Here is a 55,408-nt window from a genome sequence, read left to right on the forward strand (position 1 = left end):
GTTACGGTAGACCGCAATGGCCCGCTGTTCTTGCACGATGATCTCCTCGCCATTCATCCAGTCCATCTTCCACGCGTCGTCATCAGGGACGGGCCCGCGGCGGGCGGGATCAATGACTTGAAGCATGTCCTGCTGAGCCTCCCTGCCGATAGCGGTGTCGGTAACCTTGCTCATATTTCGTACCTCAACTGATCTTCGATCATGTCCGCCTCTGGCTCAGGCAACGATTCCTCCCGCCCAATGAGAGAGAGCTCGTCCGCCCGCTCGTTGCCCTCGTGCCCGGCGTGACCCCGCACCCAGCCGATCGCGACATGCGGCAGTCGCTCTCTGGCAGCGATGGTCAGCTTCCAAAGGTCCAGATTGGCAATTGCCTGGTTTTCCGCTTTCGCTTTCCCGCCCTTCCGGCGCCAGCCGTTGGCTCTCCACTTTGGAGCCCAGTCATTGATGCCCTGAACGACATACTGACTGTCGCACAGGATCAGCGCTGGCTCCTTCGGCTGCTCGGCTTCCAGCCACGACAGCGACATCAGAAGGCCGGTCAGTTCCATGGCGTTGTTGGTGGTCTCGGCGAGTCCGCCGGAACGACTGTCGATTTCCTTACCGTCAAGATAGACGGCGACGCCCCAGCCCCCTGCCCCGGGATTGGGCTCGCATGCTCCATCGCAATAGATCGCGAGCCCGGGCTCCTTTACTGGCGTCCCGTTAGCGCCCTCGGTTCGAGGATTAGGCTGCTTCTTAGCGACCGGCCCGCGCGGCGAGCTCTGATCCAACTCGATCGTGCCGGGTTTCGGCACCGGCCGACTGGCCTTCGCTCCATGGCATACGATGGCCTGGATCTTTTTCAGGATCGGGAAGCATGAAGCCGTTCGGTCGGCGGGAAACTTGAACCTCTGGTCGGCCAATTTCTGAGCGATAAACGCGGCTTGGCGCTCCGACGCGAAGTTGTCGACATCCGCTCCCCGCTCGGCCAGCCATTGTCGCAGGTCACGTAGCTCATCTGGCATGCGATAGGTCATGCGGCACCTCCCAAAAATTCGCCAGCAATCCAGCCCCCATGCTTCTTTGCCCCCACGCCAGGATGGACGATCTCGGTCATGCCGACTTCCTTTGTTCCGTATGGCGCAGCGGCATTGGCACCAGCGTGCCCTCCCGAGCGGCGATAGGGTCCAGACGTTCAGCCCACATTCGCTTCGCAATGCGCGGTATGGCGTCGAGGATTTTCGCTGTCGGACGATTTGCCGCCCATTCGAAGAGGTCGAGTTGGGTCATGCTGCCAAGCTCCGCTGTTGTTCGACCATGGCTGGGGTCAATCGGCCCGCAAGAAGTTCGATGCGGAAATAGCCCACGACTGCCGCCGAAAATCCGTGCGCCCGAAAATCTGCCAATGCACTGGCGAGTTCATCTTCACTATGAGGAACGGGATAGGGCGCGAGGGGGTCGTCTTCTGGCAACTCGCCATAGGACGGGCGAGAAGCGTCCCCTGAGCATGGTTCCTTCTTCAGTGCCCTTCGATCCAGGGAATGATCTAAGGAATTGTCGAGCATTATGCTTACCCTGTCCGGCACATTCTGCTTACCCTCTAGCTGTTTTGGGGTAGTCATTTTGCTTACCCTGCGCCGGGCATCGGCCTTCCGTTGGGCATCCCATTCCTTCAAGGTCTCTTCGGCGATGGCCACGTGGTCTGCCACGATCTCTGCGCGCGGATTGTTCACCTCGTAGATGCCAGCCCCATTGAGCTTGTCCATTACCTTCCGGAGATAGCCGTGCTTGACGAGGCGGGCACGGCTGCGCGTGATGGTCGATTGCGCGACCTTCTTGCCCCCGGTCATGATCCGCGCCTTGAGATTAGTCAGGTACGCGGTGCGCGCTGGCCACTTCATATATTTGAGGTAGGCCACGAGCAGCGTCACATCGGTGGGCTTCGTGAAAGGGTCGGCCGTGCACGTTTCCAAGGTCGACAGCTTGAACGATGCGGCATTGGTGCGCTTGTCGTCGCTCATAGGCTGAAGCCTCCCAGATCCTCCAGAATGGCCTTGCGGCGGTTTTCTGGCTTGGGTGGCTGCTGTTTCATCCATTCCGTGATGATCGGCTTGATCTGGACGCCCCGCCGTTGGCAGCCGGCGATCAGCCTAGTGCACGTCACGCGGTCGAGCCCGTCAACCGACTTGTGGATGATGCCGTTGACGCGGATGTCGATCCGCCAACCGCCGCCATAGAAACCGTAGCTCGTTTCGCGAGACGGGACCTCGTAGTATTCCGCCACCACGATCGGCTTCTTCGGTTTGAATGGACGGGAATTGGCCCGCCAGTTCTGAAGACGCTGGCTTTCGTCCTTGCCCAGAAGCTTGTCGGCGATTGGCTTGTGTTCCTTGGCGAGGGTGGTGGGGCGCCACTCCTTGACGCCCCATTCCTCCTTCAGCCTTGCGGCCATATTATCGAGATCGTCCTCCATCATGCCGACCTCCTGTCGGAGAGGGCCTGAGCCCTCCCTAGATGGTGGCGGTAAAGCCGGGAGTGCCTGAGGGCACGGCGGACATGGTAGAAGGTGATGAGGGCGCGGATCAGTCGCATGCAACACCGCCTTCCTCGCCCTGATGGGCACCCGGGTTCTGAAGCGCCTCACGCAAGGGCTCAAGTTCTCGAATGACGCCATCGAGCGAGGCCCAGATTGCAAGTAGGGTCTTATCGTCCAGCCAGCCCTTGTTGTCTGGGTTGAGCGCCATGTGGATGGTGCGCAGATTGTCGAGGCCACGATCCAGCAGATCGCCGGCCAACAGCTTTTCGGATCGGGTGGTGATGATGATGGTATTCATGCATCACCGCCTTTCCCGCCTTCATGGATGACGTAGAGGAGGGCCTTGCACTTCTCGATCTTCCTTTGCGCCGCCATGATCACGGCCTGCATGGCGTCGCCTTCCTGACGGGTCAGGGCTTGTGCCGCCATTAATGTAGCTTCGACCAGATGCTCGGCATCGGCCAAGGTATCGATGGCGTTGATCAGTTTGATGCGGTTGCTCATCGGGCCGCCTCCTGCCCACAAACGTCATCCATCTTGCCCCACGGGCTGAGATGGAAGTTGGCGAAGGAAGTGCACACCAAGTCCGGCAGGGACCGTTCCGATCGTTGGTCGAGGACTGCCAACACGGAAAAGAGCAGCCTTTCCATGGCGCGGAACTCGCTTTTGACGCGATAGTCCTCGTGTTCTTCGGGATACCCGTCCTTGATCAGATCGAGCAGATTGACCATCGCGCCGACCTGGACCAGCGCATCCTCGATCGTTGTAGCCCGCTCCATCGAAAGCATATGGCTGCACGAAATCCGGCTGTCATCGAAATGGCTATACGCAGCTTCTCTACGCCATTCGAGCGAGTGATTGCCGGCCCTTCTCGCGTCACTCGCCTCTCCCTCTGCGGCTTCGCCGTTCCGATAGGCGTTCCTCAAACGGGCGGCCAGCTCCATGATCGGTGTTGCCGCCGGGGCGGTTTCAGTGCTACTAAAGTGCTTGTTCATAGCCATTTCCTTAGCCGGTGTGGTGGAACCGTGGTCCGGGAAGGTTGCAGCCTTCGCCGGGCCTTTCTTTTTGGTGGCGACGCTCATGCGGCGTCCTCTTCGGTCAATGCCGCAATCAGCTTTGCTTTTGACGCTACCCATCGATCGCCAATTTTCTTGGCTGGGAGCAGGCCGGCGTTCAGCATGTGAAACGTCTGACGATCGGTTCGCCCAATGAATTTGGCGATGGAGTTCGCGCCCCAAACCAGTTCTTCCTGCTGTTGCATGTTTACCTTCCGTTCATCGTACCAATTCGCTACATATTAACCCTAGCGACTCGCGACGATTGCGGCAAGCTGCGAAATGTAGCAACTCGCTACTATCCACAGACAGGCGTTCACGTTTCCGTTATGGCAAAGAAGTCCCAATACCCCAGCGATAAGCAGGATCAGTTCATGATCCGATTGCCTGCGGGGATGCGCGACCGCATAAAGAAGGCGGCCGAGAGAAGCGGGCGATCTATGAATTCGGAGATTGTTACGGCTTTGGAAGCCTACTATCCGCCTGAGCCGACGCTCGAAGACGTTCTAGAGAGCGTTCATTCGGCGATCAGCAAAGCGCACGCAGCTTCGAACATTCCTTACCGGCAGGTGCTGGTCGACGCCCTCGATGAGTTGTCTGATCGTTTGGCATCCGGGTTGGAGCCCGATCAATACGTGCAGCGGCTTCCGTTAAAAGGGATGGAAGATTGGGAAAAGGTCTCCGACAGAATGGTCCGGTGGAGGCGCGTTCAAAAGTACGGTGTGGCCACGGACGATCTGGAAAGGGAGCTTGATCGCGGGCTGCTGAAGAAGTTCGGTGGCGACACCATTTATGCCGCGATCCGGGCGATGGAAGAAGGAAAGCCGGAGCGGGCACTCAAGTGGTTTCGTCTCGGTGAGGTTAAATTCGCTGAGCCAGAAGCTGCCTACGCCGCGATCGAGAGATGGCTTAAAGAATACTATCGCGAGAACTGGGGCGATCCGGACGCGCCTCCTCCTTGGGACGATGGCGAATGAGCATCCGCAAGCGCACCTGGACCGACAGCAAGGGCGCCGAGAAATCGGCCTGGGTGGTCGACTATACCGACACCAAGGGCAAACGCCGGCTGAAGACCTTCACGAAGAAGAAGGACGCGGACCAGTTCGCCGCTACGGCCAAGGTCGAAGTCCGCGAAGGAACTCACGTTGCCGACCGCGACACGGTGACGGTGGAGAAGGCCGGCAAGTTGTGGATATCCACAAGCGAAGCCGCCGAACTGGAGCGGTCGACGCTCGAAGCCTATCGGCAGCGCCTCGACCTGCACGTCGTGCCGTTCATCGGCCACGAGAAACTGTCCAAGATCACAGTTCCTGTCGTGCGCGGTTTCGCCGATAAGCTGCGCGAGGAAGGCCGGTCGGCTGCTATGGTCAAGAAGGCGCTCACCGCCCTTGGCGCCATCCTGTCCGATGCGCAGGAGCGCGGCCTCGTGACGCGCAACGCGGTGAAGGAGATGAGCCGCCGCCGCAACGGCTCGGAGAAGCGCAGCAAGAAGCTTCTTCAGGTTGGGGTCGACATACCCGCGCCCGACGAGATCAAGGCCTTCCTGGCAGGGCTGGAAGGCCGATGGCGCCCTCTCCTGCTAACCGCCGTCTTCAGTGGTTTGAGATCATCGGAACTTCGCGGCTTGAGGTGGCAGGACGTCGACTTCGATAGGGCCACCATCGACGTGCGCCAGCGCTCCGACAAATGGGGCCAGATCGGATCAACGAAGTCTCATTCCAGCCAGCGGACGGTGCCGGTTCCGCCTGTCGTGGTGAACACGCTGAAGGAGTGGAAGCTTGCGTGCCCGCCCGGTGAGCTTGTCTTCCCGAATGGCCAAGGTAATCCCGAGTCGCATTCCAACATCATCAAGCGTGGCCTGATCCCCGCCATGAAGAAGGCCAGCCTGACGATCGACACCGGCAAGGTGGATGACGACGGTAACGCCATCCTTGCGGCGCGCTATAGCGGCCTGCATGCGCTGAGACACTTCTATGCGAGCTGGCTGATCAATCCGAAGGAGTCCGGCGGCCTCGGGCTGGACATGAAAACCGTGCAGGCCCGCATGGGCCATTCATCCATCGTGGTGACGGCTGATGTCTACTCGCATCTCTTCCCGCGCAAGGATGATACGAAGGAACTGGCCGATGCAGCGGACGCGCTCTTTGCTGACTATCGGAAATCCTGAGCTAATTTTCCGCGACATGGGCGTGACATAGCGCCCTTTTCTTCAATGAAATCAATTGTCATAATAGGCCTTCTAAGCCGATGGTCGCAGGTTCGAGTCCTGCCGGGATCGCCAGCAATCCCCTGAAATCACCAGCACTTCTCCGACAGCAAGATCTTCGTCCAGCGGGCGGGAACCGATGCGACCCTTGGCGCATTGAAACGTCACGACCTCCAATCGTAGCTATCCCAACGAGAAAGCCCGGCTTCCCCCCTGAGCCGGGTTTTCTTTTTCCCGGCGCCGGGCGCGTGGCCCTTCCCCTTGGGCAGCGCATCAAATCATCACTCGATTGCCGCAATGCCGCCCTTGGGGCTTCAGATTCGCGCCAGATTTGTCCCCGAGAAGGCCCGCGGGACAACAATCCGGGGTAATTCAATGAAATCCAGCCTGTTCTGCGCGGCCGCGGCCGCCGGTTTCCTTGCGCATGCCGCCATGCCGCAGGCCCACGCGCTGCCCGCCAAATCGGAGGTTCTGGCGCCGCTCTTCAAGAGCTACCGCGCCGAGATCGAATGCCTGGCGCGCGCCGTCTATTTCGAGGCGCGCAGCGAGAGCACGGCCGGCCAGCACGCGGTGGCGCGCGTCATCCTCAACCGAGTCGACAGCGCCTATTATCCCGACACGGTGTGCGACGTGGTGTACCAGAACCAGCACATGAGGAACGCCTGCCAGTTCTCCTTTGCCTGCGACGGGACCGACGTCACCATCCGCGAGGAGGAGGCGTTCGAGAAGGCGATGCAGGTGGCAACCGTCAATTATCGCTGCGACAGCGGCTGCCGGGCCTGGAAGGGCGACATCGCGCGTTCCACCCATTACCACGCCGATTACGTGAACCCGTTCTGGTCGGCCAAGCTCGAGCGAACCGGCAAGCTCGGCCGCCACATCTTCTACTACACCGCCACGCGCTGAGGCGGGTCGGGCGGAAAGGCGTTTCCGCCGGCGCGGCGGCGCGATAGAGTTGCGGCGCGATTCGGAGATTTCGACATGCGGCATCGGCTTTGGCCCGCTCTGTTCTGCCTCCTTGGCGCGCCGCCGGCGCTGGCCGGCGAACCGGCCTATCTCGACGACCGGTCCTCGCCCGCCGCGCTGGTGAAATCGCTCTACAACGCCATCAACCGCGCCGAGCACGGGCGCGCCATGTCCTATTTCGACGAGCGGCCCGCCGACACGGCCGAGGCTTTCGCGGAGATCTTTGCCGGGACCAGCCAGATGCGGGTCGTCACGGGTGAGCCGCTGGCCGAGGGCGAGGCACCCGACCGGCGCTTCGCGGTGCCGCTGGCGGTGGCCGTCACCGGCGAGGATGGGCAGACGCAGGTGCTGGCCGGCTGCTACACGGTTCTCGACCAGTCGGACGCGGCCGACGATTTCGCGCCCTACCGCATCGCCGACGGGCTGATCGAGCCGACCGACGCCGCGCTCGAGGCCGCCCTGCCGCAGCGCTGCGCGCAGGACGGGCCGGAACTGCCCGCCACCGACCTGGTGCTGCAGCAAGCCACGACCATGTTCGAGGCCGGGTTCGGCGAAAGCTGCCTGCGCGACCATATCGCCGCCGAGGACCTGCCTGCGCCGGAAAGCTTCAGAATCGAATTCCGCCGTGCCTGGGACAGCGAGATGGAGGAGGCACGGCTGATCCGCTTCTTCTGCACGCGCGGCGCCTATAACGAATTCCACGTCCACTATCTCGCCGAGGCGGCGGGCGAGATCATGCCCGTCAATTTCGTCGTCCCCGAACTCGACATACGCTACGAGGACGACGACACGCGGGAGAGCGTGCGCTCGATCGACGTGATCGGCTTCACGGCGCGGCCCGAGCTGGTCAATTCCGACTACGACCCGGACACGCTGACCATGACGGCCCATTCGCAATGGCGCGGGGTGGGCGACGCATCGGCCTCGGGCAAGTGGATCTTCCGTTCCGGCGCCTTCACGCTGGTGCGCTACGACGTGGATGCGAGCTATGACGGGGAGATCAATCCCGAGCCGGTCATCGAACTGATCGACGGGCCGTAGAGGGGCATGGGCGAGATCGCCGCGCTTCTCGACCGGGCCGTGGCCGCGCAGGCGGCCCCCTTTCTGGTGGCCCAGACCGTCAGCGCAGAAGCCACGCTTCATTGCCACGCGGCGGGCGTGGCACGGCCGGGCGTAGCGGCCGCCGACGACACGGTGCTGCGCATCTTCTCCCAGACCAAGGCCATCGGCGCGCTGGCGGCGATGATCCTGATCGAGCGCGGCAAGTTCGGCTTCGACACGCCGGTGGGCGAAATCCTGCCGGCCTTCGACGACCTGCCGGTGCTGGAGGGCTTTGACGGCGAGACGCCGCGGCTGCGCAAACAGCGCACGGTCTGCACGGTCGCCCATCTGGCGAGCCACACATCCGGGCTCGCCTATGAATACTGGAACGCCGACACCAAACGCTGGATGGAGATCACCGGGCATCCGACGGTCTTTTCGGGCAAGCTTTCGGCCCTGAACTATGCGCTGGTCAGCGACCCCGGCACGCAATGGCATTACGGGCCGGGCGTCGACTGGCTGGGGCGTGTCGTGGAGGCGGCAGACGGGCGGCGCATCGACGATTTCTGCCGCCAGGAGATATTCGAGCCGCTCGCCATGGGCTCGACCGCTTTCGAACTCGACGAGAAGCTCCACGGCAGGCTCGCGGACGCCGTGTCGCGCGACGGCGCGGGGTTTCGGCCGTCGCGCAGCGGGCCGGCGCCCCAGCCGGAATTTTACGGCATGGGGCACGCGCTCTACTCCACCACGCACGATTATGGGCGCTTCCTGCGCATGGTGCTCAGGGGCGGCGAGCTCGACGGCAACCGGATCCTGAAACCCGAAAGCGTGGCCTCCCTGCTGGCGGCGCGCAGCGGCGGGATCGCCGTTTCGCCCCTGCGCTCGATCGCCCCGCGCGTTTCGCGCGACCACGATCCCTTCCCGGGCCTCGCGCTCAGCCATTCCTTCGCCTGGTGCCGGCTGGACGAGGACGCGCCGGGGCGCCGCCGGGCCGGCTCGCAATTCTGGGCGGGCGCGCTCAACACCCATTCATGGCTCGATCCCCAAACCGGCATCGCCGGCCTCTTCATGACCCAGCTCGCCCCCTTCGCCGACGAGACGCTGATGGCGGCCTATGAGGCCTATGAGCGGGCGGTGTATGGGGGGCTGGGGCGGGACTGAGCGGGCTGAGGCCGGGCCCTCGATCGGCCGCAGGACGCCGGGATCGATTCACTCCTTGCCGTTCGGTTGCGCGTTGTCGCAAACGCTGCGGGGCGGTTGGTGGAACTGCAGACGGCCCGAGAAATTTCTCGGGCCGCTGTTCACATCAATGGCAGTGCACGGTCCCCGTGCTGTTGTCCATGTGGCAGCATTGTCCAGGCGGCGAACTCTTCCGACAGCCCCCACCATGCGCAGACGCTGCATGCGTAGATATCAAGAAGGCCATCGCGAGCAACGAAACAAGAAGTCTCATATTCCCTCCCCTGGGATCGCCGCGAATGCAAGTCTTCACGCGACCAGCCGAACACAATCAGAAAGCGTATTCATTGTCGACTCCTGCACGCTAAAATAGTGACGGGTCGGGAAATGGGCCTGCGAGAAGAGCTGCGGCAAGGCGACTGACGGCAAACACTGGCCCTCATCGACGCATGTCAATCTGGTGCGGACGGCGGGGCTCGAACCCGCATGACCGAAGTCGAGGGATTTTAAGTCCCATCTAGAAGTGGTGCGGACGACGGGACTTGAACCCGTAAGTCTCTGAAAGACCGGCAGATTTTAAGTCTGCTGCGTATACCAATTCCGCCACGTCCGCGTGACAAAACGTCGGCATTTGTCACCGGGTTTGTCACATGTTGCCAGCCTATTCAACTGATGTCCTGCGATCCCTTCTGTCCATCGTTTGCTCCGATGGCAGCGGACTTTGTTTTGGCCTCTCGCTTCTGCGATAGCTTCCTTTCGGCAAGTTCCTTAAGCGCCCGATTGCGCTCGGTTCGCTTATGCCGTTCGACGTACCAATCCGAGAGGAGGGTCTCGATCAAACCGACCAAGAGTTCGGCTTCCTCTGCCTCCACATCGACGACAACGTTTACATCCTTTTCCATGTGAGCGCCGATATCGCCAACCGAGCGGACCGCGTGGATGGCGTCCCAAGTGTCCGGCGTCAGCTCCTCTCGGATGTAATTTAGTTCAGCGCCGAGATTGCCTCGTCTGTTCTGCGGTATGCCCCAGAAGTCTCGCACGATCCCTTGAAGGCATCGTCTTGCCATGGTGGCTGAGGCCTTGGGACTGTCACGCAGGATCAGGCAGGCCTCCTCGTAGTCGGCCCGGATGCTTGCAGGTATGTAGGAAGGCTGGGGCTTCGCCCTCGACCGAGGCAATAGTGGAAATACCCGCAGGGCTTGCCCACTGACCCAGAGTCCCGGCTGGCGTACTGCCTTCATCAAGCCCACAGAAAGGGTCAGTTCCGCGCACTCTGTGTTGGGACAGGCTATTGCGGCCACCAATACGCCGATGTCGCCGTGGTTAGACAGGCTGGTCTCGATGCGATGAAATTGTTCGTCGAAGTTTGGACTTGTGATGGTTGTGGTCTGACCGCAGAAGGCGCATTGCCAGTTGAACGGCGTTTTCACATCTCCCCCCTAACCCGTCCTCTCGACCTACGGCAGGCGCTTGACGCCATCTCATTTGTCACAACTTTTGTCGCGATATCCCTTCCGGCCGCGCTTTGGGAAAGTTTGTGGGAATTCTCCACTCACGCAGCAAAATTTCACTATAATCCACAAGTAGTTGCATCAACTCAACCTCGAATTGCAGAATATCGATGTGAAAATACAGCCCAAATTGTTCCCCATAACTCATTGAAATCATTGCCGTTCGGATGCAGGGGAGTTTTAAGTCCCTTGCGTCTACCAGTTTCGCCACGTCCGCGTGGCCGCGTATAGACCATGGGGCCGCACGGGCGATCAAGGCGCAAATGAACGCTCGGCGATGCGGCGGATGAAGGCGACCGCGCGCGGCGTGTCGGCATATTGCACCATGTGGCCGACACCTTCGAGAATTTCCAGTTCCAGGCCGGGAATCCGGCCGACCATCGCGCGGCCATGCGCGTCGATGTTCAGCACCCGGTCGGCATCGCCATGGAGGATGCCCACCGGCACCCTGATCTCGCCATACCGCGCCGTGCGGTCGGTCCTGTCGTCGTGGAGCGCCACCATGTCTTCGGAGGTGGCGATGAAATGGCTCGGGCGCAGGCCGACCATGGCGCCGCCCGCAACCGCGAAATCCTGCGGCGATTTTTGCGGGCCGAAGACGAAATCCAGCGTCGCCTCGGCGTTGCGGACAGAGGCCGGGACGGCGAGCGTGCCGGCCACCAGCCGGCGCAGGAAGGGCGAGCGGATCATCAGTGGGCGGAATTGCGGCGGCACCTCGCCGAGCTCGCCCGTCAGCGGCGCCAGGAGCGCCAGCCCGACAACCTTGCCGGGATAATCGAGCGCCACGCGCAGCGCGATCGCGCCGCCCAGAGAATGGCCAACAAGCAGCGCGCGCTCGATGCCGAGCGTCTCCATGAAGCGGGCGACAAAACGCGCCTGGCCGGCGAGATCGGCCCGGCCGGAAGGTCTTGTCGAATAGCCCGAACCCGGCCTGTCCACGGAGATCAGCCGGTAGCCCGGGCCGAATTCCTCCATCAGCGGGCGGCGCATGTGGTGGAGCTGGCCGCCCAGCCCGTGGATCATCAGGATCACCGGCCCTTCGCCCTGCTCGACATAATGCACCCTTGCCCCGTCGACATCGACGAAGCGGCCGCCGGGCGGCACCAGCCGCTCGGCCTCGGCGGCGATGCGGCGCGTGGCGCGGGCCAGATAGAGCCCGACAGCCAGGGCCGCCCCAAGCAGCACGACGACGACGATGAGGAGAAACGCGATCCAGTCCATAGGCAGGCCCCCGGTTGCGCCGCGAGACTAGCCGTTCGCCGACACCGGACAAGCCGGAAGATGCGCGAGGGGGAGAGATTGCCGCGCCCCCTCCCCGGCGCTATGTGCAAGGCTCCACGCAACCGGATCGCCCCAGATGAGCCAAACCGTCACCGCCTCCATGATCGTCATCGGCGATGAAATCCTGTCGGGGCGCACCAAGGACCGTAATATCGGGCATCTGGCCGACATCATGACCGCCATCGGCATCGATCTCGTGGAGGTGCGCATCGTGGCCGATGACGAGGCGGCGATCGTCGAGGCGATCAACACCCTGCGGGCCCGCACCGACTACGTGTTCACCTCCGGCGGCATCGGGCCGACGCATGACGACATCACCGCCGATTCGGTGTCGAAAGCCTTCGGCCTGCCCTGCGTGCACGATGCGAAGGCGCTGGCGATGCTCGAACAGCACTACGCCAAGCGCGAGATCGAGTTCACCGAGGCGCGCAAGCGCATGGCACGCATGCCGGTGGGCGCCGAGCATATCGACAATCCCGTCTCGCTCGCGCCCGGCTTCCGCATCGAGAACGTCCATGTCATGGCGGGCGTGCCGGCGATCTTCCAGGCCATGCTCGACAATGTGGTCCCGACGCTCAAGGCCGGGACCAAGCTGATGTCGACGAGCATCCACTGCCCGTTCGGCGAAGGCACGATCGGCGGGCCGCTGGGAGAGATCCAGAAGGCCCATCCCGACACCATCATCGGCTCCTATCCCAAATATCAGGATGGCACCTTCTGGACCGAGCTGGTGGTGCGCTCGCGCGACGCCGATGCCCTGGCGCGCGCCGAAGAAGCGGTGCGCAAGATGCTGGCCGGGCTCGCCGGCTGAGCCTCACCAATGCTTGCGTTGGATCAAGGATTGCTCTTGGATCGCTGCTAGCGTGCACCGCATGCCGCCAGGAGGACCATCATCATGAGCTTCAAGACCATTCTCGCCATTCTGCAGGGCAAGGAAGACGCCGCGCGCGTGCTCAACTGCGCCATTCCGCTCGCCGTCAAGCACGAGGCTCACCTGATCGGACTCCATGCCGAGGCGCTGCCGATCCCGCATGCCACGCCGATGGGAATTCCCGATACCGGCTTCATCGAGGCGGGCAGCGAGATGGCGCGCGAGCGCGCGGCCGAGATCGAGGCGATCTTCACCAAGCATTGCACCTCCGGCGGCATCTCGGGCGAATGGCGGGCGATGGAAAGCTATTCGGGCGACAGCGCCGTGTCTGGCCTGGAAAGCGCGCGCTGCGCGGATCTCGTCGTGGCCCAGCAGCGTGATCCGGAGGCACAGTCGATCGTGGCCGATCTCGAGGCGCTGCTGTTCCATTCGGGTCGGCCGGTCCTGTTCGTGCCCTATGCGATGAAGGTCGAGCCGCCTTTTCCCAAGGTTGCGCTGGCCTGGAACGGCTCGTCCGAATCGGCGCGCGCGGCCTTCGATGCTTTGCCCTTCCTCAAGGCGGCCAAGGAGGTGACGCTGCTGGTCGTCGACGCGGAGACCAATGTCGGCCAGGATGACGTCTTCTCGGGCACGGCGATCGCCGGCGCGCTGGCGCGCCACGGCGTGAAGATCACGATCCAGAACCAGCGCTCGGGCGACGTGTCGGTTGCCGACATCATCCAGAACCATGTCGCGGATGCCGGCACCGACCTGCTCGTGACCGGCGCCTACAGCCAGTCGCGGCTCAAGGAATTCTTCTTCGGGGGCGTGACGCGGTCGCTCATGCAATCGATGACCTGCGCCACCTTCATGTCGCGCTGAGCGTGAGGCCCTTGCCAACAGGGCGCCTTTACGTCTAATTCCGCCTGCATTCCCCTCCGGAGTGCAGACAGATGACGTTTCCCGAAAAGGCGTTTCCCGTTTCCTGGGACCAGTTCCACCGCGACGCGCGCGCGCTCGCCTGGCGGCTGGCCAGCGCGAACGGCAAATGGCGCGCCATCGTCTGCATCACGCGCGGCGGGCTGGTGCCCGCCGCCATCATCGCGCGCGAACTCGATATCCGGCTGATCGAGACGGTGTGCGTGGCCTCCTATCACGAATATTCAGAGCAGGGCGAGTTGCAGGTGCTCAAGGAGATCACGCCTGAACTGCTCGAGAACGAGGGCAAGGACGTGCTGATCGTCGACGACCTCACCGATACCGGCAAGACGGCCGCCGTGGTGCGGGCGATGATGCCCCAGGCCCATTTCGCGGCGGTCTACGCCAAGCCCAAGGGCCGACCCATGGTCGATACCTTCATCACCGAGGTCTCGCAGGACACCTGGATCTACTTCCCCTGGGATCTGGGCTTCGCCTACCAGAAGCCGATCTCGCAGGATGCGCCCCGCTGAACGGGGCAAAGCCATTCCAAAAGATAACGAATCCCGTTCATGCTATCGTCATGGCGTGACGGGGCGATTCGCTTTCGCCCTGCTCTCGGCATGATTTGAATTTTCGATCCGATACACGATATTGGTTCGCAGATCAGACGATAGACCAGGGAGTTGGAAGCCCATGCTGTGGAGCCAGGGCAAGAGAATATTGCTTTCCGAGAGGCTGCGCAGCCTGTTCGGCAGCCCGCCCCCGCGCCTGCAGGTGGCGGCCCTTCCCTGGCGCCTTGGCAAGAAGGGCGCTTTCGAAATCATGCTGGTGACCAGCCGGGAAACGCGCCGCTGGGTGCTGCCCAAGGGCTGGCCCGAGGGCATGGAAAGCCTGAGCGAAGCCGCCGCGCGCGAAGCACATGAGGAAGCCGGCATTTCCGGACGGATCACGACCACAGAGCTCGGCAGCTACTATTACGGCAAGCGGCTGACGACCGGGCTGGAGCGGCGCTGCCAGGTGCTGGTCTTCCCGCTCGAGGTGAAGAAAACCGCCGACAAATGGCCCGAAAAGAAGCGTCGCACCCGGCAATGGTTCGAGCCCACCGAGGCCGCAAACCTCGTCAATGAGCCCGACCTTGCCGAGCTGATTGTCGAATTCGGGCAGAATCCAAAGAAATCGGCTGCCTGAAGGCAGTCGGCGGCCACTCCTGCCTTGCACCGGGAACATTAGCCACCTAATCCGGTTGTCGTCACGCGGCGGTCGGTCGGCCGCCCCCAACGCAATCACCGGAACCGATGGCAGATACAAGCGTCCAGAGCCGCAAGGACACGCTCGACAAGGATCTCGACAAGTTCGTCCATGTCGGCGAGGCGGCAAGCTTCCTTTCCCGCGGGCTGGTGGCGCCAGGCCTGGCGCTGCTCTTCCTGGCACTGTCGGCCGTCATCGCCTCGCTCTATGTGATGGGCCAGCCGGGCGCGGTCGTCATCGTGGCGGCGGCCGCCATCGGCGCCTACATGGCACTCAATATCGGCGCCAACGACGTCGCCAACAATGTTGCGCCGGCGGTCGGCTCCAAGGCGCTGTCGATCGGTGGTGCGCTGGCGATCGCGGCCGTCTTCGAGACGGCCGGCGCGCTGATCGGCGGAGCGGAGGTGGTGGCGACGGTGTCGCGCGGGATCATCGCGCCAGAAAGCGTCGGCCAGCCCACCATTTTCATCAACGCGATGATGGCCGCGCTGATCTCCTCGGCTCTATGGATCAACCTGGCGACCTGGATCGGCGCGCCCGTCTCCACCACCCATTCGGTGGTCGGCGGTGTGATGGGCGCCGGCATCGCGGCGGCAGGCCTGTGGGCCGTCAACTGGTTCACGATGAGCGGGATCGCGGCCAGCTGGATCGTCTCGCCGCTGATGGGCGGGGTGATCGCGGCGCTGTTCCTGGCCTTCATCAAGGAAGCCATCATCTACCAGGACGACAAGATCGCCGCGGCGCGGCGCTGGGTCCCGGTGCTGATCGGCGTCATGGGCGGGGCGTTCGCCGCCTATCTCGCCATGAAGGGGCTGTCGCGCGTCATCCCGATGGGCGCGGGGCAGATCGCGGCCGTGGGCATCGCGGTGTTCCTGGGCGTATGGGCGCTGGCCCACATCCAGGTGCGCAAGGCGTCCGAAGGCATGGAGAACCGCAACCAGTCGCTGAGGGCGCTCTTCAAGATGCCGCTCATCATCTCGGCCGCGCTGCTGTCCTTTGCCCACGGCGCCAACGATGTGGCCAACGCGGTGGGGCCGCTGGCGGCGATCGTGGCGACCGTCCAGGCCAATGAAGTCACCGGCGCCGTCGGCATCCCGCTATGGGTAATGGCGATCGGGGCGATCGGAATCTCGATCGGCCTGGTGCTGTTCGGGCCGAAACTCATCCGCATGGTGGGCCAGCAGATCACAAGGCTGAACCCGATGCGCGCCTTCTGCGTGGCGATTGCCGCCGCCATCACCGTCATCCTGGCCTCGGCGCTCGGCCTGCCCATCTCCTCGACCCACACGGCGGTGGGGGCGGTGTTCGGCGTCGGCTTCTTCCGCGAGTGGTACACGGCCAATTCAAGCCGCCGGAAGGCCTATCTGGAGCGCAAGGTCGATCGCGAGCGCCAGGCCCGCAACGGCAAGAAGGCAGCCGCGGCCAAGGCCGATCGCAAGCGCGAGATGCCGAGCGAACTGGAGGAGGACCTGCCCCTGGGCATCGCTGGCTACAGTTTCGGCGTGGCCGGGGAGACCTCGGGCGCGGGCGCAGAGATCGCTCGCCGCAAGCTGGTGCGCCGGGCCCACTTCACCACCATCATCGCGGCATGGATCGTCACCGTGCCGGCAGCCGCGCTGCTGTCCATGGCGATGTTCATGCTGCTCAACCTCATCTCCTGAGGGCGCCACCCCTCCTCCCCGCCGCGCGCGCCGGGAGCAGGCCCAAACGAAAACAGGCCCCGAAAGGGGCCTGCATTCAATCCGGCGATGTCCGGCGCAACATGATCAGCGCGAGTAGTACTCGACGACCAGGTTCGGCTCCATCTGCACCGCGAAGGGCACATCGGAGAGGCCGGGAACGCGGCCGAAGGTGGCGACCATCTTGGAGTGGTCCACCTCGATGTAGTCCGGCACGTCACGCTCGGCCATCTGGGAAGCTTCCAGAACGATCGCGAGCTGCTTGGAGGCGTCCTTGATCTCGACCACATCGCCCGGCTTGCAGCGGAAGGACGGAATGTTGACCCGGCGACCGTTGACCTTGATGTGGCCGTGATTGACGAACTGGCGCGCGGCAAAGATCGTGGGAACGAACTTGGCGCGATAGACGACGGCGTCGAGGCGCGACTCCAGCAGGCCGATGAGGGTCTCGGGCGTATCGCCCTTGCGGCGGTTGGCCTCCTCGTAGGTCTTGCGGAACTGCTTCTCGGAGATATCGCCGTAGTGACCCTTCAGCTTCTGCTTGGCGCGCAGCTGCAGGCCGAAATCGGACAGCTTGCCCTTGCGGCGCTGGCCGTGCTGGCCGGGGCCGTATTCACGGCGGTTGACCGGGGACTTCGGACGGCCCCAGATGTTTTCGCCCAAACGGCGGTCGAGCTTGTATTTCGCAGAATGGCGCTTGCTCATCGCATTTCCTTTTCAAACGCTTGTATCCGCCACCGGAAGTGACGGACGAAGGAAACGCGCCCTCCTCTGGCTCCCTCACCGGGAACCCGACAGGCCAGACCGCGCACGCTTTGCGGGAATGGCCACGGGACACGTCAAATGAATTGCCGGACACGAAGGCCCGGCAATGGCGCGGAAATAGGCGAAAGCCGGCCACGTGTCAACCGCGCGGGGCTTAACGTCATCTACAGGAATTACGTCGAAGTTTACGCAGGGGTCGGTCGATCGGCACGCCGAAAGAATCGCCGGGGACAATGGAATGGGACAATCTGCCGTGGGGCGCGTCTGGACGACGATCGCCCGGAGCCTTCGCCTGAAGGTTCTGCTGCTGGTGCTGGGGGCACTTCTGCTGCTCGCCGTCCCGGCCACGTTCGCCTTTCAATGGATCATCGGCAGCACGACACTCACGCTGGGCACGCTCTTTGCCGAACGGCAGATCCTCTATGATCGCCAGCGCGGGCTTGGCGCCCTCAACCGCGAAGTCGCGCTCGCAGAGACGCTGTCGCGCTCGCCGGTAATCATGGACTGGGCCCGGGCCGAATCGGTAGCGCCGCTGCGCAATCGCGGGCTGGCGGAACTGGAACACTATCGCCAGGCCTTCGTGGACGGCAGCTACTTCTTCGTCGTCGATGCATCTGGCAACTATTATTTCAACGATCGCGACGGCAGTTATACGGGCGACCAGCTGCGCTACAGGCTTTCGCCGAGCAATCCCCGCGATGGATGGTACTACGCCACCTCCGCCATGGGGCCGGGCTGCCAGCTCAATGTCGACAATGACGACGAGCTTCGGGTGACCAAGGTCTGGATCAACTGCGTGGTGCAGCAAGGCGAGGACGTGCTGGGCGTGGTGGGAACGGGCATCGACCTGTCGACCTTCATCCGCAACGTGGTGGAGAGCGACCAGACCGGCGTGGAAAGCCTCTTCGTCGACGAGGGCGGCGCCATCCAGGCGACACGCGACGCAAGCCGCATCGAGTTCCACAGCATCACGCGGCAGGAGGAGGACCGCAGGACCATCTTCCACATGCTCGATCGCGCAACCGACCGGGCCGAACTGGCCGACATGATGACCGTCGCCAGGAGCGAGAACAGGCCCGTCTCCGCCACCTTCATGCGGGTGGAAGGTCGCAAACGCCTGGTCGGGGTCGGCTATCTCGATCAGCTGGGCTGGTACAATGTCACGGTCATGGACGTGGACGCCATCATCGACCGGCGGCTGTTCCTGCCCGTTGGCGCCCTGCTCCTGACAATGATGGCGAGTGTGGCGTTCTTCGCGGTCTGGCTGTTCAAGCGCAGCGTCCTCGACCGGCTCGCCCAGGCCCAAGCCTCCCTCTCCTCCGTCGAGGCCGGCGATTTCTCGCGCCGCCTCGATGGTTTCGGCCGCGACGAGATCGGCCGGATGGCCGCCACGATCAACCGCATGTCCTCGGCGGTGAAGCTCAACCGGGACGAACTCGAGTTCGCCGTGCGCGAGCGGACGCAACGGCTCGAGAGCATCGCCTATCTGGATTCCATGTGCGGCATCCTTAACCGGCGCGGGGCGGTCGACGCCTTCGCGCAGGCCGAACGCGCCGGCGGCGCAGACCAGACGACCGGATTCGTTCTCGTCGACATCGACAATTTCAAGGAATTCAACGACACGCATGGTCACCGGGCCGGCGATGCGGTGGTGATCGCGGTTGCCGAAAGGCTGCTCGCGCTGACCAGCGAGGGCGAATTCTGCGGACGGTGGGGCGGCGACGAGTTCGTGGTGATTCTTCCCGACTGCGAAGATTATCGGCTTCAGGCAAGCCTGCGGCGGCTGCATGCGGGGCTTGTCGATGAGCCGGTCGCGTTGCCGGACGGCTCGCATCTTGCCATCACCGTCAGCATGGGTGCCGGACTGTCGCCACGGGGCGAAGGACTCGACGAAGCGGCGCACCGGGCGGATCTGGCGCTCTACCGGGCCAAGCGCAGCGGGCGCAATCGCTGGGCAATCCACGACCCCAAACACGACGTCGCGCTCAGCGACGGCTTTGCCGCAGCCTGACCGAGAGCATCAAGTGGCCAGCCCGAAACCCTGAAGCAGGCGGGCGGTCGCACGCGGCGGGGTGCCGGAGGTGAAGATCGCGAGGTCCGGTCCGTCGCGGTCCGCCTCCGCCTCATCACCCTTCAGAAACGTCAAGGCGCGGCGCGCGATCGCCTCGGCCGGATCGATCCAGTCGACCGGCCAGGGTGCCGTCTTGCGCATACGATTGACCAGGAACGGATAGTGCGTGCAGGCCAGAACCACGATGTCGGTACGCCGGCCGTCCGTTTCCACGAAGCAGGGTTCGATCTCGGCACGGACGGCCTCCTCGTCGACACGGCCCTCGCGCATATAGGTCTCCGCAAGGCCGGCCAGCCGGTCGCTGCCCACGAGGCGGACATGGCATTTCTGCGCCCAGTCGCGGATCAGCTCGCGCGTGTATTGCCGCTTTACCGTGCCGGGCGTGGCGAGCACGGCGACGACGCCCGAGCGGGTGCGCTCGGCCGCCGGCTTGATGGCAGGTACCGTGCCGACGAAGTGGCGTCCGGGAAAGGCCGCCCGCAGTGGCGCCAGCACGATGGTGGAGGCGGTGTTGCAGGCGATGACGGAGACCACCGGGTCGTGCTCGGCGAGGAGCCCGCCGAAGAGCTCCACGATGCGGTCGCTGAGCGCCGACTCGTCCCACGCGCCGTAGGGAAAGGCGGCATCGTCGGCGACGTAGACGAAGCGGCGATCGGGCGCGAGAACGCGCAGTTCGCGCAGCACGTTCAGCCCGCCAATGCCGGAATCGAAGACGAGAACCGGCCGGGTGTCCATCTCAGTCGCCCTCTTCGACCGGCTGCCGGCCGCCCGCCAGCGCATCCGCTTTCGCCTTGCGTTCGGGATAGCCGCTGCCACGCGGCGCATTGGGCGAGAAATAATCGAGCGAGGAGATGATGCCGCGCAGCACCTTCAGTTCCGAATCCGAGAAGCCGGGGCGCGTCAGGACGGCCCGCATGGCATCAATCATCTTCGGCTTCTTGGGCGCCGGGCGGAAATAGCCGCGCGCCTCCAGCGCCTCCTCCAGGTGCTGGAACAGGCTGAAAAGCGCGGCCTTGTCGGCGGGTTCGAATTCCGGCCCGGAAAAGGGCACCATGGTCTCGGGCGTGAGCCCCGACTTCATCCATTCATAGGACATCAGAAGGACCGCCTGGGCGACGTTGAGCGAGGCGAAGGCAGGATTGACGGGAAAGGTCACGATCTCGTCGGCGAGCGCGACTTCCTCGTTGGTCAGTCCCCAACGCTCGCGGCCGAACATGATGCCGGTCTTCTGCCCCGCCACATGGCGGGCACGCAGCAGGTTGCTTGCCTCAACCGGGCCGCGCACGGTCTTGAAGCCGTCGCGCTCGCGCGCCGTGGTGGCGACGACGAAGACGAGGCCCTCCAGCGCCTGCTCGGCGGTCTCGAAGACACGCGCGCCGTCGATGACATGATCGGCCCGGCTGGCGGCGGCGCGCGCACGCTCGTTGGGCCAGCCCTCGCGCGGGTTGACGATGCGCAGTTCCGCCAGGCCGAAATTGGCCATCGCGCGCGCCACCATGCCGATGTTCTCGCCAAGCTGCGGCTCGACCAGGACGATGACCGGTCCGTCCGTGATGAGTTGCTTGTTGCTGGCCGTGCCTGCCATGTCCGTCTGCTCCTTCGCTGGCCAGCCATTGGCACGACAGGCGCCAAAACGGAAGAGCCGGCGCGGGTTTCAGCGCCGGAGGAAGTCCCGCATGGCGCGGGCCACCTCGACCGGCTTCTCGTGAAGGATCCAGTGGCCGGCATCGGCGAAGCGCCGGATGGCGAGGTCCGGGGCGTAGCGATCAAGCCCCTCGATCGTGGAGGGCCGCAGTGCCTGGTCCGCCTCGCCCCAGAGAAGAAGATGCGGCATCTTCACCTCGAAGCCGCCGAGTTCGGTAAGCTTCAGGACAAGAGAGGCGCCAGGCACGGCGCCGCCTTCCGGCACGACGAGCGGCGCGGCGCGGTACCAGTTGAGCATGCCGGTCAGGGCGCCCTGCTGCGACCAGGCGTCGAGATAGCCCGCGCGGGTCTCCGCATCCATAAAATCGGCGGTCGAGAATTTCTCGATCATGCCCATCAGCCGGCGGTATCCGTCAGCCGACAGGAGCGCCTCGGCGCGGTCGCTCTTCAGGAGGTTGATGTACTGGCTGGCCTCGCGCTGGGCGGGGTCGTCGAAGATGGCGCGCTGGAAACAGACCGGATGCACGCCATTGGCAATGATCAGATGGGAAAGCCTTTCGGGGTGCCTGAACGCATAGGCATAGGCGACCGAGGCGCCCCAATCGTGGCCGGCCAGGACGAAGGGTTCATCGGGCGACAGGTGATCGGCAAGCGCGGCGATGTCGGCCACGAGGCGCTTGCCGCGATAGGCTTCGACTTCCTGCGGCCGCGAGGAGCGGTTGTAGCCGCGCTGATCGGGGGCGACGAGCCGGAAATCGCCCGAAAGCGCCTCCATCACGCCCTTCCAGGCCACCCAGTATTCGGGAAAACCGTGCAGGCAGAGGAGCAGCGGCGCGTCACGCGGACCGATTTCGGCATAACGAAGCCGCGCCTCCCCCGTATCGTGCTCGCCAAAGCCGAACTTTCCCATGCCGGTTCCCTCCCAACGCCCCCTCACCCCGGTTTGCCTTGCGGGCCGGCAATGCTATAGGGGCCGCATTCCGAGACACATTAGGGACGTCGCGTCCCGATTTCAAAGAACGAGGCTGCACGCACATGGCGAAGATCAAGGTGGAGAATCCCGTCGTCGAGCTCGACGGGGACGAGATGACGCGGATCATCTGGCAGTTCATCAAGGACAAGCTGATCCACCCCTATCTCGACATCGACCTGAAATATTACGATCTCGGCATGGAAAGCCGCGACGCGACCGACGACCAGATCACCGTCGACGCGGCCAATGCGATCAAGAAATACGGCGTCGGCGTGAAATGCGCGACGATTACGCCGGACGAGGCGCGCGTCGAGGAATTCGGGCTGAAGCGCATGTACCGCTCGCCCAACGGCACCATCCGCAACATCCTGGGCGGCGTCATCTTCCGCGAGCCGATCATCGCCAAGAACGTGCCCCGCCTGGTGCCCGGCTGGACCAAGCCGGTGATCGTCGGGCGCCACGCCTACGGCGACCAGTACCGCGCCACCGACTTCAAGTTCCCCGGCAAGGGCAAGCTGACGATCAAGTTCGTGGGCGAGGACGGACAGACGATCGAGCACGAGGTGTTCGACGCGCCGTCGGCCGGCATCGCGATGGCGATGTACAATCTCGACGATTCCATCCGCGATTTCGCCCGCGCCTCCCTGAATTACGGCCTGCAGCGCGGCTATCCGGTTTATCTGTCGACCAAGAACACGATCCTGAAGGTCTATGACGGCCGCTTCAAGGACATCTTCCAGGAGATCTACGAGGCGGAGTTCGAGCAGAAGTTCAAGGAAGCCAAGATCTGGTACGAGCACCGCCTGATCGACGACATGGTGGCGGCCAACCTCAAATGGTCGGGCGGCTATGTGTGGGCGTGCAAGAACTATGATGGCGACGTGCAGTCCGACACGGTGGCGCAGGGGTTTGGCTCGCTCGGCCTGATGACCTCGGTCCTGATGACGCCGGACGGCCAGACCGTCGAGGCCGAGGCAGCGCACGGCACCGTGACGCGCCACTTCCGCCAGCATGAGCGTGGTGAGGAAACCTCGACCAACTCGATCGCCTCGATCTTCGCCTGGACGCGCGGCCTCGCACACCGCGCCAAGCTGGACAACAATGCCGATCTGAAGAAGTTCGCCGAGACGCTGGAGAAGGTCTGCGTCGACACGGTGGAATCCGGTCACATGACCAAGGATCTGGCGCTTCTGATCGGCCCCGACCAGCCCTGGCTGTCGACCACCGGCTTCCTCGACAAGGTTGACGAGAACCTTCAGAAGGCGATGGCCTGACGACTGGCGCGAAAGCTGCCGACGATCCATCAGAAGCCGCGGTACCCCACCGCGGCTTCTGTCATTTGGAGGTGATCTTCCTCTTGTATCCTCGCTTCAGGAGCCCAGATATCCGACCATGAAAGACCTCTCCATCTCCCTTCTCACCATTTGCGGGCTGACCGAGCTGGAACAGCATGGCTCGAGCGGTGTCACCCATGTGCTGTCGATTCTCGATCCCGATCGCGCGGATCCGGACGATTTCGCCAGCTACGACCGGCATCACCGCACCACGCTGCGCTTTCACGACATCATCCAGCCGATGGGAGACATGATCCTGCCAGAGCCGAAGGATGTGGAGGCGGTGCTGAAGTTCGGCGAGGAACTGTCGGCCGAGCCGACAATCGGCGCGGATGCCCATGTGCTGGTGCATTGCCACATGGGCGTGTCGCGCTCGACGGCGGCGATGACGACGCTTTTGTGCCAGCTGCACCCGCAAGCCGACGAGGACGAGGTGTTTGCGCATCTGCGTTCGATCCGGCCGCAGATCTGGCCGAATTCGCGCATGATCGGTTTTGCCGACGCCGCGCTCGGCAAGGAAGGCCGGCTGACCAAGGCGCTGGGGCGGCTTTACGCCCAGCAGCTCGAATGGAAGCCGGAAATCGCCACCTTCATGGAGACTTACGGCCGCGAGGCGGAAGTGCAGATGGGCCGTACGGCCGCCTGAGTTGCCTCAGGCGAGCGCGGCCTTGACCGCCTCGATGGCTTCCTGCGCCTTGTCGCCATCGGGGCCGCCGGCCTGGGCCATGTCGGGCCGCCCGCCGCCGCCCTGCCCGCCCAGAGCCGCCGAGGCCAGGCGCACCAGCTCGACGGCGTTCAGCCGGGCCGTCAGATCGTCGGTCACGCCGACCACCACGGCGGCCTTGTTGTCCTCGGCCGTGCTGATGAAGACGACGACGCCGGAGCCGAGCTGCTTCTTGCCTTCGTCGGCCAGCGGCTTCAGATCCTTCGGCGACACGCCGGCAACCACGCGGCCGAGAAAACCCACGCCGTTGACGGTCTCGGTCTCCTGGGCGCCGGCTGCTCCGCCACCGCCAAGAGCCAGTTTCTTGCGTGCCTCAGCCAGTTCGCGTTCGAGCTTGCGGCGCTCGTCGAGAACGGCCTCAAGACGGCTGACGACCTCTGCAGGCGCCACTTTCAGCGCCGCCGCAGCTGCCTTCAGGCGCCGGTCCTGCTCGTCGAGATGACGACGGGCGGCGTCACCCGTCAGCGCCTCGATGCGGCGCACGCCCGCCGCGACCGCGCCTTCGGCGACAAGCCGGATCAGGCCGATGTCGCCGGTGGCCGTCACGTGGGTGCCACCGCACAATTCCACCGAATAGGGTTTGCCGGCCTTGTCGCCCTGCAAGGCGGTGCCCATGCGAACCACGCGGACCTCGTCGCCATATTTCTCGCCGAAGAGCGCCATGGCGCCCTCGGCGATGGCATCATCGACGGCCATCAACCGGGTCGTCACCGGCTCGTTCTGCAGCACGATCTGGTTGGCGATGTCCTCGATGACCTGCAATTCGGCATCGGAAATCGGCTTGGGATGCGAGAAATCGAAACGCAGCCGATCGGGCGCGACAAGCGAACCCTTCTGCGCGACATGGGTGCCGAGCACCTCGCGCAGCGCCTCATGCACCAGATGGGTGGCCGAATGATTGGCGCGGATGCGGGCGCGGCGGGCATGGTCGACCTCCATCTCGACGATGGCGCCGGTGGCGATGATGCCGCGCGAGACCTTGCCCAGATGCACGAAGAGGCCATCGGCCTTTTTCTGGGTTTCGGAAATGGCAATCTCGAAACCCTCGCCCCGAATGATGCCGGTATCGCCCACCTGACCACCGGATTCGCCGTAGAACGGGGTCTGGTTGACAACCAGCGCGACATCATCGCCGTCGGCCGCATTCGTCACTTCGGCGCCGTCGCGCACCAGGGCGCTGACCACGCCTTCTGCCTTTTCCGTCGCGTAGCCGAGGAAATCGGTGGCGCCGTGCTTTTCGCGCAGCGCGAACCAGACGGCTTCCGTCGCCGCCTCGCCCGAGCCCGACCAGGCCGCGCGGGCCTCGGCCTTCTGGCGCTCCATGGCCGTGTCGAAGCCTTCTAGATCGACGGCGATGCCGCGCTGGCGCAGCGCATCCTGGGTCAGATCCAGCGGGAAGCCGTAGGTGTCGTAGAGTTTGAAGGCCGTCTCGCCATCAAGGCTCTGGCCCTCGCCGAGGTTCTCGGTCGCCTCGTTGAGAAGGCCGAGCCCGCGGGCGAGCGTCTTGCGGAATCGGCTTTCCTCCAGCTTCAGCGTTTCGGCGATCAGCGCCTCGCCGCGCTGGAGTTCGGGGTAGGCCTGGCCCATCTCGCGCACCAGCGCCGGCACGAGCCGCCACATCAGCGGGTCGGCGGCGCCGAGCAGCTGGGCATGGCGCATGGCGCGTCGCATGATGCGACGCAGCACGTAGCCCCTGCCCTCGTTCGACGGCAGCACGCCATCGGCGATGAGGAAGCTCGCGGCGCGCAGATGGTCGGCGATGACACGATGGCTGGCGCGGTTCTTGCCCTCGGCCTTGACGCCGGTGGCATCCTCGGAGGCACGGATCAGCGCCTTGAAGAGGTCGATGTCGTAATTGTCGTGCTCACCCTGCAGGACGGCGGCGATGCGCTCCAGCCCCATGCCGGTATCGATGGACGGGCGCGGCAGGTCGACGCGCTCCTCCTTCGAGACCTGTTCGTATTGCATGAAGACGAGATTCCAGATCTCGATGAAGCGGTCGCCATCCTCGTCGGGGCTGCCGGGCGGACCGCCGGGGATGTCTTCGCCATGGTCGTAGAAGATTTCCGAACAAGGCCCGCAGGGGCCGGTATCGCCCATCGACCAGAAATTGTCGCTGGTGGCGATGCGGATGATGCGGTCGTCGGAGAGGCCCGCGATCTTCTTCCAGTGATCGGCCGCCTCGTCATCGGTGTGGTAGACGGTGACGAGCAGGCGCTTTCCGTCGATCCCGAATTCCCTGGTGATCAGGTTCCAGGCCAGCTCGATCGCGCTTTCCTTGAAATAGTCGCCGAAGGAGAAGTTGCCGAGCATCTCGAAGAAGGTGTGGTGGCGCGCGGTGTAGCCCACATTGTCGAGATCGTTGTGCTTGCCGCCGGCGCGCACGCATTTCTGCGAGGTGACGGCGCGGTCATAGGGACGGCTTTCCAGACCGGTAAAGACGTTCTTGAACTGCACCATGCCGGCATTGGTGAACATGAGGGTCGGGTCGTTGCGCGGCACCAGCGGACCGGAGGCAACGATCTCGTGACCGTTCTTGCCGAAATAGTCGAGAAATGCCGACCGGATGTCGTTGACGCCACTCATGCCACTGCCTTCGTGAATGCCTGCGCGTGGTGCGCGGGGAAAGAGACCGCGCCTTTTAGCGTCCGCTCCGCGCACTGTCCAGAAACGCATGGATGCAGGCGCAACGACGCGATGTCTTTGAAACGCAAACCGCCGGCCACGGGCATCCCGTGACCGGCGGCAATGAAGCCGTGAATGAGAAGAGGCCTACATCTCGGCTGCTTCGGCGCCATCCTCATCAAGACCGCCCGGGCCGCCATTCTCGAGGAACTGCTCGGCGATCAGGCCGGCATTCTGCCGCAAGGACAGCTCGATCTCATTGGCCATCTCGGGATTGTCCTTCAGGAACTGCTTGGCGTTCTCGCGGCCCTGGCCGAGGCGCTGTGAATTGTAGGAGAACCAGGCGCCCGACTTCTCGACCACGCCAGCCTTGACGCCGAGATCAATCAGCTCGCCAGTCTTCGACACGCCTTCGCCATACATGATGTCGAATTCGACCTGCTTGAAGGGCGGCGCGAGCTTGTTCTTGACCACCTTGACGCGGGTCTGGTTGCCGGTGACCTCGTCGCGATCCTTGACGGCGCCGATGCGGCGGATGTCGAGGCGCACGGAGGCATAGAACTTCAGCGCGTTGCCGCCGGTGGTGGTCTCGGGCGAACCGAACATGACGCCGATCTTCATGCGGATCTGGTTGATGAAGACGACCATGGTGTTGGAGCGCGAGATGGAGGCGGTGAGCTTCCTCAGCGCCTGGCTCATCAGGCGGGCCTGCAGGCCGGGCAGCGAATCGCCCATCTCGCCCTCGATCTCGGCGCGCGGGGTAAGCGCAGCCACCGAATCGACCACCAGCACGTCGATGGCGCCCGAACGCACCAGCGTGTCGCAGATCTCCAGCGCCTGCTCGCCCGTGTCGGGCTGCGAAATCAGGAGGTTTTCCAGGTCGACGCCCAGCTTGCGCGCATAGACGGGATCGAGCGCGTGCTCGGCATCCACGAAGGCACAGATGCCGCCCTTCTTCTGGGCCTCGGCCACCGTGTGCAGCGCCATCGTCGTCTTGCCCGAGCTTTCCGGGCCATAGATCTCGATGATGCGCCCCTTGGGCAGGCCGCCGACACCAAGCGCGATGTCGAGACCCAGGGACCCGGTGGAAATCGTCTCGATCTCCACGACCTGTTCATTGGCGCCGAGCCGCATGATCGAGCCCTTGCCGAAGGCACGCTCGATCTGGGAAAGTGCCGCATCCAGGGCCTTTGACTTGTCCACCGATTTTTCCTCTACAAGCCGCAAATTGTTCTGTGCCATCATACATACCCCTTGGTGATGAGCGAAAGCCGGTCCAGCCGGTGTCCCAGTGATTTTTGTACCTTTTTTGTTCTGTTTTTGCAAGGGTCGCCAACCCGTTGATGTATAACGTTTATTCCGATCATGTTCTGTTTTCGTCCGCTCCCGTGACGCAACGTTCCCCCGAAGGTGGACGAAACGCCGCGCGGGGCGTTTGCGGCCTGCCGGGGCGAATCGCGCCATGAGCCCGACGGTTCTCGGCGTGGGCGGGGCGCATGTCGACCGGCGGGGCCGCGCGGCTGTCGCCTTCGTGCCCGGCGCCTCCAACCCCGGCACCATGCGCGAGGAGGCCGGCGGCGGTACGCTGAATGCGCTGAGGGCCGTGCGGCGGGAGGGCATCAAGGCGGCCCTCGCCTCGGTTCGTGGCGGCGACGCGGCGGGCGAAACGGTGGCGCGGGCGCTTGCCGAAGCCGGCATCGAGGACCGGTCGGCCGTCTTCCTCGACCGCGCGACGCCGAGCTACACCGCGATTCTCGACGAGGCGGGCGACGTGGTGGCGGCGCTGGCCGACATGGGCCTCTACGAGGCCGCCTTCGAGCGTCAGCTGAGGCGCAAGGGCGTGCGCGAATTCGTTGCCGGCGCCGACTGCATCCTCACCGACGCCAACCTGACCGAAGCGGCCATCGCGCGCCTCATCATGGCGGCCGGCACGCGCCCCGTTCACGCCATCGCCATCTCGCCGGCCAAGGCCGGCCGGCTGAAGCCGCATCTCGGCCGGCTGGCATGCCTCTTCATGAATGCGCGCGAGGCGGAGGTCCTCAGCGGCGCGGGCGACGCGCATGGAGCCGCCCGCGCGCTGCGCGGGGCCGGGCTGGCAAGCGGGGTCATTACGCAAGGCGGGGGCCCCGTCATCGGCTTCGATCGCGAGACCCTTTTCGACATCACGCCGCCGCCCCCGGACCTGATCCTCGACGTAACCGGGGCCGGCGATGCGCTTGCCGGCACCACGATCGCCCGCCTGATACGCGGCGAGCCGTTTGCCGCGGCGCTGCGCGCGGGCATCGCGGCCGCCACGCTCACGGTCGAAAGCGAAGGCGCCGCCCCTGCTTTCGACCGGGTCGCGCTGGAGGCGCGCCTTCTTCTTGTGCCCGAACCCGTGCCCGTGCCATGAGGCGGTGATGAACACGCATCCCCTGCTCGACATCCATCCCGAAGTCGCCGAAGCGCTGTCGGCCGGCAGGCCGGTCGTGGCGCTAGAAAGCACGATCATCACCCATGGCATGCCGTGGCCCGACAACGACGCGATGGCGCAAGCCGTCGAGAGCGTCATCCGCGAAGAGGGCGCGGTGCCCGCCACCATCGCCGTCATCGACGGGCGGCTGCGGGTCGGGCTGTCGGACGAAGAACGCCGTGAGTTGGCGCAGACGCAGGGCGCGCTGAAGCTGTCGCGCGCCGATCTGGCCTTCGCCATCTCGGAACGCCGCAGCGGCGGCACGACGGTGGCCGCCACCATGATCGGCGCACAGATGGCCGGCATCTCCGTCTTCGCTACCGGCGGCATCGGCGGCGTGCACAAGGGCGCGGAAACGAGCTTCGACATCTCGGCCGATCTCGACGAGCTGGCTCGCACGGCCGTCATCGTGGTGTCGGCCGGCGCCAAGGCGATCCTCGACATCGAGAAGACGCTGGAAGTCCTGGAAACGCGCGGCGTGCCGGTGGTGACGTTCGGCAGCGACGTCATGCCGGCCTTCTGGTCGCGCGCCTCGCGCCATCCCGCGCCGCTGCGCCTCGACACGGCGGAGGCCATCGCCCGCTTCCACAAGACGCGTGGGGACATGGGTATTGCCGGCGGCATGCTGGTGGCCAACCCGGTGCCGGAAAACGAAGAGATCCCGGCCGACGAGATGGCGGGCTTCATCGCGGCGGCGCAGGAGGAGGCGACACGGCAGGGCGTGACCGGCAAGGCGGTGACGCCGTTCCTGCTGGCGCGGATCGTGGAGCTGACTGGCGGGCGCAGCCTGGCCACCAACATCGCGCTGGTGAAGAACAACGCGCGGCTTGCGGCAAGGATCGCGCGGGCGCTTTAAGGTTTCAAAGATCCTTCATCCGCTCGGCGCTGGCGCGCCGATCCGCGTGCCTCGCCGCGCCCCGCGGGCCCCGCAAGGGGAGGAGGCCGGGGCCCGCTGCCTCCGGCACCTCCCCGGCGTTCGCAACCTTTCGTCGTGCCACTGGCACGACGAATTCGCTGCGCGAACCGGCTGCCGCCGGCCCTCCGCTATGGCTCCGGGCGTTCGTCGCTGCGATCGACAAATCGTTGTCGATCGCTTGGCCTTCGGCCGACCGCTCCTCACCCTCTTGTGATCGGGACCAGGTAGATCTCGACACGACGGTTCTGGGCGCGGCCTTCGGGCGTGGCGTTGGTGGCGGCCGGCTCGGTATCGGCGAAGCCGCGCACCGAGAAGCGGCGCTGGTCGATGCCCTGCGCGCCAAGGTAACGCGCGACCGACAGCGCGCGGCGCTCCGACAGATCCTGGTTGTGGCCGCGGCTACCGGTGGAGTCGGTATGGCCTTCCACGTCGATCAGCGTCTGGTCGTAACGGCTGAGCACGCGGGCGACCGAATTCAGGACCGGGAAGAACTCGGCCCTCAGTTCGGCACGGTCGGTGTCGAAGGTGACGGCCGATGGCATGTTGAGGATGATCTCGTCGCCGCGCCGCGTGACCGAGACGCCGGTATCGCGCAGCTCGTTGCGCAGCTGGGCTTCCTGCTGATCCATGTAGTTGCCGACGACGCCGCCGGTCAGCGCGCCGACGCCGGCGCCGATCAGCACGGCGTTGCGCTGCGCACGCGGGCTACCGCCCACCGCCAGGCCCGCCAGCGCGCCGAGGCCGGCACCGATGCCGACGCCAGCGGCCGTGTTGGACATCCGCTGTTCGCCCGTGAACGGGTCGGACGTGCAGCCGGCAGCCAGGATGGCAGCGGCCGCAACGGCCATGATCTTGGTACGCATGTTTGATTCCCTCTCCTCGTGGGCCCTTCAGGAAAATCCCTTTAACACGAATTGCGGCGAAAACGGGATGGGAATGACAGATGGCAGGCGAGCACGGCAAAGCGCCCGCCGCCCGCCATTGTCGACGCGCGGCAGCCGCCTAGCGCTGCCCCCTGGTCCGGCCGTTCGCGCCACCTTCTCCCCCAAGGGGAGAAGGTGTTGCCGATCGCCTACTCCGCCATGGTCTCGCCATAGGCGGCAAAGGCGGCCGGCAGGGTGCCGGTCAGGACCGGCGGCTGGCCGGTCGCGGGGGGCTGGACAAGCGGCGGGGCGACGGCCAGAGCCGGCGGCGGCAGGGACGCGGTTTCCGCGCCCTCCTGGGCGCGGAAGGAGCGGTAGGCCTCCGAGATGGCACCCGGGCCCACCGATGGGAGGCGGGTCAGCCAGGCGGCGCGCAGATCCCCCGATCCGGCGCCGTCCGACATCTCCAAAGAGGCGCGCATGGGCCGCGCGCCCGTGATGGTCAGTGCAGACAGTTCCATTTTTGTTGTCGTCTTCCAATCGCGTGTGACGATCGGAAAATGACACGGACGGATGGATGTGCCGTTAGGGAAACGGCGCGGATTTTAACCATTGGCCGATCGAACGCCCGTTTCCGCGCAGCTATTTTTCCAGCATTTCCTTGACCACGGTGGCCAGCTGCTTGAGCGTGAAGGGTTTTGGCAGGAACCCGAACTGGGCATCCTCGGGCAGGTTCTTGGCGAACGCATCCTCGGCATAACCCGACACGAAGATGAACTTGATGTCGGGCTGGGCCTTGCGCAGTTCCGACAGCAGCGTCGGGCCGTCCATCTCGGGCATGACGACGTCGGAGACGACAATGTCGACCTTGCCCTGAAGCTCCTCGAAGATTTCCAGCGCCTCGACGCCGGAAGACGCCTCGTGAACGGTGTAGCCGCGCGAGGCCAGCGCACGCACGCCGCCCAGCCGCACGGCATCCTCGTCCTCGACGAGCAGCACCGTGGCCGAGCCGGAGAGATCGCGCGCGGGCTCGGGCGCACCCGGCCCCTTGCCGGAGGCCTCGAGGGCTGCCTCCGTCTCGATCTCGGCCTGGCTCGCCACATGGCGAGGCAGGAAGATGCGGAAGATGGTGCCCTGGCCTAGGTCTGATTCGCAGAAGATGTAGCCGCCCGTCTGCTTGATGATGCCGTAGACCATGGACAGGCCGAGGCCGGTTCCCTTGCCGACATCCTTGGTGGTGAAGAACGGCTCGAAAATCTTGGCCAGCACGTCGGGCGCGATGCCCGTGCCGGTGTCGGATATCTCGACTAGCACGTAATCGGCCTCGGGCAGTTCGCGCTGGCCGAAGGAGGCGCATGCGTCGGCCTCGACATTGCGCGTGCGCATGGTGAGTTCGCCACCCTTCGGCATGGCGTCGCGGGCGTTGACGGCGATGTTGACGATGACCTGCTCGAACTGGCCGATATCGGCCTTGACGGGCCACAGGTCGCGGCCGTGCTCGACACTGAGCGTGATCTCGTTGCCGACCAGACGGGCGAGCAGCATGCGCAGATCGGCCAGCACATCGGTGAGGTTCAGGACCTCGGGCCGGAGCGTCTGCTTGCGCGAGAAGGCGAGCAGCTGGCGCACCAGCGACGCGGCGCGGTTGGCGTTCTGCTTGATGTTCATGATGTCGGGGAAGGACGGGTCCGACGGGCGGTGGTTGGTCAGAAGCAGATCGGAGGCCATTATGATGGCGGTCAGCACGTTGTTGAAATCATGCGCGATGCCACCGGCGAGCTGGCCGACCGCCTGCATCTTCTGGCTCTGGGCCATCTGGGCCTCGAGCGCCTTCTGCTCGGTGATGTCGACGGCATAGACAATCGCCGCCTCCTCGGCCTCCGCGCCGCTGCCGCCGTCTGCCACCGCGTTGACATAATAACGCACGTGACGCTCCTCGTCGCCCGGCAGGACGGAATCGATCGGCGCGATGTCGGCCTGCTGGTGGCGGGCGCGCTCGAGAGCGGCGGCGAATTCGGCCCGGTCGCGCTCGTGCAGCACGGTCTCCAGACGCACCCGGCGGTCTACCGAATCGCGGTCAACGACGCGCGCAAACAGCGACAGGAAGGGTGCGTTGGTCCGCAGGATTCGGCCTTCGTCGTCGATGCCGGCAATCGCCATCGGGGTCGAGTTGAAGAAGCGCGTGAAGCGGATCTCGGCGGCGCTGTTGTCGGAGGACGACCCCTCGCCCTCGCCACGGTTGACCACGATCGTGCGGGTCGCCCCCGGCATGCCCTCGCGGGTGGCCGAGACGCGGTGCAGGAAGCGCACGGGACGTATTTCGCCCGACAAGGTCGTCATGTCGAGATCGATGACGGCGTTGCGGGTGGTGCCGGGATCGGCCTTGACGGAATTGAGCAGCGCCATGCCGTTGCCGGCGGTGATCTGCGGCAGCGTTACGTCGCCAGGGCGGAAGCCGGCGAGGTCGATGCCCAGCCATTCGGCAAGCGTCGCGTTCACATAGGTGACACGGCCGGCCGCATCGGCGGCGAAGAAGCCCGCCGGCGCATGGTCGAGATGGTCGATCGCCTGCTGCAGGTCGAGAAAGAAACGTTCCTGCTCGGCGCGCTCGTCGGAGATGTCGGCGATCTGCCAGGCCGACAGGAGCGTGCGGTAGCCAGGCGCACGGAAGGTGCGGGCACGGATGCGGTACCAGCGCGCGCCCTTGTCGTAGGTCGCGCCCAGCGACTGGGTGAGTCGGAACTCGCCATCGCCGGGGCGGCCGTCGCGCAGGCCAGCCGACAGCCGCATGACGGTCTCGGAGGCCTCGACGCTGTCGGAAAGAAGGTTCTCCACCGTCTTCAGGTCGGCCGGACCGGTCGCGCCGGTCATCTCGGCATAGGCCTTGTTGGCGTAGACGATGCGGCCCTTCTGGTCGGTGACGAGAACGCCCTGCCCCGTCGTGTCGAGAAAGGCGCGCGAAAGGTCGTCCGCGCCGGTGCGCTGGGCGATGCGGATAAAGCCGATGGTCGAGGCAAAGAGATAGCCGATGCCGATCATCGCCAGCACGCCCAGAAGGCCGAGCAGGAAACTCTCGCCAAGCCGTTCGCGGAAGAGCGTGAAGACGATCGCCGCACCCGCCAGCGCCAGGATAAAGATGAGAAGCCGCGCGGCTATGCCGGGACGAGCCGACTGGTCCACGATGGGAGCCGGGTAAAGGTCCTCGCCGGTCTGTCTGGCCATGCGTCTCCTGCCTGTCGCGCGGGCGCCATTGATGAAGGCGGGCGGGCACGCGCGCCGAGTCGCCACGCCCGCAATACATCAAGCCCGAGGCGGCAAGCAAGGTCCAGCCCGGATGCAGCCCTTGGCGGCGGCGCCCACGGGAAAGATGCGGAGCGGCGCCCTGCAATGCATGGCACGGGGGGACGATGGCCTGGTGGCGCCTGTCAGATCAGCGTGATCCACAGGCTGGCGCAGGTGAGAAATCCGCCCATGGCGAGAAGGGATACGACATCACGAACAAATCCAAGCATGGGAACCTCCATTGATCTGTTTATGTTCCCTATATTTTCGTGTTTTGTTCTCGTCGTCAATGCAGGCTGGCCCCCTGTCTGAGGTTAAGGTTAACCCAGCGGCAGTGGGCCCGGCCTGCCAGACCGCACGCGGCAGCCAGGGCCGACGCAAAAACGGCGCGGCCATGAGACCGCGCCGTCGCTAGACTGTTTTTTTAGTCGTGAAGGCCCGGCGTCGACTCAGAACGGGATTTCGTCGTCCATGTCGCGACCGCCGCCGCCACCGCCGCCCATGCCGCCGCGATCATTGCCGGGGCGCGACTGGCCGAAATCGGAGCCGCCGCGATCGCTGCCGCCACGGTCCGACTCATAATCGCCGCCGCCGCCCTGCCCGCGCGAGTCGAGCATCTGCAATTCACCGCGGAACTTCTGCAGCACGACCTCGGTCGTGTAGCGGTCCTGGCCGGACTGATCCTGCCACTTGCGGGTCTGCAACTGGCCCTCGAGATAGACCTTGGCGCCCTTCTTCAGATATTGCTCGGCCACCTTGGCGAGCTGGTCGTTGAAGATCGCCACATTGTGCCACTCCGTGCGCTCCTTGCGCTCGCCGGACTGGCGGTCGCGCCAGGTCTCGGACGTGGCAATGCGCATGTTGACGACGGGATCGCCGCTGGGCAGGCGACGCACCTCGGGATCGGCGCCCAGATTGCCGACCAGAATGACCTTGTTGACGCTGCCCGCCATGACGCTTCTCCACACTCGTGCGATCAGAAATTGAAGGTTTCACCGCAAAATAGAACAAAAGTGGACCGAATGAAACCGGGCGGTCGGAGGTTGTCCCCTGCTCAGCGCAGCGCCGCGTCCAGTTTTGCGAGGTCGTTCGGCGTGTCGATGTCGAGGCTGGCGGCGGCGCCGATCTCCACCTCCACAACCGGTGCCGCGCCCGCCTCGACGATGTGGCGCGCGCCGGTGTCGCCATCGATCGTGGCGATGGCGGGAAAGAGTGACGCCGGCAGCAGGACCGGGTTGCCGCGCTTGCCGCCGTGGGTGGCGCGCACGACGGAGGTGCCGCCCGCCGCGCGAAACGCCTCGACCAGGCGCCCGAGGTCGGACGAGGTGACGGAAGGCATGTCGCCCAGGCAGATCAGCACGCCGGCCGCATGCTTTGGCACGGCGCCGATGCCGGCCTTGAGCGAGGTCGACAGGCCGGCGGCATAGTCGGGGTTCTCCACGAACTCCAGATCGAGGCCTTCGAGCGCCCGACGAACCTCGTCGGCCTGATGACCGACCACGCAGAGCGTGCCGGCAAGCGGGGCGGCCACCATCGCCTCGGCCGCAAGGCGCACGAGCGGCGCGCCCTGCAGAGGGGCCAGCAACTTGTTGGGCCCGCCCATGCGGGTCGAACGGCCGGCCGCCATCAGCAGGCCCCAAAGGGGGCCGCCCTGTGTGTCGGCCGCACGTTCGCGCGGCCGGGGACGGGTCGGGATTTCCATCAGGAGCCCGCCCACGCCCATCGCAGCGATGGCAGCGGAGGTGACGTGCATGCCGGCCATCAGCCGGTCGAGCACCCAGTCGAAGCCGTTGACCTTGGGGCTGCGTGCGCAGCCCGGCGCGCCGATCACGCCCATGCTCCCGACCTCGCCGAGGACCAGCAGATTGCCGGGGTCGACCGGCATGCCGGTGCGTTCCACGCGACCGCCCGCCAGCCTGATCGCTTCGGGGATCGCGTCCTGGTCGTCGCTGACGGCGGACGCTCCGAATACGACGATCAGATCGACTTTTTCCCTCATTTTTTCAATGGCCTGCGCGATCGTCTTCGCATCGTGATTCACGCGCATTTCGTTCACGACATGGCTGCCTGACCGGGCAAGACGCTGCGCGGTCAGCCTTGCCGTCTTGTCGAGGACGCTGGCCTTCGTGCCTTGCAGCGTGCTCTGGATGAGGCCGATGCGGTGGGCCTTGAAGGGCGCGACCGAAAACGCCTCGTCGGCGGACGCGACCTTCTCGGCTTCCGCCACCAGCGCGGCGGCGACACCGAAAGGAATGATCTTGACCGTCGCCACCAAGGCGTCCTGCTCCACCGGCGCGAAGTCGGCCAGAGTGGCGATGGTGATGGCGGGATCAATCAGGTTGAAGGCGTCGATCAGCTGGGCATTGACCCGGAACAGCCCGGCCTGTGCGGCATGGATGTTGACGCGGCCGGTGGCGGCCTCGCCGATCCGCACACCGGGGCAATCGAGTGCTGCGGCCAGCCGCGCGGCCGCCTCGTCTTCGGAAAGGTCGCCCGCTTCCAGACGCGCGGCGATGATCTCATGGATGCCTGCCGCCTCCAATGCGGCGACATCGGCCGCTTTGACGCGGTGGGCCTTGGGAAGACGCAGATCGCCGGCACGCACGCCATGGGCCAGGATGGCGCCTTCGGCGTCGCGCGTGGAGACGGGGCCGAACTTCATGTCGCGCCTTCCCGGCCCGGCGCCGCGGCGCCGTCACGACTGCGCAGGGCGGCGATGATCTGGGCCAGCGTCGCCACCGCGATTTCGGCTGGGCTGGCGGCCCCAATGGGCAGGCCTATCGGCGCGTGAATGCGCTCCAGTTTCGCGCGGTCAACACCATTTTCCGCCAACCTTTCCAGTCTCTTGGCATGGGTTTTTCGACTTCCGAGTGCGCCGACATAAAAGCAGCCGGCCTCGAGTGCTGCCTGGAGCGGATAGTCGTCGATCTTGGGATCATGCGTGACGGCGGCGAGCGCGGTCCAGGCGTCGAGCGGTCTGCGCTTGAGCACGTCTTCGGGCCATTCGGCGTGCAGCGTGGCGGCGCCGAAACGCTCCGGCGTGGCGAAAGCCGTGCGCGGGTCGATGATCTCCAGGTCGAAATCGGCGATGGCCGCCATAGGCGCCAGCGCCTGGCTGATATGGACGGCGCCGATGACGACCAGACGGGCGGGCGGCAGATGGACGTTGAGGAAAAGGGTCCTGCCGTCAGCCTCGACCTGACCTGACTTGCCGGAGCGGAAGGCCTTAAGGACGGCTTCGGACAGTTCGCCGGAAAGCGGCTCACCTTCGCGGATGAGCCGGGAGGCGCCGCTGTTCAGATCGGTGGCCAGGATCACGGCATGTCGGGCCCGCCGCTCCCGGTTCAGTTCGGCAAGGAGATGCGCGTCCATCAGCCGAGCCGCTCGACATAGACCCTGATGCGGCCGCCGCAGGACAGGCCGACCTGCCAGGCCGTCTCATCGGCCACGCCGAATTCGAGCATGCGCGGCGTGCCGCTCTCGATGACATCCAGCGCTTCGGTGACGACGGCGCCTTCCACGCAGCCGCCGGAGACGGAGCCGTCAAAATTTCCCTCGGCATCGATCACCAGATGGCTGCCGACCGGGCGCGGGGCCGAGCCCCAGGTCTCGACGACGGTCGCCAGTGCGACCTTGCGCCCTTCGCCATGCCAGGACTCGGCAAGGGTCAGCGGATCGCGGATGTCATTGCCGGTCGCGGCTGTTTCCATGATGGTTCTCCCGGCTTCAATATGGTCACGCCACCCGGTCCTTGCCAAGGGTCAGCCAGCGGCGCGGGTCGGTCTCGGCCCGGCCCGAGCCGGCCGACAGCGAACGCACGAGATCAGAAAGCGCCTCGAGATTATGGGCGGGACGGAACTCGTCGACATGCGGCAGCATGGCGCGCACGCCGCGGGCGCGCGGCTCGAACCCGTCGAAGCGCAGAAGCGGATTGAGCCAGACCAGGCGACGGCAGGATTTGTGCAGGCGCTCCATCTCGTGTTCCAGACCCTCGACATCGCTGCGCTCCAGCCCGTCGGTGATCAGGATGACGGACGCGCCCTGCCCCAGCACACGTCGCGACCAGCGCCGGTTGAACTCGCCGAGCACCTCGCCGATGCGGGTGCCGCCGGACCAGTCCTGGACCGCGCCCGACACGTTGGCCAGCGCCTCGTCGGGGTCGCGGTGGCGCATCTGGCGCGTCAGATTGGTGAGGCGGGTGCCGAAGACGAAGACATGGACCTGGCGGCGGCTTTCCATCAGCGCATGCATGAAATGCAGGAAGATGCGCGTGTACTGGCTCATCGAGCCGGAAATATCGGCAAGCACCACGACCGGTGGCTGGCGCAGCCTCGCTGAGCGGAATTTCGGCAGGATGAGCTGGCCGCCGGTGCGGAAGGCTGAACGCATGGTGGCGCGGGGATCGGCGCGCCGGCCGTGCGGATCCGACCGGAAGCGGCGCGTCGCCACCTGGTCGAAGGGCAGCCGCATGGCGGCGATGGCGCGGCGCGCCTGCGCCATCTCGGCCGCACTCATCTGCGCGAAATCCTTTTCGCGCAGGATCTCGCGACCGGAGGTGGTAAAGCGCGCATCGATTTCGAATTCCGGCATCTCCTCGACGCGCTGGTTCCTGCGGTGACCTTCAAACAGCGCATCGGCGACGCGGGATTCGGCGGCGCGCGGCTTCTGGCGCTCGCGTGTGTCGGGGGCGACGGGCGAGAACATGGCCAGCATCTTCTCGATCAGTTCGCGCGAGCGCCAGAAGAGGCGGAAGGCCTCGTCGAAGGTGGCGTGGTCCTCGCGGCGGGTGACGAGCACGCAGTGGAGCGTCCAGTAGAAATCCTCGCGCGTGCCGATGCCAGCGGCCAGCACCGCCCCGATGGCGTCGGTGACAGCGGCGGGTCCGACCCGCATGCCGGCCTTGCGCAGCGTGCGTGCGAAATAGACGATGTTGTCGGCAAGGCGGCCATGCGGCTCAGCGCTGTCGGGCGTGGCCTCCACGGACCGGCTCTACGGGGCCGTGGCGAGTTCGGCCTTGACCTCGTCGAGGATACGCCTCCCCTCGCCGCTTTCGATACGGGCGATGTCGTCCTGATATTTCAGGAGCACGCCGATCGTGTCGGAGACCGTTTCAGGGTCGAGCGCGACCTTGTCGAGTTCGGTGAGCGCGCCGGCCCAGTCGATGGTCTCTGCCACGCCCGGCACCTTGAAAAGCTCGATCTCGCGCAGCTTCTGGACGAAACGCACGATCTCGGCCGACAGAAGCTCGTTGGCGCGCGGCACCTTGCGGCGCACGATTTCCAGCTCGCGCTCCGCGTCGGGATAATCAACCCAGTGATAGAGGCAGCGCCGCTTAAGCGCGTCGTGGATCTCACGAGTGCGGTTGGTGGTGATGATGACGATGGGCGGCTCCTCGGCCTTGATCGTGCCCAGTTCAGGCACGGTAACCTGGAAGTCGGACAGAATCTCCAGAAGAAACGCCTCGAAGGCCTCGTCGGTGCGGTCGAGCTCGTCGATGAGGAAGACGGGGGCCGCGCCCTGCTTGCCCGTCAGCGCCTCCATGACGGGGCGCCGGATCAGATATTTCTCGGAAAAGACGTTCTTCTCCATCTGGGAGCGGTCGACGTTGCCTGCCGCCTCTTCCATGCGGATTTCGATCATCTGGGCGGCATAGTTCCATTCATAGACGGCGGAGGAGACGTCGAGGCCCTCGTAACATTGCAGGCGGATGAGCCTTCGCCCGAGCGTATTGGCGAGAACCTTGGCGATCTCGGTCTTGCCGACGCCTGCCTCGCCTTCGAGGAAAAGCGGGCGCTGCATGCGCAGGCTGAGGAAAAGCACGGTCGCAAGCGCCCTATCGGCGACATAGCCCGCATCCGAGAGCAGAGCCAGTGTGGCGTCGATGGACTGGGGCAGCGGGCGCGGCGGCGTTGCGTTCATGTCCGGGCCCCTCCCGCTCAAAGCAGCTTGTAGCCGCGATCGTGATATATCAACGGACGCTGGTCCGGGTTGATGCGCACGCCGATCACCCGCCCGAAGTGGATGCGATGCGTGGCCATGTCGTTGGTCTCGACGATGCGGCAGTCGAGCACGCTCAGCGCATTGGTGAGCGTGGGCGCGCCCGACGCGATCGTGTCCCAGTGCGCGGCCGCGAAACGATCGTCCTGCGACAGGCCTGTGAGGCCTGAAAAGGCATTGCCGATCTCGACATGGCCTTCGGCCAGGGTGTTGAGCGCGAAAACGCCGTTTTCGGCGAAGACATCGTTTTCGGTCTTGATGCGGTTGAGGCACACCAGGATGGTCGGCGGGTCGTCGGAGACCGAGCAGGCGGCAATCACGGTCACGCCGCGGCGGCCGGCGGGACCATCCGTGGTCACGACATGAACGGCGCCCGCGAACTTCGCCATCGCATCGCGATAGTCCTGGGGATGGATTTCGGGCTGTTTCAGCACTGGCATTTCCGGTTTTCGCTGGCGTCGCGAATATAGGTCCTCGGCCGGGCGGCGCAAGCGAGCCGGCCGTTTCGCATCAGTACCAGCCCACCGCGACCTGAGCTTCCTCCGACATACGGTCGGGGGTCCAGGGCGGATCGAAGGTCATGTTGACCTCGACGTCGGACACGCCCTCCACCGTGCTGACGGCGTTCTGCACCCAGCCCGGCATCTCGCCGGCCACGGGGCAGCCCGGCGCGGTGAGCGTCATGTCGATCTTGACGGAGCGGTCATCTTCGATGTCGATCTTGTAGATCAGGCCGAGTTCGTAGATGTCGGCCGGAATCTCGGGATCGTACACCGTCTTCAATGCCGAGACGATGTCGTCGGTCAGCCGGGCCAGTTCCTCCTGCGGAATGGCGGAGGCCGGGCCCTGGGGGCCGTCGCTGGCGGGGGTGTTGTCGGTCGTGTCTGTCATAGCATTCACCCGAAAAATGTCCGCGCCTTCTCAAGCGCCTCGGCCAGGGCATCCACCTCGGCCTTCGTGTTGTACATGGCGAAGGAGGCGCGGCATGTCGAGGTCACGCCGAAACGCTTCAAAAGCGGCTGGGCGCAATGGGTGCCCGCCCGCACCGCTACGCCGGAGCGGTCGATCACCATCGAGACGTCATGGGCGTGGATGCCCTGAAGCTCGAAGGAGACGATGGCGCCCTTGCCGGGGGCCGTGCCGAAGATGCGCAGCGAATTGATGCGCGACAGGCGTTCCTCGGCATAGGCGCCGAGTTCCGCCTCATGGGCGGCGATCGCCTCGCGCCCGACACTTTCGATATAGTCGATGGCGGCACCCAGGCCGATCGCCTGGACGATTGGCGGCGTGCCGGCCTCGAAACGATGCGGGGGATGGTTGTAGGTGACGTTTTCCTCGCTCACTTCCTCGATCATCTCGCCGCCGCCCTGGAAGGGGCGCATCGCCTCCAGCGCCTCCTTACGGCCGTACAGCACGCCGATACCGGACGGGCCGTAGAGCTTGTGGCCGGTGCAGACGTAGAAGTCGCAGCCGAGGTCGCGCACGTCGACGGGCAGATGGACCGCACCCTGGCTGCCGTCGACCAGAACCCTGATGCCGCGCGCATGGGCGATCTCGACGATCTGCCTGATCGGCACCACTGTGCCGAGCGCATTCGACATGTGGGTGATGGCGACGAGCTTGGTGCGCTCTGTCAGGCGCTTCTCGAACTCCTCGATGTGGAAGGCGCCATCCTCGTCGACCGGCACCCAGACCAGCTTGGCGCCCTGCCGCTCGCGGATGAAATGCCAGGGCACGATGTTGGAATGGTGCTCCATGATGGACAGCACGATCTCGTCGCCCTCGCCGATGTTCGGCATGCCCCAGCCATAGGCCACCGTGTTGATCGCCTCGGTCGCCGACTTGGTGAAGACGATCTCGTCGACACTTTCGGCGTTGAGGAAGCCGCGCACCTTCTCGCGCGCCTTCTCGTAGGAATCGGTTGCCGCATTGGACAGGAAATGCAGGCCGCGATGGACGTTGGCATATTCATGGCCATAGGCGTGCGTGATCGCGTCGATCACCGCCTGGGGCTTCTGGGCAGACGCGGCATTGTCGAGATAGACCAGCGGCTTTCCGTAGACCTCGCGGCCAAGGATCGGGAAGTCGCGGCGGATCGCCTCGACATCATAGGGCCTGTTTTCGACTTTCTGATCCATCAATCCGCCAGCGGCATCGCCGCGCTCCCTGCTTCAGCCGTGCTCGACGAACCATGCGTCCAGCTTGGCGACCAGCGCTTCCACGACCGCGTCGTCGTCCAGTTCCTCGATCACCTCGGCGACGAAGGCCTTGACGAGCAGGCCGCGGGCTAGCTTCTCCGGCACGCCGCGCGCCATCAGGTAGAACAGATGCTGGCGCTCGATCTCGGTCACCGTAGCGCCATGACCGCAGGCCACGTCGTCGGCGAAGATCTCCAGCTCCGGCTTGGTCGAGAACTGGCCCTCGTCCGAAAGAAGCAGCGTGTTGCACGCCATCTTGGCGTCGGTCTTCTGCGCCTCGCGATCGACCCGGATCTGGCCCTGGAAGACGCCATGGGCGCGGTCGGTGATGACGTTGCGCACGGTCTCGGTGGAGGTCGCGCCATAGGCGTCGTGATCGAGCACCATGGTGACGTCGCAATGCGTGCTGCCGGCCAGGAGGTTGACGCCTCGCAGCTTGAATTCGCAGCCTTCGCCGGCGGCCACGATGCGCAGCTCCTGGCGCACCAGCTTGCCGCCGGTGTTCATGAAGAAGACGGTAAGTTTCGCGTTCTTGCCGATCGTCGCGTTGATCTGGCCGAGCTGGGTCACCGTATCGGGCTGTTCCTGGACGATCAGCCAGGTGATCTCGGCATCGTCACCCACGTCGATCTCGGAGACCGACGACACCAATGCCTCACCCGAGCCGGTCTGGCGCTCGACGATCGTCGCCCTGGCGCCCGCGCCGACCGAAACCGCAAAGCGGGCATGGGACTGGCCGCCGGCCTGAAGGTTCTGGAACTCGATCGGACGGTCGATCACGGCACCGGCGGCAACCGACAGCCGGAAGCCATCGCTGACAAAGGCGGAATTGAGCGCGCCGACGGCATCGTCGGCCGTGGCCGGCTGCAAGCCGTCAACCGCCTCGCCGGCCATAAGCCTGTCGCGCATCGTCGTCAGGGCGACGCCCTCGATGTGGTCGGCGAGGGGGGCGGCCTTGCCATTCGCTACCGACAGGATCGTGGATCCTTCGAGCAGGGGGGCAAGCGCAGCAGCCCCGGCCTTCGCGTCGGGAGACGGGACCGACGCGAGCAGACGGCGCAGGTCGGTGTAGTGCCAGGCTTCCACCTTGCGCGTCGGCAGGCCCTTGCGCAGCGTGTCGAAGGCGCGCGTCCGGCGGGCCGCCACCGTGGCATCGCCCGGCAGGCCCGGCAGGCTCGTCTCGAACTGGTCGATCAGGGCGCGTTCGGCCGGCGTGTGGTTTGTCGTGGCATGAACGTTCATCGCATCCACCTCAGGCAGCCTCGCCGATCACGCCGGCATAGCCGCTCTTCTCGAGCTCCGCGGCGAGCGTCTTGTCGCCGGACTTCACCACCTGGCCGCGCGACAGCACATGCACCGTGTCGGGCACGATATAGTCCAGCAGGCGCTGGTAGTGGGTGATGACCACCATGGCGCGGTCGGGGGCGCGCAGCGCGTTGACCCCGTCGGCCACGATTCGCAGCGCGTCGATATCGAGGCCGGAATCGGTCTCGTCGAGCACGCAGAGTTTCGGCTCCAGGAGCTTCATCTGCAGGATCTCGGCGCGCTTCTTCTCGCCGCCGGAGAAGCCGACATTGAGCGGGCGCTTGAGCATCGCCATGTCGATGCCGAGCGATTCCGCGCCGGCACGCACGGTCTTGATGAATTCGGGGATCTTCAGCTCGGGCTCTCCGCGCGCCTTGCGCTGGGAGTTCATGGCGACCTTGAGGAACTCCATCGTCGCCACGCCGGGGATTTCCATCGGATACTGGAAAGCCAGGAAGATGCCGGCGGCGGCGCGCTCGGCCGGATCCATCTCGAGGATGGATTCGCCGTTGTAGAGGATCTCGCCCTCGGTGACTTCGTAATCGTCGCGCCCGGCCAGCACGTAGGAGAGCGTCGACTTGCCGGATCCGTTCGGCCCCATGATGGCGGCGACCTCGCCCGCCTTCACGGTCAGGTTCAGGCCGCGGATGATCTCGGTGCCGTCATCGGCGATGCGGGCATGCAGGTTTCTGATTTCAAGCATTGTTTCTTCTTTCCAGTTCCTGGCGGCTCAGCCGACCGAGCCTTCGAGCGAGATGCCGATGAGTTTCTGGGCCTCGACGGCGAACTCCATCGGTAGTTCCTGGATGACTTCCTTGACGAAGCCGTTGACGATCAGCGCGATTGCCTCCTCCTCCGGGATGCCGCGTTGCATCACGTAGAAAAGCTGATCCTCGGAGATCTTGGAGGTGGTCGCCTCGTGCTCGAACTTGGCGGTTGCGTTGTTGGCCTCGATGTAGGGCACGGTGTGGGCGCCGCAATCATTGCCGATCAGCAGCGAGTCGCACTGGGTGAAGTTGCGTGCGTTCTCCGCCTTGCGGTGGGCCGAGACCTTGCCGCGATAGGTGTTGTTGGAATTGCCCGCCGAAATGCCCTTGGAGATGATGCGGCTCGTCGTGTTCTTGCCGAGATGGATCATCTTGGTGCCGCTGTCGATCTGCTGATAACCGTTGGAGACGGCGATCGAGTAGAACTCGCCCTGGCTGTCATCGCCGCGCAGGATGCAGGACGGGTACTTCCAGGTGATCGCCGAGCCGGTCTCGACCTGGGTCCAGGAGATCTTGGAGCGATCGCCGCGGCAGTCGCCACGCTTGGTGACGAAATTGTAGATGCCGCCCTTGCCTTCCTTGTCGCCCGGATACCAGTTCTGGACGGTGGAATACTTGATCTCGGCATCGTCGAGCGCGATCAGCTCGACCACGGCGGCGTGCAGTTGGTTCTCGTCACGCTGCGGGGCGGTGCAGCCTTCCAGATAGGAGACATAGGCACCCTCGTCGGCAATGATGAGGGTCCGCTCGAACTGGCCCGTGTTCTTCTCGTTGATGCGGAAATAGGTCGACAGCTCCATCGGACAGCGCACGCCCTTCGGCACGTAGACGAAGGAGCCGTCGGTGAAGACCGCGGAGTTGAGCGTGGCGTAGAAATTGTCCGAGGTCGGCACCACCGTTCCCAGATATTTCTTCACCAGTTCGGGATGCTCGCGCACGGCCTCGGAAAACGACATGAAGATGACGCCGGCCTTCTTCAGCTCTTCCTTGAAGGTGGTCACGACGGAGACCGAATCGAACACCGCATCGACGGCCACGCGGCCCGATGCATAGACGTTGTCGCTGGCTTCGCCATCCTCGGCCACGGGCTTCTCGACGCCAGCCAGGATCTCCTGCTCGCGCAGCGGAATGCCGAGCTTCTCGTAGACGCGCAACAGTTCCGGATCGACCTCGTCGAGCGATTTCGGGCCGGACTGGTTCTTGGGCGCGGCGTAATAATAGAGATCGTTGAAGTCGATCTTCGGATAGTGGACGCGTGCCCAGTCCGGCTCGTCCATGGTCAGCCAGCGGCGATAGGCCGACAGGCGCCATTCGAGCATCCACTCCGGCTCGTCCTTCTTGGCCGAGATGAAACGAATGATGTCTTCGTTCAGGCCCTTGGGAGCCTTGTCCATCTCGATGAGGGACTCGAAGCCGTATTTATACTGATCCACATCGATCTTGCGGACCTGATCGATCGTCTCCTGCACAGCAGGCATCGGCGCTCTCCATCCATGCCGGGTTCAAGGCCCGGCCGTTGTCGATTCGCATATGTTCCGCGCCAGGCGCGGCATGCGCATTATCTAGTGTGCCGGGAGCGCGAATGCACCCTTGCGGCACGAATTTCAGGCCGCGTGCTGGTCACGTGCCTGTCGCGAGGCAATGGCGACCAGTGCCTCGCGGAATCTCAAAAGCTCTTCCTCGCCGGTTCCGGCCCCGATCGAGACCCGAACGGCGCCTCCCTTGCCCCCGTGTCCCATGGCCTGAAGCACGTGGGATTCGCCGACCTTGCCGGAGGAACAGGCGGAGCCGGCCGACAGCGAAACGCCCTCCAGGTCGAAAGCGATCTGGGCGGTTTCGGCCTTGAGACCGGGAACCGAGAAATAGGACGTGTTGGCAAGGCGCGGCGCGCCTCGCCCGTATATGGTGGCGGCGGGCCAGATGTCGAGCACGGCAGCCTCGAAACGGTCGCGCAGGGCAGCGATCCGTGCCACGCCGTCGAGCTGCATGCGAGCTGCTTCCGCCGCCGCACCGAAACCGGCGATGGCCGCCACATTCTCCGTGCCGCCGCGATGACCCTTCTCCTGGCCGCCGCCCGCGATCAAGGCCCGCGGCATGGCGAGATCCGACATGCCGACCACCGCGCCGGCGCCCTTGGGACCGCCCATCTTGTGTGAGGACAGAATCAGGAAATCGGGATAACCAACGGAAATGTCGATCGGAATGCGTCCAGCAGCCTGAACGGCGTCGCAGACAAGGATGCCGCCCGCCGCCTTCACGATGGCGGCAATCCCGGCGATCGGCTGAAGGGTGCCGGTTTCGTTGTTGGCAGCCTGCACCGCAACCAGGGGCAAACCCTCGGCGGCGTCGTGACGGCCAAGCACCACCTCGAGGGCGGCCAGATCGATCACCCCTTCCGCATCCACGGGTATCCGGGTCACCCGGTCGGGGGCGAAACGCCCACCCGCGAGAATGCAAGGATGCTCGGAAGCGGAAACGTAAAGCCGCGACAGACGCAGCGGCGCGCGGCCCATGGTCCAGTCGGGCGTCAGCAACATGTTCGCGGCTTCCGTCGCGCCGGAGGTGAAGATCACGTGGTCGGGGCGAGCGCCGCAGAGGGCTGCCACCGAGCGCCTCGCCTTTTCGACCAGGGCGCGCGCCCTGCGGCCTTCAGCATGGACGGATGACGGGTTGGCGTCGGTCTCAAGCGCGGCCAGCATGGCCTCGCGCGCCGCAGGAACCAGCGGCGCGGTCGCATTGTGGTCGAGATAGACACGCCTGCCCGACATCGTCTTCTTCCAAGGCCCTCTGGTGGCGGTTGCGGCCCAATGCGAATCAAGTACCGGGCCGGAAGGCCTTTTTCCTTGAAATCGCAATGCCTGGCGTCCTATCTACCGGCATTGCCGAACGGGACGTCCTTGCACTTTCAGTTTTGAACCATTCTAAACTAGGTTTTATGGAGATGGCCGGTCCGCGTCAAGCCCGGACGGCCGCTCCGAGCCGATGCAAGTGCCGTTCCGTCGAGGCCGCAACTGGAGTTTTACATGCCCGAGGTCATTTTCACAGGTCCGGCCGGTCGGCTGGAAGGGCGTTATCAGCCCTCCACCGAGAAGAACGCGCCGATCGCCATCGTGCTGCACCCGCATCCGCAGTTCGGGGGCACGATGAACAACAAGATCATCTACGACCTCTTCTACATGTTCCAGAAGCGCAATTTCACCACGCTGCGTTTCAATTTCCGGGGCATCGGGCGCAGCCAGGGCGAGTTCGACCATGGCGCGGGCGAACTCTCCGACGCGGCGGCCGCGCTCGACTGGGTGCAGTCGCTGCACCCAGACTCCAAGAGCTGCTGGGTGGCGGGCTATTCCTTCGGCGCCTGGATCGGCATGCAGCTCCTCATGCGTCGTCCCGAAATCGAGGGCTTCATCTCGATCGCGCCGCAGCCCAACACCTATGATTTCTCCTTCCTGGCGCCCTGCCCGTCCTCCGGACTCATTATCCATGGCGACGCCGACAAGGTGGCACCAGCCAAGGACGTGCAGGTGCTCGTCGACAAGCTGCACACGCAGAAGGGCATAACCATCACGCAGAAGACGCTGCCCGGCGCCAATCACTTCTTCTCCGACACCGCCGACATCCTGCTCGAGGAATGCGCCGACTATCTCGACGCCCGCATGCGCGGCGAACTGGCTGAAGCCCGGCCGAAGAGGCTGCGGTAGGCCAATCGGCGCGCAGCTGGCGAGACGGACAAGATGACGGTCACGCACCAGGACGAACTGGACGGTCTTAAAAAGATCGGCCGCATCGTCGCCAACACCATGCACAGCATGGCGGCCGCGATGGAGCCTGGCATGACGACAGCCGAGCTCGACGAGATCGGTCGTGATCTTCTCGACCGGGAAGGCGCCGTCTCGGCGCCCCGGGCGACCTATGATTTTCCGGGCACCACCTGTATCAGCGTCAATGAAGAGATTGCGCATGGCATCCCCGGCGAGCGCAAGATCGCCGCAGGGGATCTCGTCAACATCGATGTTTCTGCGTCGCTGAACGGCTATTTTGCCGATACCGGGGCCACGTTCGGCGTCGGGCCGGTGCGGCCGTCACTCGACCGGCTGTGCCGTGACGGGAAACGCGCGATGGAGATCGGCATCGCGCAGGTCGGCCATGACAAGCCGATCGCCGGCATCGGCAATGCCATCGGCAAGTTCGCGGCAAAGCGGGGCTACACGCTGATCCGGAACCTGGCCAGCCACGGCGTCGGCAAGGCGCTGCACGAATATCCGCAGGAGGTCGCGACCTGGCCGACCAGGAGCGACAGGCGACGGATGCACAACGGTCTCGTGCTGACCGTCGAGCCATTCCTGTCGCGCGGCGGCATGTGGGCGACGTCGGGCGCCGATGACGAATGGACGCTCTACAGCGATCCGCCGGCACCTGTCGTGCAATATGAGCATACGGTCGTTGCGACACATCACGGTGCCATCATCGTCACGCTGCCGGGCTGACAGCAGGCAGGCCGGCAAGGGGCTCGGCTGCTCATTTCTCCCCCGCTGGACGATGATAAACGCCGCCGCTGACCGGCCGCGAGCATGCCGTGGTCGTCGGCCAGGAGAGCGGCAGGCCTTCCTTCGCGCGCACCGCGAGATAGGCCCAGGCCTCGGCTTCCATCGCGTCGCCGTCGAGCCCCGCATCCTCGGCCAGGATGACGGCTTCCTCGCCCGCGCCTTCGCGCAGATCGGCCAGGATATGCGGATTCTTGCGCCCGCCCCCGCAGAGAATCCAGAGTTTCGGCGGCTCCGGCATGTGCTCGGCCGCCTTCAGGATCGCCGCGGCCGACACGTTCGCCAGGGTGCGGGCACCATCGGCCAGATCCATCCCCTCGGCGTCCGCCAGCGTGAAGTCGTTGCGGTCGAGTGATTTCGGCCCGGTCCTGGCAAAGAACGGCTTGTCCAGATAGCGCGCGACGATCGTTTCAACGACACCGCCCTCGCTGGCGATCATGCCATCGGCATCGAAGGGGACGCCCCCCTCCCGTGCGACCCATTGGTCGATCAGCGCATTGCCCGGCCCTGAATCGAAGGCGACGGGATCGCCCGTCCGCGGCACGAAGGTGATGTTGGAAATGCCGCCAATATTGACGAAACAGACCGGAAAGCGGCGCAGCCTTTCCGGCAGCGAACGCGCGAGCGCGGCATGATAGGCCGGTGCCAGCGGCGCGCCCTGCCCGCCATGCTCCATGTCGGCTGCGCGCATGTCCGAAACCACGGCGATGCCCGTCTCGCGCGCCAACAGCGCGCCGTCGCCGAGTTGCACCGTCACGCCCCGTTCTGGCCGGTGAAGGACGGTCTGGCCGTGAAAGCCGATCAGCTGCGGCTCGATTTCGGGATGGTCCGTGAGGAAGTCGCGCACCACCTCCGCATGGCGCCGCGTGATCTCGGTTTCCAAGCCCCCCAGATCGCCCGGCCGTTCGCCCCGCTGGCCGATTGCAGCGGCGTCCACCAGCGACGCCTCGATGCGGCGCCGGAAGCTTGCCTCATAGGGGGCGAACCCGCCGGGCCCGCGCCGGACCGCGTCGCGGCCATCCGTCCACAAAACGGCGATGTCGATGCCGTCCATCGACGTACCGCTCATCAGCCCGACCGCGCAAATCTCCGGCAATGACGCCACCATCCTTGTGATTCCGCCTCAAGCGATGCTAAAGCGCCGCGGTCGCGCGCGCCATGGGCCGCGCCTCTTCCTTCACGCGAAAGACAAAAGCGATGTCCGCCTTCAAGTCCGATTTCCTCCGCATCCTGTCCGAGCGCGGTTTCATCCACCAGATGTCCGACGAGACCGGCCTCGACGAGCTTTTCGCCAAGGAGATCGTGACTGGCTATATCGGCTTCGATCCAACGGCGCCCAGTCTTCACGCCGGTGGCCTGATCCAGATCATGATGCTGCACTGGATGCAGAAGACCGGTCACCGCCCGATCGCGCTGATGGGTGGCGGCACCGGCATGGTCGGCGATCCGTCCTTTAAGGACGAGGCGCGCAAGCTGATGACGCTGGAGACGATCGCCGACAACATCGCCTCCATCAAGCAGGTCTTCACCAACTACCTGACATTCGGCGAAGGCCCGCGAGACGCGCTGATGGTCGACAATGGCGAGTGGCTGCGCAAGCTGAACTATCTTGAGTTCCTGCGCGACGTCGGCGCGCATTTTTCGGTCAATCGCATGCTGTCCTTCGACAGCGTGAAGCTGAGGCTCGACAGGCAGCAATCGTTGTCCTTCCTCGAGTTCAACTACATGGTGCTTCAAGCCTACGATTTCGTGGAGCTGAACAAGCGCTACGGCACGCGATTGCAGATGGGCGGCTCGGACCAGTGGGGCAATATCATCAACGGCATCGATCTCGGCCACCGCATGGACACGCCGCAACTCTACGCGCTGACCTCGCCGCTTCTGACGACCTCGTCGGGTGCCAAGATGGGCAAGTCGATGAACGGGGCGGTCTGGCTCAACCCCGACATGCTGTCGGCCTATGATTTCTGGCAATACTGGCGCAACACCGAGGACGCCGACGTGGAGCGATTCCTGAAGCTCTACACGACCATGCCGATGGACGAGATCGCGCGGCTGGCGGTGCTTGGCGGCTCGGAGATCAACGAGGCCAAGAAGGTATTGGCCACAGAGGTGACCGCCATGCTGCACGGGCGCGAGGCAGCCGAACAGGCTGCCGAAACGGCCCGCAAGACCTTCGAGGAAGGCGCATTGGCCGAGACGCTGCCGACCGTGACGGTGCCGGCGGCCGAGATCGAGGCCGGCCTCGGCGTGCTGTCGCTGTTCGTGGCCGCCGGGCTCGCCGCCTCCAACGGCGAGGCGCGCCGCCACGTCAAGGGCGGTGCGGTGCGCGTCAATGACGAGACCATCGAGGATGACCGGCGCATCGTGTCACGCGACGACCTGACCGCCGAGGGCGTCATCAAGCTCTCGCTCGGCCGCAAGAAGCACGTTCTGGTGCGGCCGGCCTGAGGCAGAAGCGGGTTCTCAGTTGAACTCGAACACAGAGCGGAAGATGCCGGGGGCGACGACGGAGAGCGGGTTGATCTGCAGTTGCGGTTCGCCCGCCTCCCCCGCCAGGCGGTAGGTGACGCCGATGAGGCCGCCATCACGGCCATTGCCCAGGATCTGGCCGACGAGCGGGATCTCGCCGAAAAGTCGGTTCAGCCCGTAGGCCGGCATGAAGGTCCCCGACATGTCCATGCGCCCATTGGCATCGTATAGAATGCCGCGGAAGGTGGTTCCGATATTGGGGCTGCGCAGCACGCCCCGTTCGACCGAAAGATAGCCCGGCCCCTTGCCGAGTTCGGCAAAGCCGCGATCGAAACGCACACGCGAGACATCGATCTGGCTGCGCAGGGCCTGGTTGAGCGAGCGATCGCCACCGGCCGGAGCGGTCGAGACGATGGAGCCGAGGCGCGGTTCGTTGACGATCCAGAAATCGCGCGCGTCCACCGTCCCGCTCAACGGTCCGTCGGTCGGCCCGCTCATGGCCAGTTCGATACTGCCGCCTTCCAGCTTCTCGTAGATGTCGAGGAAGCGCACCACCGCCCCCGCATCGTTGGACTGCATGGTCACGTTGCGCGTGCCGCCTACCGTGTCGTGGCGGAAATAGACCGGCGCACCGCCCGAGGTGATGGCGGAAAAGACGAGGTTGTCCACCAGGCTGCCCGTGCCGCTGTAGCTCAGCCGCACGTCGCGCAGGCTTTCGTCGTGGAAGCCATCGATCCTGTCGATACGCATCTCCACGGTGACGGGAACGCCCTCCACCGCCTCGCCACCCGGCTCCTCGTCCTGGGTGAGGTGCTTGATGAGAGCGCGCGCATCGAGGGAGCGTCCGGTGATGTCGACCTTGTAGCCGCCGCCGGCCCGCCCGATGTCCAGGGAAAACTCGTCGCCGCGGTTGAGGCGGACATTGGGAAACCGCGCGCCCTCCAGTTCTCCGTCGCGCAGGGCCAGCCTTCCACGAACCGCGAAGGTCTCGCCTTCCAGCGCGAAATTGTCGAGAACCATGCTGGCGTTGCTGGTGTCCATGACGAAGCTCGCCTTGGCCGGGATGCCCGCGCCCTTCGCCCAGCCCGCCCACGGGACCGTAAGGCGCGAATTGCTGAGATCGATGCCGATCTCGCGCCGCTCGCCGCCACCCTGCATCTTCACGCTCGCCGCGCCCGAAAGGAAGGCAGCGAGGCCGGGAACGAACCTGTCGCGCGCCGTATCGTCGAGCCGAAGCGCGACCTCCTGAACCGACTCTCCCCCGCCCCCGCCCAGCGGCTCGACCAGGTAGACCGTGGCCGGCACGCCATCGAGCAGCGTTTCGGCGTCGATGACCACGCGGCCGGGCTCCACAAGGATGGAACCGGCCGCCTCGCTGACACGAAAGCCGTGTATGGGCCTGGCCAAATCGAGGTCACGATACTCCAGCACCACCATCCACTCCAGATCGTCGACCCGGACGCCTTCTCCCAGCGGGATGTCGGCCACGATCTTGCCCGATACGGACCCCTCGAAATCGGCCGGCTCGAAATCAATGTGATCGCCCGCGTTGATCGGGTCGTGACTCGCCAGTTCGAGGATTGCCGCGGCCTCTCCCGACACGTCGATGTCGAGCGCGCCCACAAGGGGCGTTCCCGGCGCGGCATCGATGCGCAGGGTGCCGCCGGTCGCCTGAACGGTCCGGCCGCTGGCCAGGTAGACCGTTCCGGATTCCAGCGCGACGTCGATCAAGCTGCCGTCGAACACGACACTGCCCACGCCGTCGCGTATGGCCGGCATGCGACGCGCGACATCGAAGCGCACGCGCTCGACATTGAAGGCGCCGGTGACTTCGCCGGCCACGAGCGGAACGCCGTCGTTCAACCGGCCAGGGGCCAGCGAAACGTCGACGCGGCCATGCACTATGCGTCCGCCGAAGAGATTTCGATGAGCCCATTCGCGCGCGCCATGGGCGGCGAGCCAGGGCCAGAGCTGCTTGGCACTGCCGACAGGGAAATCGGCCACCACCAGGTCCATCTCGATGCCCGGCGACCGTCCCTCGGACGCCAGGGTGATCAGCGCGCTACCCTTCACCTCGCCATCCGGGATGCGAACGGCGAACTGATCGATTGCGATTTGTTTGCCGTCGGCACTGAGACGTCCCGTCAAGCTCGCCAGTATATCGAGGGGCGGCTCCAGAGAGCCCTCCGGCGCGATGCGCGAGCCGTCGCTGATCAGTTCAAAGCGATAACCCGGTGTGGCATCGGCTTCAGCCGGTACCGGCCCCACCGCGCCGTTAAATCGCCAAGCCGAGAGGCCATTGGTGACGTTCAACCGCGAGATCTCGAACTTGTCGAGACCAGGCTCCACGAAACCGGCAAGCGAGACGCCGAAGCGCGCCTCCTCCCGCCGTCCCGCCGCAAAAAGCACATCGGCGGCACGAAGCGTCAAATTTACCCGACCAGAACCCGCCTCCCCCTCCCGCCCGTTGATGCCGATCACGAGCGCGCCGAGATCACGAAACAACCCGGACCGGTCAGGCTCGGGGACCGCGTCCATCTCGGCCTTCACGGTGAACTCTCCGATCGGCTGGCCGTCGCCCGGCCGGTTCGCCTTGCCCGACAGGCGAATCTCGCGACCGTCGAAGACGAGCGCGGCCTCGATTTCCACCTCATGCGCGCCCGTCCGCCGAAGGCTGGCCTGCTCAACCGTGAGGCTGGGCTCGCCCTGCACCAGAACCATCTCGACATTGCGCAGCCGCAGCCGGTCGGTGGCCGGCCCCTCGAGCGTGTCGATCAGATCGTGGAGCCGCGCGAACAGCGCCTCACCGAGACGATCCGTATCGATGAGGCCGCGCTCGTCCATGAGGTCCGACAGGAAGCCTGGCGCCGCATCGTCGGTCAGGTCGATCCGGGCATCTGATATGGTCGCGTTGCCGAGTTCGAGCCGGCCGGCCAGCAAGGGCCAGGGGCGGATGGCGAAGGAGATGGCACCTGCCTCCAGGAAAGCCAGTTGCCGGTCCTCGTCGGTCACCCGTGCCTCGTCGAGGCGTATGGCGAGAAGGGCGTTTTCGTCGAGCGTCAGTCCGGTCGCCCCGATATGGACGGAGACCGGCCTGTCCATGAGGGCCGACAGCGTGCGTTCGGCCTGCTGTCTCAGCGTCTCGCCGCCGAAGAAGGAAAGCCCTGCAACCGCAACGGCCGCCAGCACCAGAAGAGCCGCCACGGGATAGAGGAAAAATCTCGTCCTTCGCCGACGCCTGCGCCCGACGCGGGGCGAGTGCACCGGCGAAGCGCTGACCGCCGAAGGCAGGCGGTCGAGATCGCTTATATCGTTGCGCCTGAAGCGAACCTTCTCGTGCGCAGCAGACCCTTCTCGCACCGCTCTCCCGATCTTTTCGCTCTGGCTTGATGGACGAATCCGTTCTCCATCATATATCCCGTCGCGCTCTATAGTAACCATTAACGGGGTCGCATCATGGCAGAACTATCGACGGGCTCTCAGGCGCCCGACTTCGAGCTTCCCGGCGACGGCGGATCGACCGTCTCGCTCTCCGCCCATGCCGGCAAGCCGGTCGTTCTCTTCTTCTATCCGAAGGACGACACCAGCGGCTGCACCGCCGAGGCCATCGACTTTTCCCGCCTCAAGCCGGAATTCGACGCGGCCGGCATCGCGCTCATCGGCCTGTCGCCCGACAGCGTGAAGAGCCACGACAAGTTCAAGGCCAAACACGAATTGTCCGTGGCGCTTGCCGCCGACGAAACCAAGGCCACTCTCGAGGCCTATGGGGTGTGGGTGGAGAAGAGCATGTACGGCCGCAAATATATGGGCGTCGAGCGCTCGACATTCCTCATCGGCCCAGATGGCAATATTGCCGAAATCTGGCGCAAGGTGAAGGTGCCAGGCCATGCGGATGCGGTGCTCGAGACCGCCCGCAAGCTCTGAAACCGGGAATTCCAAGGCCCGCGACGCATTACGGTCCCCCTGGCTAACTGTTCTTGGAGACCGTGATGTTGCGTGGGCTTGAACTCTAATTCCTGAGCATTCC

54 protein-coding genes and 1 tRNA gene (1 of these 55 running past the window's edge) are annotated in these 55,408 nt (G+C 65.0%); 19 read left to right on the plus strand and 36 right to left on the minus strand.

What is annotated here, in order from left to right; all coding sequences use genetic code 11:
• From GRZ55_RS11685 to GRZ55_RS11725, 9 genes are all read right to left on the minus strand, one after another.
• Window positions 1–174: the 5' portion of a hypothetical protein gene (locus tag GRZ55_RS11685; RefSeq protein ID WP_169287110.1), read on the minus strand. The gene continues 135 nt to the left of window position 1, outside the view; the window shows 174 of its 309 coding nt (coding positions 1–174); the start codon lies at window positions 172–174; its stop codon lies off the left edge, out of view.
• On the minus strand, window positions 171–1,016 hold the full coding sequence (locus tag GRZ55_RS11690) for a ribonuclease H (RefSeq protein ID WP_169287111.1): 846 nt from the start codon (window positions 1,014–1,016) through the stop codon (window positions 171–173). The genes GRZ55_RS11685 and GRZ55_RS11690 overlap by 4 nt, the downstream gene beginning before the upstream one ends.
• Before the next feature lie 76 nt (window positions 1,017–1,092).
• Entirely contained in the window at window positions 1,093–1,269 is a 177-nt protein-coding gene (locus GRZ55_RS11695) for a hypothetical protein (RefSeq protein WP_169287112.1), read from the minus strand.
• Window positions 1,266–2,000, minus strand: coding sequence for a hypothetical protein (locus GRZ55_RS11700; protein ID WP_169287113.1), 735 nt, complete (start codon window positions 1,998–2,000; stop codon window positions 1,266–1,268). Before GRZ55_RS11700 ends, GRZ55_RS11695 begins: the two co-directional genes overlap by 4 nt.
• Window positions 1,997–2,455 carry a hypothetical protein gene (locus GRZ55_RS11705; protein WP_169287114.1) on the minus strand — a complete coding sequence of 153 codons (459 nt, stop codon included), beginning with the start codon at window positions 2,453–2,455 and terminating at the stop codon, window positions 1,997–1,999. Before GRZ55_RS11705 ends, GRZ55_RS11700 begins: the two co-directional genes overlap by 4 nt.
• 106 nt (window positions 2,456–2,561) lie before the next feature.
• The gene (locus GRZ55_RS11710; protein WP_169287115.1) at window positions 2,562–2,813 is read right to left on the minus strand and encodes a hypothetical protein; all 252 of its coding nucleotides are present in this window, start codon (window positions 2,811–2,813) and stop codon (window positions 2,562–2,564) included.
• Window positions 2,810–3,019 (minus strand): hypothetical protein, encoded by a 210-nt coding sequence (locus tag GRZ55_RS11715; RefSeq protein ID WP_169287116.1) that lies wholly within the window; start codon window positions 3,017–3,019, stop codon window positions 2,810–2,812. Before GRZ55_RS11715 ends, GRZ55_RS11710 begins: the two co-directional genes overlap by 4 nt.
• Window positions 3,016–3,597: a hypothetical protein gene (locus GRZ55_RS11720; RefSeq protein ID WP_169287117.1), complete on the minus strand. Its 582-nt coding sequence runs from the start codon at window positions 3,595–3,597 to the stop codon at window positions 3,016–3,018. The genes GRZ55_RS11715 and GRZ55_RS11720 overlap by 4 nt, the downstream gene beginning before the upstream one ends.
• Window positions 3,594–3,776: a DNA-binding protein gene (locus GRZ55_RS11725; RefSeq protein WP_169287118.1), complete on the minus strand. Its 183-nt coding sequence runs from the start codon at window positions 3,774–3,776 to the stop codon at window positions 3,594–3,596. The genes GRZ55_RS11720 and GRZ55_RS11725 overlap by 4 nt, the downstream gene beginning before the upstream one ends.
• Before the next feature lie 123 nt (window positions 3,777–3,899).
• Between GRZ55_RS11725 and GRZ55_RS11730 the strand changes: the two genes are divergently transcribed.
• The 5 genes from GRZ55_RS11730 to GRZ55_RS11750 all read left to right on the plus strand — a co-directional run bounded on the left by GRZ55_RS11730 (window position 3,900) and on the right by GRZ55_RS11750 (window position 8,944).
• The gene (locus tag GRZ55_RS11730) at window positions 3,900–4,547 is read left to right on the plus strand and encodes an Arc family DNA-binding protein (RefSeq protein WP_169287119.1); all 648 of its coding nucleotides are present in this window, start codon (window positions 3,900–3,902) and stop codon (window positions 4,545–4,547) included.
• Window positions 4,544–5,737 carry a site-specific integrase gene (locus tag GRZ55_RS11735; protein WP_169287120.1) on the plus strand — a complete coding sequence of 398 codons (1,194 nt, stop codon included), beginning with the start codon at window positions 4,544–4,546 and terminating at the stop codon, window positions 5,735–5,737. The genes GRZ55_RS11730 and GRZ55_RS11735 overlap by 4 nt, the downstream gene beginning before the upstream one ends.
• Window positions 5,738–6,151: 414 nt before the next feature.
• Entirely contained in the window at window positions 6,152–6,682 is a 531-nt protein-coding gene (locus GRZ55_RS11740; protein WP_169287121.1) for a cell wall hydrolase, read from the plus strand.
• A 75-nt stretch (window positions 6,683–6,757) separates the two neighbouring features.
• Complete coding sequence (locus GRZ55_RS11745) at window positions 6,758–7,783, plus strand: DUF1176 domain-containing protein (RefSeq protein WP_169287122.1); 1,026 nt, start codon at window positions 6,758–6,760, stop codon at window positions 7,781–7,783.
• 6 nt (window positions 7,784–7,789) lie between these two features.
• Window positions 7,790–8,944, plus strand: a complete 1,155-nt coding sequence (locus GRZ55_RS11750; RefSeq protein WP_169287123.1) for a serine hydrolase — start codon at window positions 7,790–7,792, stop codon at window positions 8,942–8,944.
• 542 nt (window positions 8,945–9,486) lie between these two features.
• Here GRZ55_RS11750 and GRZ55_RS11755 read toward each other — a convergent pair.
• The 3 genes from GRZ55_RS11755 to GRZ55_RS11765 form a co-directional block, all read right to left on the minus strand.
• Window positions 9,487–9,575, minus strand: a tRNA-Leu gene (locus GRZ55_RS11755).
• Between the two features lie 52 nt (window positions 9,576–9,627).
• A complete protein-coding gene (locus tag GRZ55_RS23435; protein WP_169287124.1) occupies window positions 9,628–10,392 on the minus strand; it encodes a DUF4145 domain-containing protein in 765 nt (254 codons plus the stop codon).
• Window positions 10,393–10,725: 333 nt separating this feature from the next.
• Window positions 10,726–11,694, minus strand: coding sequence for an alpha/beta fold hydrolase (locus GRZ55_RS11765; RefSeq protein ID WP_169287125.1), 969 nt, complete (start codon window positions 11,692–11,694; stop codon window positions 10,726–10,728).
• A 136-nt stretch (window positions 11,695–11,830) separates the two neighbouring features.
• On the opposite strand from GRZ55_RS11765, the gene GRZ55_RS11770 reads away from it, so the two are divergent.
• The 5 genes from GRZ55_RS11770 (at window position 11,831) to GRZ55_RS11790 (ending at window position 16,434) form a co-directional block, all read left to right on the plus strand.
• Window positions 11,831–12,565, plus strand: a complete 735-nt coding sequence (locus tag GRZ55_RS11770; RefSeq protein WP_169287126.1) for a competence/damage-inducible protein A — start codon at window positions 11,831–11,833, stop codon at window positions 12,563–12,565.
• An 84-nt stretch (window positions 12,566–12,649) separates the two neighbouring features.
• Window positions 12,650–13,486 (plus strand): universal stress protein, encoded by an 837-nt coding sequence (locus tag GRZ55_RS11775; protein ID WP_169287127.1) that lies wholly within the window; start codon window positions 12,650–12,652, stop codon window positions 13,484–13,486.
• A 71-nt stretch (window positions 13,487–13,557) separates the two neighbouring features.
• Entirely contained in the window at window positions 13,558–14,055 is a 498-nt protein-coding gene (gene gpt, locus GRZ55_RS11780) for a xanthine phosphoribosyltransferase (protein ID WP_169287128.1), read from the plus strand.
• 163 nt (window positions 14,056–14,218) lie between these two features.
• On the plus strand, window positions 14,219–14,713 hold the full coding sequence (locus tag GRZ55_RS11785; protein ID WP_169287129.1) for an NUDIX hydrolase: 495 nt from the start codon (window positions 14,219–14,221) through the stop codon (window positions 14,711–14,713).
• A gap of 107 nt (window positions 14,714–14,820) precedes the next feature.
• Window positions 14,821–16,434 carry an inorganic phosphate transporter gene (locus GRZ55_RS11790; RefSeq protein ID WP_169287130.1) on the plus strand — a complete coding sequence of 538 codons (1,614 nt, stop codon included), beginning with the start codon at window positions 14,821–14,823 and terminating at the stop codon, window positions 16,432–16,434.
• A 105-nt stretch (window positions 16,435–16,539) separates the two neighbouring features.
• Here GRZ55_RS11790 and rpsD read toward each other — a convergent pair whose 3' ends face one another.
• Window positions 16,540–17,157, minus strand: coding sequence for a 30S ribosomal protein S4 (gene rpsD, locus GRZ55_RS11795; protein WP_169287131.1), 618 nt, complete (start codon window positions 17,155–17,157; stop codon window positions 16,540–16,542).
• A gap of 298 nt (window positions 17,158–17,455) precedes the next feature.
• Between rpsD and GRZ55_RS11800 the strand changes: the two genes are divergently transcribed.
• Window positions 17,456–19,228, plus strand: coding sequence for a GGDEF domain-containing protein (locus GRZ55_RS11800; RefSeq protein ID WP_210257328.1), 1,773 nt, complete (start codon window positions 17,456–17,458; stop codon window positions 19,226–19,228).
• Window positions 19,229–19,237: 9 nt separating this feature from the next.
• Here the strand turns inward: GRZ55_RS11800 and murI are convergent, their stop codons facing one another.
• The 3 genes from murI to GRZ55_RS11815 form a co-directional block, all read right to left on the minus strand.
• On the minus strand, window positions 19,238–20,023 hold the full coding sequence (gene murI, locus GRZ55_RS11805) for a glutamate racemase (protein WP_169287132.1): 786 nt from the start codon (window positions 20,021–20,023) through the stop codon (window positions 19,238–19,240).
• Window position 20,024: 1 nt separating this feature from the next.
• Window positions 20,025–20,873, minus strand: a complete 849-nt coding sequence (locus GRZ55_RS11810; RefSeq protein WP_169287133.1) for an RNA methyltransferase — start codon at window positions 20,871–20,873, stop codon at window positions 20,025–20,027.
• Window positions 20,874–20,942: 69 nt separating this feature from the next.
• Window positions 20,943–21,842: an alpha/beta fold hydrolase gene (locus tag GRZ55_RS11815; RefSeq protein ID WP_169287134.1), complete on the minus strand. Its 900-nt coding sequence runs from the start codon at window positions 21,840–21,842 to the stop codon at window positions 20,943–20,945.
• A gap of 125 nt (window positions 21,843–21,967) precedes the next feature.
• Between GRZ55_RS11815 and GRZ55_RS11820 the strand changes: the two genes are divergently transcribed.
• Both GRZ55_RS11820 and GRZ55_RS11825 read left to right on the plus strand, forming a co-directional pair.
• Window positions 21,968–23,179: an NADP-dependent isocitrate dehydrogenase gene (locus GRZ55_RS11820; RefSeq protein ID WP_169287135.1), complete on the plus strand. Its 1,212-nt coding sequence runs from the start codon at window positions 21,968–21,970 to the stop codon at window positions 23,177–23,179.
• A 118-nt stretch (window positions 23,180–23,297) separates the two neighbouring features.
• Window positions 23,298–23,885 (plus strand): tyrosine phosphatase family protein, encoded by a 588-nt coding sequence (locus tag GRZ55_RS11825; RefSeq protein ID WP_169287136.1) that lies wholly within the window; start codon window positions 23,298–23,300, stop codon window positions 23,883–23,885.
• Between the two features lie 6 nt (window positions 23,886–23,891).
• Here GRZ55_RS11825 and alaS read toward each other — a convergent pair whose 3' ends face one another.
• Complete coding sequence (gene alaS / locus GRZ55_RS11830) at window positions 23,892–26,549, minus strand: alanine--tRNA ligase (protein WP_169287137.1); 2,658 nt, start codon at window positions 26,547–26,549, stop codon at window positions 23,892–23,894.
• Window positions 26,550–26,735: 186 nt separating this feature from the next.
• The gene (gene recA, locus GRZ55_RS11835) at window positions 26,736–27,830 is read right to left on the minus strand and encodes a recombinase RecA (protein WP_169287138.1); all 1,095 of its coding nucleotides are present in this window, start codon (window positions 27,828–27,830) and stop codon (window positions 26,736–26,738) included.
• A gap of 220 nt (window positions 27,831–28,050) precedes the next feature.
• Between recA and GRZ55_RS11840 the strand changes: the two genes are divergently transcribed.
• Together GRZ55_RS11840 and GRZ55_RS11845 are read left to right on the plus strand one after the other, a co-directional pair.
• Entirely contained in the window at window positions 28,051–28,980 is a 930-nt protein-coding gene (locus GRZ55_RS11840) for a carbohydrate kinase family protein (protein ID WP_169287139.1), read from the plus strand.
• A 7-nt stretch (window positions 28,981–28,987) separates the two neighbouring features.
• Window positions 28,988–29,896 (plus strand): pseudouridine-5'-phosphate glycosidase, encoded by a 909-nt coding sequence (locus GRZ55_RS11845; RefSeq protein WP_169287140.1) that lies wholly within the window; start codon window positions 28,988–28,990, stop codon window positions 29,894–29,896.
• Between the two features lie 260 nt (window positions 29,897–30,156).
• Here the strand turns inward: GRZ55_RS11845 and GRZ55_RS11850 are convergent, their stop codons facing one another.
• From GRZ55_RS11850 to GRZ55_RS11925, 16 genes are all read right to left on the minus strand, one after another.
• On the minus strand, window positions 30,157–30,819 hold the full coding sequence (locus tag GRZ55_RS11850) for an OmpA family protein (RefSeq protein WP_169287141.1): 663 nt from the start codon (window positions 30,817–30,819) through the stop codon (window positions 30,157–30,159).
• 209 nt (window positions 30,820–31,028) lie between these two features.
• Entirely contained in the window at window positions 31,029–31,340 is a 312-nt protein-coding gene (locus GRZ55_RS11855) for a hypothetical protein (protein ID WP_169287142.1), read from the minus strand.
• A 121-nt stretch (window positions 31,341–31,461) separates the two neighbouring features.
• Complete coding sequence (gene cckA / locus GRZ55_RS11860) at window positions 31,462–34,041, minus strand: cell cycle histidine kinase CckA (protein ID WP_169287143.1); 2,580 nt, start codon at window positions 34,039–34,041, stop codon at window positions 31,462–31,464.
• 509 nt (window positions 34,042–34,550) lie between these two features.
• Window positions 34,551–35,054, minus strand: coding sequence for a single-stranded DNA-binding protein (ssb, locus tag GRZ55_RS11865; protein ID WP_169287144.1), 504 nt, complete (start codon window positions 35,052–35,054; stop codon window positions 34,551–34,553).
• 101 nt (window positions 35,055–35,155) lie between these two features.
• Window positions 35,156–36,763: an NTP transferase domain-containing protein gene (locus tag GRZ55_RS11870; RefSeq protein ID WP_169287145.1), complete on the minus strand. Its 1,608-nt coding sequence runs from the start codon at window positions 36,761–36,763 to the stop codon at window positions 35,156–35,158.
• Window positions 36,760–37,473 (minus strand): XdhC family protein, encoded by a 714-nt coding sequence (locus GRZ55_RS11875; protein WP_169287146.1) that lies wholly within the window; start codon window positions 37,471–37,473, stop codon window positions 36,760–36,762. The genes GRZ55_RS11870 and GRZ55_RS11875 overlap by 4 nt, the downstream gene beginning before the upstream one ends.
• Window positions 37,473–37,811 carry an XdhC family protein gene (locus GRZ55_RS11880; protein ID WP_169287147.1) on the minus strand — a complete coding sequence of 113 codons (339 nt, stop codon included), beginning with the start codon at window positions 37,809–37,811 and terminating at the stop codon, window positions 37,473–37,475. Before GRZ55_RS11880 ends, GRZ55_RS11875 begins: the two co-directional genes overlap by 1 nt.
• Window positions 37,812–37,836: 25 nt before the next feature.
• Window positions 37,837–39,081 (minus strand): VWA domain-containing protein, encoded by a 1,245-nt coding sequence (locus GRZ55_RS11885; protein ID WP_368856610.1) that lies wholly within the window; start codon window positions 39,079–39,081, stop codon window positions 37,837–37,839.
• Window positions 39,082–39,090: 9 nt separating this feature from the next.
• On the minus strand, window positions 39,091–40,020 hold the full coding sequence (locus GRZ55_RS11890) for a MoxR family ATPase (RefSeq protein ID WP_169287148.1): 930 nt from the start codon (window positions 40,018–40,020) through the stop codon (window positions 39,091–39,093).
• 17 nt (window positions 40,021–40,037) lie between these two features.
• Complete coding sequence (locus GRZ55_RS11895; RefSeq protein WP_169287149.1) at window positions 40,038–40,532, minus strand: flavin reductase; 495 nt, start codon at window positions 40,530–40,532, stop codon at window positions 40,038–40,040.
• Between the two features lie 76 nt (window positions 40,533–40,608).
• The gene (locus GRZ55_RS11900) at window positions 40,609–40,989 is read right to left on the minus strand and encodes an SUF system Fe-S cluster assembly protein (protein WP_169287150.1); all 381 of its coding nucleotides are present in this window, start codon (window positions 40,987–40,989) and stop codon (window positions 40,609–40,611) included.
• Window positions 40,990–40,994: 5 nt separating this feature from the next.
• Window positions 40,995–42,236 carry a cysteine desulfurase gene (locus GRZ55_RS11905; protein WP_169287151.1) on the minus strand — a complete coding sequence of 414 codons (1,242 nt, stop codon included), beginning with the start codon at window positions 42,234–42,236 and terminating at the stop codon, window positions 40,995–40,997.
• A 33-nt stretch (window positions 42,237–42,269) separates the two neighbouring features.
• Complete coding sequence (sufD, locus tag GRZ55_RS11910) at window positions 42,270–43,538, minus strand: Fe-S cluster assembly protein SufD (RefSeq protein WP_169287152.1); 1,269 nt, start codon at window positions 43,536–43,538, stop codon at window positions 42,270–42,272.
• A gap of 10 nt (window positions 43,539–43,548) precedes the next feature.
• Entirely contained in the window at window positions 43,549–44,304 is a 756-nt protein-coding gene (gene sufC / locus GRZ55_RS11915; protein WP_169287153.1) for a Fe-S cluster assembly ATPase SufC, read from the minus strand.
• 27 nt (window positions 44,305–44,331) lie between these two features.
• On the minus strand, window positions 44,332–45,846 hold the full coding sequence (gene sufB, locus GRZ55_RS11920) for a Fe-S cluster assembly protein SufB (protein WP_169287154.1): 1,515 nt from the start codon (window positions 45,844–45,846) through the stop codon (window positions 44,332–44,334).
• A gap of 126 nt (window positions 45,847–45,972) precedes the next feature.
• Window positions 45,973–47,136, minus strand: coding sequence for a cysteine desulfurase family protein (locus GRZ55_RS11925; RefSeq protein WP_169287155.1), 1,164 nt, complete (start codon window positions 47,134–47,136; stop codon window positions 45,973–45,975).
• A 255-nt stretch (window positions 47,137–47,391) separates the two neighbouring features.
• On the opposite strand from GRZ55_RS11925, the gene GRZ55_RS11930 reads away from it, so the two are divergent.
• Together GRZ55_RS11930 and map are read left to right on the plus strand one after the other, a co-directional pair.
• On the plus strand, window positions 47,392–48,066 hold the full coding sequence (locus tag GRZ55_RS11930) for an alpha/beta hydrolase (protein ID WP_169287156.1): 675 nt from the start codon (window positions 47,392–47,394) through the stop codon (window positions 48,064–48,066).
• A 33-nt stretch (window positions 48,067–48,099) separates the two neighbouring features.
• Complete coding sequence (gene map, locus GRZ55_RS11935) at window positions 48,100–48,852, plus strand: type I methionyl aminopeptidase (protein ID WP_169287157.1); 753 nt, start codon at window positions 48,100–48,102, stop codon at window positions 48,850–48,852.
• Between the two features lie 31 nt (window positions 48,853–48,883).
• Here map and GRZ55_RS11940 read toward each other — a convergent pair whose 3' ends face one another.
• On the minus strand, window positions 48,884–50,017 hold the full coding sequence (locus tag GRZ55_RS11940) for an anhydro-N-acetylmuramic acid kinase (protein ID WP_246734698.1): 1,134 nt from the start codon (window positions 50,015–50,017) through the stop codon (window positions 48,884–48,886).
• Window positions 50,018–50,106: 89 nt separating this feature from the next.
• Here GRZ55_RS11940 and tyrS point away from each other — a divergent pair, with 89 nt between their 5' ends.
• Window positions 50,107–51,360, plus strand: a complete 1,254-nt coding sequence (gene tyrS / locus GRZ55_RS11945; RefSeq protein ID WP_169287158.1) for a tyrosine--tRNA ligase — start codon at window positions 50,107–50,109, stop codon at window positions 51,358–51,360.
• Window positions 51,361–51,375: 15 nt separating this feature from the next.
• Here tyrS and GRZ55_RS23695 read toward each other — a convergent pair whose 3' ends face one another.
• A complete protein-coding gene (locus GRZ55_RS23695) occupies window positions 51,376–54,741 on the minus strand; it encodes a DUF3971 domain-containing protein (RefSeq protein ID WP_169287159.1) in 3,366 nt (1,121 codons plus the stop codon).
• Between the two features lie 96 nt (window positions 54,742–54,837).
• Between GRZ55_RS23695 and GRZ55_RS11955 the strand changes: the two genes are divergently transcribed.
• Window positions 54,838–55,305 (plus strand): peroxiredoxin, encoded by a 468-nt coding sequence (locus tag GRZ55_RS11955; protein ID WP_169287160.1) that lies wholly within the window; start codon window positions 54,838–54,840, stop codon window positions 55,303–55,305.
• The last annotated feature ends 103 nt before the right edge of the window (window positions 55,306–55,408 follow it).

Origin of the sequence: Chelativorans sp. ZYF759, assembly GCF_012911015.1 — a bacterium.
Classification (GTDB): domain Bacteria; phylum Pseudomonadota; class Alphaproteobacteria; order Rhizobiales; family Rhizobiaceae; genus ZYF759.

What these genes read in the sequence shown, in the direction of transcription:
- GRZ55_RS11690 (WP_169287111.1), bottom strand. Translation starts at nt 1,016, where the DNA reads ATGACCTATCGCATGCCAGATGAGCTACGTGACCTGCGACAATGGCTG.
- GRZ55_RS11695 (WP_169287112.1), bottom strand. Translation starts at nt 1,269, where the DNA reads ATGACCCAACTCGACCTCTTCGAATGGGCGGCAAATCGTCCGACAGCG.
- GRZ55_RS11700 (WP_169287113.1), bottom strand. Translation starts at nt 2,000, where the DNA reads ATGAGCGACGACAAGCGCACCAATGCCGCATCGTTCAAGCTGTCGACC.
- GRZ55_RS11705 (WP_169287114.1), bottom strand. Translation starts at nt 2,455, where the DNA reads ATGATGGAGGACGATCTCGATAATATGGCCGCAAGGCTGAAGGAGGAA.
- GRZ55_RS11710 (WP_169287115.1), bottom strand. Translation starts at nt 2,813, where the DNA reads ATGAATACCATCATCATCACCACCCGATCCGAAAAGCTGTTGGCCGGC.
- GRZ55_RS11715 (WP_169287116.1), bottom strand. Translation starts at nt 3,019, where the DNA reads ATGAGCAACCGCATCAAACTGATCAACGCCATCGATACCTTGGCCGAT.
- GRZ55_RS11720 (WP_169287117.1), bottom strand. Translation starts at nt 3,597, where the DNA reads ATGAGCGTCGCCACCAAAAAGAAAGGCCCGGCGAAGGCTGCAACCTTC.
- GRZ55_RS11725 (WP_169287118.1), bottom strand. Translation starts at nt 3,776, where the DNA reads ATGCAACAGCAGGAAGAACTGGTTTGGGGCGCGAACTCCATCGCCAAA.
- GRZ55_RS11730 (WP_169287119.1), top strand. Translation starts at nt 3,900, where the DNA reads ATGGCAAAGAAGTCCCAATACCCCAGCGATAAGCAGGATCAGTTCATG.
- GRZ55_RS11735 (WP_169287120.1), top strand. Translation starts at nt 4,544, where the DNA reads ATGAGCATCCGCAAGCGCACCTGGACCGACAGCAAGGGCGCCGAGAAA.
- GRZ55_RS11740 (WP_169287121.1), top strand. Translation starts at nt 6,152, where the DNA reads ATGAAATCCAGCCTGTTCTGCGCGGCCGCGGCCGCCGGTTTCCTTGCG.
- GRZ55_RS11745 (WP_169287122.1), top strand. Translation starts at nt 6,758, where the DNA reads ATGCGGCATCGGCTTTGGCCCGCTCTGTTCTGCCTCCTTGGCGCGCCG.
- GRZ55_RS11750 (WP_169287123.1), top strand. Translation starts at nt 7,790, where the DNA reads ATGGGCGAGATCGCCGCGCTTCTCGACCGGGCCGTGGCCGCGCAGGCG.
- GRZ55_RS11765 (WP_169287125.1), bottom strand. Translation starts at nt 11,694, where the DNA reads ATGGACTGGATCGCGTTTCTCCTCATCGTCGTCGTCGTGCTGCTTGGG.
- GRZ55_RS11770 (WP_169287126.1), top strand. Translation starts at nt 11,831, where the DNA reads ATGAGCCAAACCGTCACCGCCTCCATGATCGTCATCGGCGATGAAATC.
- GRZ55_RS11775 (WP_169287127.1), top strand. Translation starts at nt 12,650, where the DNA reads ATGAGCTTCAAGACCATTCTCGCCATTCTGCAGGGCAAGGAAGACGCC.
- gpt (WP_169287128.1), top strand. Translation starts at nt 13,558, where the DNA reads ATGACGTTTCCCGAAAAGGCGTTTCCCGTTTCCTGGGACCAGTTCCAC.
- GRZ55_RS11785 (WP_169287129.1), top strand. Translation starts at nt 14,219, where the DNA reads ATGCTGTGGAGCCAGGGCAAGAGAATATTGCTTTCCGAGAGGCTGCGC.
- GRZ55_RS11790 (WP_169287130.1), top strand. Translation starts at nt 14,821, where the DNA reads ATGGCAGATACAAGCGTCCAGAGCCGCAAGGACACGCTCGACAAGGAT.
- rpsD (WP_169287131.1), bottom strand. Translation starts at nt 17,157, where the DNA reads ATGAGCAAGCGCCATTCTGCGAAATACAAGCTCGACCGCCGTTTGGGC.
- GRZ55_RS11800 (WP_210257328.1), top strand. Translation starts at nt 17,456, where the DNA reads ATGGGACAATCTGCCGTGGGGCGCGTCTGGACGACGATCGCCCGGAGC.
- murI (WP_169287132.1), bottom strand. Translation starts at nt 20,023, where the DNA reads ATGGACACCCGGCCGGTTCTCGTCTTCGATTCCGGCATTGGCGGGCTG.
- GRZ55_RS11810 (WP_169287133.1), bottom strand. Translation starts at nt 20,873, where the DNA reads ATGGCAGGCACGGCCAGCAACAAGCAACTCATCACGGACGGACCGGTC.
- GRZ55_RS11815 (WP_169287134.1), bottom strand. Translation starts at nt 21,842, where the DNA reads ATGGGAAAGTTCGGCTTTGGCGAGCACGATACGGGGGAGGCGCGGCTT.
- GRZ55_RS11820 (WP_169287135.1), top strand. Translation starts at nt 21,968, where the DNA reads ATGGCGAAGATCAAGGTGGAGAATCCCGTCGTCGAGCTCGACGGGGAC.
- GRZ55_RS11825 (WP_169287136.1), top strand. Translation starts at nt 23,298, where the DNA reads ATGAAAGACCTCTCCATCTCCCTTCTCACCATTTGCGGGCTGACCGAG.
- alaS (WP_169287137.1), bottom strand. Translation starts at nt 26,549, where the DNA reads ATGAGTGGCGTCAACGACATCCGGTCGGCATTTCTCGACTATTTCGGC.
- recA (WP_169287138.1), bottom strand. Translation starts at nt 27,830, where the DNA reads ATGGCACAGAACAATTTGCGGCTTGTAGAGGAAAAATCGGTGGACAAG.
- GRZ55_RS11840 (WP_169287139.1), top strand. Translation starts at nt 28,051, where the DNA reads ATGAGCCCGACGGTTCTCGGCGTGGGCGGGGCGCATGTCGACCGGCGG.
- GRZ55_RS11845 (WP_169287140.1), top strand. Translation starts at nt 28,988, where the DNA reads ATGAACACGCATCCCCTGCTCGACATCCATCCCGAAGTCGCCGAAGCG.
- GRZ55_RS11850 (WP_169287141.1), bottom strand. Translation starts at nt 30,819, where the DNA reads ATGCGTACCAAGATCATGGCCGTTGCGGCCGCTGCCATCCTGGCTGCC.
- GRZ55_RS11855 (WP_169287142.1), bottom strand. Translation starts at nt 31,340, where the DNA reads ATGGAACTGTCTGCACTGACCATCACGGGCGCGCGGCCCATGCGCGCC.
- cckA (WP_169287143.1), bottom strand. Translation starts at nt 34,041, where the DNA reads ATGGCCAGACAGACCGGCGAGGACCTTTACCCGGCTCCCATCGTGGAC.
- ssb (WP_169287144.1), bottom strand. Translation starts at nt 35,054, where the DNA reads ATGGCGGGCAGCGTCAACAAGGTCATTCTGGTCGGCAATCTGGGCGCC.
- GRZ55_RS11870 (WP_169287145.1), bottom strand. Translation starts at nt 36,763, where the DNA reads ATGAAGTTCGGCCCCGTCTCCACGCGCGACGCCGAAGGCGCCATCCTG.
- GRZ55_RS11875 (WP_169287146.1), bottom strand. Translation starts at nt 37,473, where the DNA reads ATGGACGCGCATCTCCTTGCCGAACTGAACCGGGAGCGGCGGGCCCGA.
- GRZ55_RS11880 (WP_169287147.1), bottom strand. Translation starts at nt 37,811, where the DNA reads ATGGAAACAGCCGCGACCGGCAATGACATCCGCGATCCGCTGACCCTT.
- GRZ55_RS11890 (WP_169287148.1), bottom strand. Translation starts at nt 40,020, where the DNA reads ATGAACGCAACGCCGCCGCGCCCGCTGCCCCAGTCCATCGACGCCACA.
- GRZ55_RS11900 (WP_169287150.1), bottom strand. Translation starts at nt 40,989, where the DNA reads ATGACAGACACGACCGACAACACCCCCGCCAGCGACGGCCCCCAGGGC.
- GRZ55_RS11905 (WP_169287151.1), bottom strand. Translation starts at nt 42,236, where the DNA reads ATGGATCAGAAAGTCGAAAACAGGCCCTATGATGTCGAGGCGATCCGC.
- sufD (WP_169287152.1), bottom strand. Translation starts at nt 43,538, where the DNA reads ATGAACGTTCATGCCACGACAAACCACACGCCGGCCGAACGCGCCCTG.
- sufC (WP_169287153.1), bottom strand. Translation starts at nt 44,304, where the DNA reads ATGCTTGAAATCAGAAACCTGCATGCCCGCATCGCCGATGACGGCACC.
- sufB (WP_169287154.1), bottom strand. Translation starts at nt 45,846, where the DNA reads ATGCCTGCTGTGCAGGAGACGATCGATCAGGTCCGCAAGATCGATGTG.
- GRZ55_RS11925 (WP_169287155.1), bottom strand. Translation starts at nt 47,136, where the DNA reads ATGTCGGGCAGGCGTGTCTATCTCGACCACAATGCGACCGCGCCGCTG.
- GRZ55_RS11930 (WP_169287156.1), top strand. Translation starts at nt 47,392, where the DNA reads ATGCCCGAGGTCATTTTCACAGGTCCGGCCGGTCGGCTGGAAGGGCGT.
- map (WP_169287157.1), top strand. Translation starts at nt 48,100, where the DNA reads ATGACGGTCACGCACCAGGACGAACTGGACGGTCTTAAAAAGATCGGC.
- GRZ55_RS11940 (WP_246734698.1), bottom strand. Translation starts at nt 50,017, where the DNA reads ATGGTGGCGTCATTGCCGGAGATTTGCGCGGTCGGGCTGATGAGCGGT.
- tyrS (WP_169287158.1), top strand. Translation starts at nt 50,107, where the DNA reads ATGTCCGCCTTCAAGTCCGATTTCCTCCGCATCCTGTCCGAGCGCGGT.
- GRZ55_RS11955 (WP_169287160.1), top strand. Translation starts at nt 54,838, where the DNA reads ATGGCAGAACTATCGACGGGCTCTCAGGCGCCCGACTTCGAGCTTCCC.